46 protein-coding genes, 1 pseudogene and 1 other annotated feature (1 of these 48 only partly in view) are annotated in these 57,671 nt (G+C 33.6%); of the genes and pseudogenes, 32 read left to right on the forward strand and 15 right to left on the reverse strand.

Annotated features, from left to right (window positions below):
* Window positions 1-111 precede the first annotated feature (111 nt).
* The 3 genes from PQ478_RS21525 to xerS all read left to right on the forward strand — a co-directional run bounded on the left by PQ478_RS21525 (window position 112) and on the right by xerS (window position 3,667).
* Window positions 112-1,365 carry a S8 family peptidase gene (locus tag PQ478_RS21525; RefSeq protein ID WP_289237119.1) on the forward strand — a complete coding sequence of 418 codons (1,254 nt, stop codon included), beginning with the start codon at window positions 112-114 and terminating at the stop codon, window positions 1,363-1,365.
* Window positions 1,338-1,814: an MG2 domain-containing protein gene (locus PQ478_RS21530; RefSeq protein ID WP_289237120.1), complete on the forward strand. Its 477-nt coding sequence runs from the start codon at window positions 1,338-1,340 to the stop codon at window positions 1,812-1,814. Before PQ478_RS21525 ends, PQ478_RS21530 begins: the two co-directional genes overlap by 28 nt.
* Window positions 1,815-2,545: 731 nt before the next feature.
* Window positions 2,546-3,667 (forward strand): tyrosine recombinase XerS, encoded by a 1,122-nt coding sequence (xerS, locus tag PQ478_RS21535; RefSeq protein WP_289237121.1) that lies wholly within the window; start codon window positions 2,546-2,548, stop codon window positions 3,665-3,667.
* Between the two features lie 35 nt (window positions 3,668-3,702).
* On the opposite strand, the gene PQ478_RS21540 is transcribed toward xerS, so the two are convergent.
* The 8 genes from PQ478_RS21540 to PQ478_RS21575 all read right to left on the reverse strand — a co-directional run bounded on the left by PQ478_RS21540 (window position 3,703) and on the right by PQ478_RS21575 (window position 12,728).
* Complete coding sequence (locus tag PQ478_RS21540) at window positions 3,703-3,960, reverse strand: tyrosine-type recombinase/integrase (RefSeq protein ID WP_289237122.1); 258 nt, start codon at window positions 3,958-3,960, stop codon at window positions 3,703-3,705.
* The gene (locus PQ478_RS21545) at window positions 3,908-4,189 is read right to left on the reverse strand and encodes a tyrosine-type recombinase/integrase (RefSeq protein WP_289237123.1); all 282 of its coding nucleotides are present in this window, start codon (window positions 4,187-4,189) and stop codon (window positions 3,908-3,910) included. The genes PQ478_RS21540 and PQ478_RS21545 overlap by 53 nt, the downstream gene beginning before the upstream one ends.
* A 282-nt stretch (window positions 4,190-4,471) precedes the next feature.
* Entirely contained in the window at window positions 4,472-5,305 is an 834-nt protein-coding gene (locus PQ478_RS21550; protein ID WP_289237124.1) for a DUF6615 family protein, read from the reverse strand.
* A gap of 163 nt (window positions 5,306-5,468) precedes the next feature.
* Entirely contained in the window at window positions 5,469-6,200 is a 732-nt protein-coding gene (locus PQ478_RS21555) for a hypothetical protein (protein WP_289237125.1), read from the reverse strand.
* 403 nt (window positions 6,201-6,603) lie between these two features.
* Window positions 6,604-7,749 (reverse strand): AAA family ATPase, encoded by a 1,146-nt coding sequence (locus PQ478_RS21560; protein WP_289237126.1) that lies wholly within the window; start codon window positions 7,747-7,749, stop codon window positions 6,604-6,606.
* Window positions 7,750-8,538, reverse strand: coding sequence for a DUF6414 family protein (locus tag PQ478_RS21565; RefSeq protein WP_289237127.1), 789 nt, complete (start codon window positions 8,536-8,538; stop codon window positions 7,750-7,752).
* Window positions 8,539-9,287: 749 nt separating this feature from the next.
* Window positions 9,288-10,127, reverse strand: coding sequence for a nuclease-related domain-containing protein (locus PQ478_RS21570; protein ID WP_289237128.1), 840 nt, complete (start codon window positions 10,125-10,127; stop codon window positions 9,288-9,290).
* Window positions 10,128-10,646: 519 nt separating this feature from the next.
* Window positions 10,647-12,728, reverse strand: a complete 2,082-nt coding sequence (locus PQ478_RS21575) for a hypothetical protein (protein ID WP_289237129.1) — start codon at window positions 12,726-12,728, stop codon at window positions 10,647-10,649.
* Window positions 12,729-13,245: 517 nt separating this feature from the next.
* On the opposite strand from PQ478_RS21575, the gene PQ478_RS21580 reads away from it, so the two are divergent.
* On the forward strand, window positions 13,246-13,455 hold the full coding sequence (locus tag PQ478_RS21580; RefSeq protein WP_289237130.1) for a hypothetical protein: 210 nt from the start codon (window positions 13,246-13,248) through the stop codon (window positions 13,453-13,455).
* Here the strand turns inward: PQ478_RS21580 and PQ478_RS21585 are convergent.
* From PQ478_RS21585 to PQ478_RS21600, 4 genes are all read right to left on the reverse strand, one after another.
* The gene (locus PQ478_RS21585; RefSeq protein ID WP_012961023.1) at window positions 13,447-13,638 is read right to left on the reverse strand and encodes a hypothetical protein; all 192 of its coding nucleotides are present in this window, start codon (window positions 13,636-13,638) and stop codon (window positions 13,447-13,449) included. The genes PQ478_RS21580 and PQ478_RS21585 overlap by 9 nt on opposite strands.
* A 150-nt stretch (window positions 13,639-13,788) precedes the next feature.
* A complete protein-coding gene (locus tag PQ478_RS21590) occupies window positions 13,789-14,073 on the reverse strand; it encodes a hypothetical protein (protein WP_289237131.1) in 285 nt (94 codons plus the stop codon).
* A gap of 355 nt (window positions 14,074-14,428) precedes the next feature.
* Entirely contained in the window at window positions 14,429-15,064 is a 636-nt protein-coding gene (locus PQ478_RS21595) for a pentapeptide repeat-containing protein (protein ID WP_289237132.1), read from the reverse strand.
* A 336-nt stretch (window positions 15,065-15,400) separates the two neighbouring features.
* A complete protein-coding gene (locus PQ478_RS21600) occupies window positions 15,401-16,291 on the reverse strand; it encodes a hypothetical protein (protein WP_289237133.1) in 891 nt (296 codons plus the stop codon).
* 476 nt (window positions 16,292-16,767) lie between these two features.
* Here PQ478_RS21600 and PQ478_RS21605 point away from each other — a divergent pair, with 476 nt between their 5' ends.
* The 19 genes from PQ478_RS21605 (at window position 16,768) to PQ478_RS21695 (ending at window position 45,836) form a co-directional block, all read left to right on the forward strand.
* Entirely contained in the window at window positions 16,768-17,967 is a 1,200-nt protein-coding gene (locus tag PQ478_RS21605; protein ID WP_289237134.1) for a ParM/StbA family protein, read from the forward strand.
* A 66-nt stretch (window positions 17,968-18,033) separates the two neighbouring features.
* Window positions 18,034-18,705: a hypothetical protein gene (locus PQ478_RS21610; protein WP_289237135.1), complete on the forward strand. Its 672-nt coding sequence runs from the start codon at window positions 18,034-18,036 to the stop codon at window positions 18,703-18,705.
* A 1,298-nt stretch (window positions 18,706-20,003) separates the two neighbouring features.
* Window positions 20,004-21,278, forward strand: a complete 1,275-nt coding sequence (locus tag PQ478_RS21615) for a helix-turn-helix transcriptional regulator (RefSeq protein ID WP_289237136.1) — start codon at window positions 20,004-20,006, stop codon at window positions 21,276-21,278.
* Between the two features lie 2 nt (window positions 21,279-21,280).
* Window positions 21,281-21,433: a hypothetical protein gene (locus tag PQ478_RS21620; RefSeq protein ID WP_289237019.1), complete on the forward strand. Its 153-nt coding sequence runs from the start codon at window positions 21,281-21,283 to the stop codon at window positions 21,431-21,433.
* A 1,321-nt stretch (window positions 21,434-22,754) separates the two neighbouring features.
* A complete protein-coding gene (locus PQ478_RS21625) occupies window positions 22,755-23,321 on the forward strand; it encodes a beta-sandwich domain-containing protein (protein WP_289237020.1) in 567 nt (188 codons plus the stop codon).
* An 88-nt stretch (window positions 23,322-23,409) separates the two neighbouring features.
* Entirely contained in the window at window positions 23,410-24,303 is an 894-nt protein-coding gene (locus tag PQ478_RS21630; RefSeq protein WP_289237021.1) for a BtrH N-terminal domain-containing protein, read from the forward strand.
* The gene (locus tag PQ478_RS21635; RefSeq protein ID WP_289237022.1) at window positions 24,290-25,423 is read left to right on the forward strand and encodes a class-II aminoacyl-tRNA synthetase family protein; all 1,134 of its coding nucleotides are present in this window, start codon (window positions 24,290-24,292) and stop codon (window positions 25,421-25,423) included. Before PQ478_RS21630 ends, PQ478_RS21635 begins: the two co-directional genes overlap by 14 nt.
* On the forward strand, window positions 25,420-25,662 hold the full coding sequence (locus PQ478_RS21640) for an acyl carrier protein (protein WP_289237023.1): 243 nt from the start codon (window positions 25,420-25,422) through the stop codon (window positions 25,660-25,662). The genes PQ478_RS21635 and PQ478_RS21640 overlap by 4 nt, the downstream gene beginning before the upstream one ends.
* Window positions 25,663-25,712: 50 nt before the next feature.
* Window positions 25,713-26,555 (forward strand): 3-hydroxyacyl-CoA dehydrogenase family protein, encoded by an 843-nt coding sequence (locus PQ478_RS21645; RefSeq protein ID WP_289237024.1) that lies wholly within the window; start codon window positions 25,713-25,715, stop codon window positions 26,553-26,555.
* 42 nt (window positions 26,556-26,597) lie between these two features.
* Entirely contained in the window at window positions 26,598-26,846 is a 249-nt protein-coding gene (locus PQ478_RS21650) for a phosphopantetheine-binding protein (RefSeq protein WP_289237025.1), read from the forward strand.
* Window positions 26,847-26,883: 37 nt separating this feature from the next.
* Entirely contained in the window at window positions 26,884-28,005 is a 1,122-nt protein-coding gene (locus PQ478_RS21655; RefSeq protein WP_289237026.1) for an acyl-CoA dehydrogenase family protein, read from the forward strand.
* 27 nt (window positions 28,006-28,032) lie between these two features.
* Complete coding sequence (locus PQ478_RS21660; RefSeq protein ID WP_289237027.1) at window positions 28,033-29,103, forward strand: HAD-IIIC family phosphatase; 1,071 nt, start codon at window positions 28,033-28,035, stop codon at window positions 29,101-29,103.
* A 23-nt stretch (window positions 29,104-29,126) separates the two neighbouring features.
* Window positions 29,127-30,380, forward strand: a complete 1,254-nt coding sequence (locus tag PQ478_RS21665) for an ACP S-malonyltransferase (RefSeq protein WP_289237028.1) — start codon at window positions 29,127-29,129, stop codon at window positions 30,378-30,380.
* A gap of 12 nt (window positions 30,381-30,392) precedes the next feature.
* Complete coding sequence (locus tag PQ478_RS21670) at window positions 30,393-31,109, forward strand: thioesterase II family protein (protein WP_289237029.1); 717 nt, start codon at window positions 30,393-30,395, stop codon at window positions 31,107-31,109.
* 26 nt (window positions 31,110-31,135) lie between these two features.
* On the forward strand, window positions 31,136-40,324 hold the full coding sequence (locus tag PQ478_RS21675; protein WP_289237030.1) for an SDR family NAD(P)-dependent oxidoreductase: 9,189 nt from the start codon (window positions 31,136-31,138) through the stop codon (window positions 40,322-40,324).
* Window positions 40,325-40,431: 107 nt separating this feature from the next.
* Window positions 40,432-42,231 carry an ABC transporter ATP-binding protein gene (locus tag PQ478_RS21680; protein WP_289237031.1) on the forward strand — a complete coding sequence of 600 codons (1,800 nt, stop codon included), beginning with the start codon at window positions 40,432-40,434 and terminating at the stop codon, window positions 42,229-42,231.
* A gap of 42 nt (window positions 42,232-42,273) precedes the next feature.
* Window positions 42,274-44,121 carry an ABC transporter ATP-binding protein gene (locus PQ478_RS21685; protein WP_289237032.1) on the forward strand — a complete coding sequence of 616 codons (1,848 nt, stop codon included), beginning with the start codon at window positions 42,274-42,276 and terminating at the stop codon, window positions 44,119-44,121.
* A 28-nt stretch (window positions 44,122-44,149) separates the two neighbouring features.
* Window positions 44,150-45,091 carry an ACP S-malonyltransferase gene (locus PQ478_RS21690; RefSeq protein WP_289237033.1) on the forward strand — a complete coding sequence of 314 codons (942 nt, stop codon included), beginning with the start codon at window positions 44,150-44,152 and terminating at the stop codon, window positions 45,089-45,091.
* A gap of 25 nt (window positions 45,092-45,116) precedes the next feature.
* The gene (locus tag PQ478_RS21695; protein WP_289237034.1) at window positions 45,117-45,836 is read left to right on the forward strand and encodes a 4'-phosphopantetheinyl transferase family protein; all 720 of its coding nucleotides are present in this window, start codon (window positions 45,117-45,119) and stop codon (window positions 45,834-45,836) included.
* 494 nt (window positions 45,837-46,330) lie between these two features.
* On the opposite strand, the gene PQ478_RS21700 is transcribed toward PQ478_RS21695, so the two are convergent.
* Together PQ478_RS21700 and PQ478_RS21965 are read right to left on the reverse strand one after the other, a co-directional pair.
* Window positions 46,331-46,990: a hypothetical protein gene (locus PQ478_RS21700; RefSeq protein WP_289237035.1), complete on the reverse strand. Its 660-nt coding sequence runs from the start codon at window positions 46,988-46,990 to the stop codon at window positions 46,331-46,333.
* Window positions 46,991-47,152: 162 nt separating this feature from the next.
* Window positions 47,153-47,323 (reverse strand): T7SS effector LXG polymorphic toxin, encoded by a 171-nt coding sequence (locus PQ478_RS21965; protein WP_354004554.1) that lies wholly within the window; start codon window positions 47,321-47,323, stop codon window positions 47,153-47,155.
* 333 nt (window positions 47,324-47,656) lie between these two features.
* Here PQ478_RS21965 and PQ478_RS21705 point away from each other — a divergent pair, with 333 nt between their 5' ends.
* From PQ478_RS21705 to PQ478_RS21970, 5 genes are all read left to right on the forward strand, one after another.
* Window positions 47,657-48,331 (forward strand): response regulator transcription factor, encoded by a 675-nt coding sequence (locus tag PQ478_RS21705; RefSeq protein WP_289237036.1) that lies wholly within the window; start codon window positions 47,657-47,659, stop codon window positions 48,329-48,331.
* Window positions 48,331-49,716 carry a HAMP domain-containing sensor histidine kinase gene (locus tag PQ478_RS21710; protein WP_289237037.1) on the forward strand — a complete coding sequence of 462 codons (1,386 nt, stop codon included), beginning with the start codon at window positions 48,331-48,333 and terminating at the stop codon, window positions 49,714-49,716. Before PQ478_RS21705 ends, PQ478_RS21710 begins: the two co-directional genes overlap by 1 nt.
* Before the next feature lie 75 nt (window positions 49,717-49,791).
* Window positions 49,792-50,175 carry a hypothetical protein gene (locus PQ478_RS21715; RefSeq protein WP_289237038.1) on the forward strand — a complete coding sequence of 128 codons (384 nt, stop codon included), beginning with the start codon at window positions 49,792-49,794 and terminating at the stop codon, window positions 50,173-50,175.
* A gap of 208 nt (window positions 50,176-50,383) precedes the next feature.
* Entirely contained in the window at window positions 50,384-52,507 is a 2,124-nt protein-coding gene (locus tag PQ478_RS21720; protein ID WP_289237039.1) for an MMPL family transporter, read from the forward strand.
* 25 nt (window positions 52,508-52,532) lie between these two features.
* Entirely contained in the window at window positions 52,533-52,937 is a 405-nt protein-coding gene (locus PQ478_RS21970; protein ID WP_354004551.1) for a glutamyl-tRNA reductase, read from the forward strand.
* Between the two features lie 349 nt (window positions 52,938-53,286).
* Here the strand turns inward: PQ478_RS21970 and sda are convergent, their stop codons facing one another.
* The gene (gene sda, locus PQ478_RS21725) at window positions 53,287-53,430 is read right to left on the reverse strand and encodes a sporulation histidine kinase inhibitor Sda (protein WP_289237040.1); all 144 of its coding nucleotides are present in this window, start codon (window positions 53,428-53,430) and stop codon (window positions 53,287-53,289) included.
* 687 nt (window positions 53,431-54,117) lie between these two features.
* Window positions 54,118-54,363 (forward strand) — a binding site (T-box leader).
* A gap of 141 nt (window positions 54,364-54,504) precedes the next feature.
* Between sda and ilvE the strand changes: the two are divergent.
* The 4 genes and pseudogenes from ilvE to PQ478_RS21745 all read left to right on the forward strand — a co-directional run.
* Window positions 54,505-55,404, forward strand: a pseudogene (gene ilvE / locus PQ478_RS21730) (branched-chain-amino-acid transaminase).
* 25 nt (window positions 55,405-55,429) lie between these two features.
* Entirely contained in the window at window positions 55,430-57,154 is a 1,725-nt protein-coding gene (gene ilvB, locus PQ478_RS21735) for an acetolactate synthase large subunit (RefSeq protein ID WP_289237041.1), read from the forward strand.
* A complete protein-coding gene (locus PQ478_RS21740; protein WP_289237042.1) occupies window positions 57,151-57,381 on the forward strand; it encodes an ACT domain-containing protein in 231 nt (76 codons plus the stop codon). Before ilvB ends, PQ478_RS21740 begins: the two co-directional genes overlap by 4 nt.
* 15 nt (window positions 57,382-57,396) lie before the next feature.
* On the forward strand, window positions 57,397-57,671 hold the beginning of the coding sequence (locus PQ478_RS21745; protein WP_289237043.1) for a ketol-acid reductoisomerase. Its footprint extends 721 nt past the window's final position; 275 of the gene's 996 nt are visible here — the first part of the coding sequence; it begins with the start codon at window positions 57,397-57,399; its stop codon lies off the right edge, out of view.

A 57,671-nucleotide genomic window follows, 5' to 3' on the forward strand; every position in this document is an offset into this window, starting at 1 on the left:
TTTAGCTAGCTTCCTAATAGAAAAGGGATTTCCCTTGCTATTCTTCGGAATAGCTTTTTTGTATTGGTGAAAAAGCTATGAAACTATTAATTTGTGAGAGGGGAAATTGATATGAAAAAAATTGGCATGCTCTGTATAGTATTTATCCTATTGTTTACTCTGTTCCCAGGAGTAAGTGTAAGTGTCACTGCAAACTCTAACGAAAAGGTTATTGTCCTTTTTAAGGACAAGGTAGATAAGAGACTGATAGAACAAGCGAGAGGTACAGTTAATAGAGAATATAAAAGCTTGCCAGCGTTATCCATTAGTATCCCCTCAATAGCTATTAAAGGATTACAAAACAATCCTAACGTTGTAGCAATTGAACTAGACCATCAAAATTTTTCAACAGACGGTCAAACCCAGGATTGGGGCATTTCTCGTGTGAGCGCTCCTGATGCCTGGCAAAGTGGACTTACTGGGAGCGGAGTTAAGATCGCTGTACTTGATACAGGTATCAGTAACCATGAAGATCTCGTTATTAGTGGTGGGGCATCTTTCACCTCATATACAACCTCATTTTCAGATGATAACGGTCATGGTACCCATGTAGCTAGGATTATTGGAGCAAAGGATAATCATTATGGCACTGTTGGAATTGGACATGACTCTCATATCTATGCAGTAAAAGTGATGGATCAAAATGGAGATGGCTATTTATCGGATGTTATTGCTGGAATTGATTGGTCTATTACAAATCACATGGATATTATTAATTTAAGTCTTGGTACCACTCAACATTCATCTACTCTAAAACAAATCGTCGATAAGGCATACAGTCAAGGAATATTAGTTGTTGCTGTAGCGGGGAATAATGGAACAAGTGAGGGTTCCGGAGATACAGTTAACTATCCTGCAAAATATGATTCTGTAGTTGCTGTATCAGCGACCGATTCTAGTGATAAAAGATCTAGCTTTTCTGCGACAGGGAGTACAGTAGAGGTTTCGGCACCAGGAGTGGGCATATTAAGTACCTATCCTGGTAATAGATACGCCAGAATGAATGGAACAAGTATGGCGGCACCCTATGTAGCAGGAAATTTAGCTTTACTAAAGGAACAGAACTTACAATTAAATGCTTTTGCATTACGAAAATTATTACAGGAAAACGTAATTGATCTGGGACCAGAAGGAAAAGATGATTGGTTTGGCTTTGGGCTTATTCAATCACCAGTTAATAAAGATAAACAGGAGCCTACAGCCGTACCCGAACAAGACGCCAATGAAAATTTGAGTCCGTTAAAGCTACTAAAGATGTTGAAAATGCTGAATACTATAGAACTTGGGAATACGTTAATATGGCCCAATCATCGATCGACACTTTAGGTAATGGTAAATCCATAAGGGTGGATAAACAAAATCTTCAAGCTCGTCTTGATGTAGTGAAAACTGAATTGCAATCAAAAGTGTCAGAGGATACACAACCAATTCCTACTGAGTCACCAGTTGATGAAGAAGCTGTAGAGGGGGTTCAGTCAGTTACAAGTGTAGTCACCGACAAATTAAGATATTTAGCAGGAGAGACGGTTACCATTACAGTGAAAGTAACTGACGATAATGGAAGAGCCCTTCAGGGTGCTAATGTTGATCTATTCATTACCCCACCAAGAGGAAAAGGACTTTTCGTTCAAGGGAAAACAGACCAAACCGGTACTGTAATTGCAATTTGGAGCACCAAACGAAATGATGCTAAAGGAACTTATTTGGTTAAAGCTGTTGCTACAGTTGCGGATTATAAAAGTAGCCGAGCAAATATTTATATTGAAATTAGATAATCTTTTAATTTGTAACAGGTGGAGCATTCTTCACCTGTTACTTTTTATTTAAAAATTCGATCTAACAGTATGAGGGAAGGGGTATTAATCAAGATTATAATTGTTCGTATAATATCAGTTTTGGGAATAATATTAAAAATCCTATAAGGATTTGTTATAATAAAAGAATACTAGACATTAAGCCTAGTATTCTTAAGGTATGATTCTATGCACCACTAATATCTAGGCGTAGTGAATAGTATCATCAAGTAATAAATAACGTATCGCTATTTAACAGCACAACAAGTGATCTATTACTAAATCTATTAATTTATCGGAGAAAGCAAAAAGAAGTTACAGTTATCAAAGTTTAACTTCTGTATTATATAATAGATATTAGGAAATCGGATTGTTTTCACCGTACCTTGGTACGGGTACTCTTCAGATCCTCGGCTAAGTTAACCATATCTTGATATGGGGTCTTAACTTACTTAAATAATACATAAAAGAATACTGAAAGTCACCTTTTCAGAAGAAAATTGTCCTTAAATCCTATAAGAACAGAATTAGCTATTATTTTCTTTGATGAAAGTGGCCAGGATACAGATAGCCCCCTTACTATGGGAGGGCGCTATTAATCCCAGAATCTATATATAAATGAAAAAAGTAATTCAAAGAAGCTTAAGAGTTTATAAGTTCTTAAAAATTGTCTTATACGAACAATTCGACAAAAATCGACAAGGAGGTAGCTTATGTCTTCTAAACAACATGAATACTACGAAAAAAGATTACTAGACTTAATGGATAAAATGCCCCCTTACATCATTGAATACTTGGATTCTCGCTTAGACTATCGCTCCTCACTTACCCTTTTTAACTATGCTCGTGATTATCAAGAGTTTTTGAATTGGCTGATTAGTGAAGGGATATCCGATGCAAAAAAGATAAAAGATGTGTCAGTGGATACCCTTGCTAACCTCTCCTTACAAGAAGCTCAAGCCTTCTTCAAAACCATGTTGCGAAGAAAATATTTAGTTTCTAAGAAGTCTGAGGAATATAAACAAGTACAGGAAAAGACAGTTAATCGTATGAAATCGGCCCTTAGAAGCCTATTTAAGTATTTAACGGTAGAAGCTGAGGCTGAAAATCATGAACCCTACTTTCATCGGAATGTCATGCAAAAGATTCCTGTTCATAAAGTCGTAGAGTCACGTAGTGAACGTGCTGCTAATATGACAAGTAAAATATTTGTAGATAACGCGGACGCTGACTTTTTACATTATGTCCAGAAGGAATATGAACTAACGCTTACGAAGGGTCAAACACGTTATTTCAAAAGAGATAAAGAGCGTGATTTTGCTATCCTCTCTTTATTTTTAGGATCAGGCATTCGCTTAAATGAGTTATCTAATCTTAAACTGGGCGATGTAGACTTTACTCAAAGGCTCATACGAGTCATACGCAAGGGAAATAAGAAAGATTCGGTGACCGTTATACCAGAAGCCTTAGAAGATTTAGAAGCTTACTTAGAGATCCGGAATGAACGGTATAACGCAGATAGTGATCCAAATGCTTATGTATTTATTACTAAAGGGAAAAATGGCTATTCCCCTCTCTCTAATCGAGCGATCCAAAAAATAATTGCTAAGTATACTGAATCCTATGATAAGCGTATGTCCCCTCATAAACTAAGACACACGTATGCTACCAATCTTGCAGAACAAACGGGCGATATCCCCTTAGTTATGACACAACTCGGGCATTCGTCACCAGAAACGTCCCTTCTCTATATCAATACGAGTTTAGAGAAAGCTAAGAAGGCCGCAGAAGAATTGGGGCGAAAAAGAAAAAAAAGACCTCGCCATTTTGAATGATGAGGAAGACTGGTCATATAGGTTTAATACATGGTTTACATCCATTCATCATACATTTCTTTTTGGGCTTCCCCGTATAATCGAGCATAGATTTGCGTGGTATCCATGCGGTCATGACCTAATAATTTCTTAATGGCACAAAGCGGCATTCCTCGTTGAGCCAAGTGGGCCGCAAAGGTGTGTCTTAAGACATGAGGAGTAATATAAAATCCTAGTTGCATTGAATACACATTAAACTGTTCATTTACCTTTTGTCTGCGGATAGGCTTTGTCAAAGTAGCATTTACAAACACAAGGCAATTCGTCTGTCCGCCAGTCTAAATATGCCTTTAAATGTTCTGCACATTCATGCGTAAATGGTACAATCCGTCCTTTGTTTCCTTTACCATCAGGAATTCGTATACATGTTTCATCCCAATTAATATCCGATACCTTCATTTTAGCCAGTTCACTGATTCTTATTCCCGTAGCAAATAATACTTCAACAATTGCTCTTTCGGGTATGTTTCCTTCTACGAACACGGAATTTACCACTCGCTGTCAACGTGTTTACCAATAGAAGAACTTCAACGGGTTTGAAGTGAAAAAGCCTAATCCTCTTATACCGAGGGATTAGGCTTTGGGTTTACTCTATCACGACAATTGTGGATTATTATTTTTAGTAAATAGTATCGTTGTACTGCGCAGCAATCAATAACTAATCAATTTTATCACAATAGCATCCGCTTGCTTGGATTCTTCCATTACCTAACTTATGATATGGTTCACCGTAGTTATTTAAGAGGCAAAAAAAAGCCATTGAGACTACCCCTTCTCAATGCCTTTTTTATTTATTTTTAGGTTATCAACAATCGGCTTGTATATATCACCTGATAAACTTGTTATAAGAAGGTGCTTAGCTTCAATTTGATAATTGTTATTTTGCCCACTGTATGCAGAAATTACTTTGTCTAACTCTTTTTCTTCATGAATAAAATCATTAAGGTCTAACACCCTATTGTGATGTTTATTACTGTATCTTTTATATCTTATTATATTTGATTTTTCCTCATTCTCAATGAATGGTTTTATGACATTATTACTAATTGCTTTTATTGAAGGATTCGAACATATAAGATCCAATATATTATTCATGGGTTTGATATTAGTTTCAGGAATCTTAACATGCGCTGGTGCCTTTTGGGGAATTGCACTCTTAACTTTCATTGCATCAGAGTAAGTCCAGCTATTTTTAGCAGATGCAGCAGGAGTTATGAAATTGTAGAAACAATATAAGGGTATTGCACGGTCCTTAATTGACCTACTAATTAAACGATCAATTTGTCTTGAAGTACTAGAACCTACATATCTATTAATTCCATGATAATCCCCTTTACTTGATAACTTTTTAGCCTGCAATCGAAGGATGATAGCTTTTTTGGTTCTTCTATCCAAAAGCCACCATTCTATATCTGCTCCTGTTTTACTTTCGTTTGGCGCATGCAAAATCATTGTGTCCGATGGGTTATTAACTTTAATCTGATAGATTATCTCATCAGTAATCGATTCTTCACTATACCTCCCTTTATTTTTAATATAGTCCATTCTTTTTACTATATAATTCAAACAATAAGTCTTTACAATAGAACAAGTATCCATACTTCTTCCCCACTAATCTATTTCAATTTTCTATTAAGTATAGAATATTAATTACTATCCATTAAGTTAATAAGCAAGAGAAATAAAAAATTGATAATACTATTCACTTTTCCCTTAATATTTAATAAAGAGGCCTTATTCAAGCCAGATTTTATTAGATTATTTATTTCTGTATATAAACTTGTTTATTATGCAGAAGGTTTGATCTGCTAGAGTAATTCTCGATATTTACAACTATGTCATATTTAGCGTTATTTCTGCTACGATGGGTTCTATTTAAATCAGGCTTTAGATTAAATATTAGGCCTGCCTCTAAATTGTCTAATAAATTAAGAGCATCTTCGTATGGCTGGATGAATTCTAATGGCATATATTCTTTATCATTATCTATAAATGTTACTGTTCCGAAATATATGTGTTTCATCATTCCATCATATATTGGATCATGTAGTTTAAGAGCAGCACTATGCCCTCCTGTAAACCTGTGGTTTTTTGAGGAGGTTTTTCCAATATACACAACTTTTTCATCATATCCCTCTCCAACTGTAATTATATAAATAGGATAACAAGCTGGTGGAATTAGAGTGAGTTGAGACTTTATTTCTCTTATAATTTCTTTATCAACATCGCGGAACTTATCATAATTTTCTATATCTAGTTCCTCTCTATACTGCTCTGTTATAATGTGTAAGGCTTTGTCAACATACTCTTTAAGTGCGTTCCATGTCACGTCTAAACTTTGAGCTGTCATATCAAGTACCTTATGTAGCGGAAAGCAAACGTCTATTCCAATGAAACACTCTAGTTCTATACTTATATCATCTCGACGAAATCTATCTAATATTGGTAAGTAACCAGTCCTAAGATAGTAATCTAACGAATAGTGAATACTCATCTTTAACCTCACATGTTATAGTCCTAATAAAGCATAATACCACCGATTAGCATAATAACTTAGACTTTCGACAAACTTATGTAAATTCCTTCCTTATTTTTAAAAAATAAAACCTCTCATAATAAAATCCTCTCATTGATGTAGTCTTTAATTAGTTTTACTTATAGCACTATTTATATATTTGATCTGCCTTATTGCACTATTAACAACTAAAAATAATGTCTTTCCCCCTAATAAACGAGTACTTTTAAAAATGATCACCTAGATATTTAAGTGAAAAAAATGAGCATTGAGAACGATTCGTTCCCAATACTCTTTAAAGTTAAATTCAATTTTCTTTGATGCCCCTACCGCATCTCTTAGATTGATCTCTTAAAACCACTTAGAAACAAGAGTACTTTATTCACTGTTCTATGTCATCTATAAGTTCTTTGACCAATAACGAGTTAATTAAATCTCCAACGAAATTCTTAATCCGCCTGTAATTTGGCGATTGCTTCATAAATGTATCTACATTACTCAATATATAATCTATCAATCTCGCCTTAACGACAATATCTTTTTCAGAGTCATCTAATTCCTCTAAAATATTATCATAAATAAGTTTTATAATCTTAATTACACTTTCTTTTTTCAGCTCATCAAATTCAATATGCTTGTTAAACCTAAAATAAAGTGGATCACCTATAGTTCTTCTTATGGTTGTTAGATCACTATAGTTAGATGTACATATTATAATTGCATCTTCTAAATTTACGTTGTAATTTCTATCTCTAAACACACCTTCATCAAACATCTGGTAGAAAGCAGAATACACTGTATCAAATGTTTTATCGAATTCGTCCAATAAAATAACATTTGATTCCCGCTCCAATAAATCTAGAGCAAAGCTTTTCGCATTATGTTCTTCACCAAATAAATAGTCTAGAGATTTGCTATTTTGAAACATAGACATTTGTACCCTAAAAATTTTATTTCCACCTAAAACCTCACTGAAGTACTTTGCTGATTCAGTTTTTCCCACCCCAGAAGGACCAAAAAACATCAAGACTAAAGGTTCCCCTTTATTGCGTTTCTTATATATAGTATATAAAACATTCAACATCTCTTCCTTAACTTTTTCTTGACCAATAACGGTTCCGGAATAATTTTGATAAATATTTAATAAAGATTCCTTTGTAATCATAGGATATGTATGTTGAATAATTTCCAAATTATACTCGCTATTATTTTTAGCCATTATTTTAATTTTCTTTTCAATTGTTTCCGTAGGGTTTTGTATAAAAATATGTTTTATATCAAAATGATACACAAAAGTTGTTAACATATGGTTAATGAGTTTTTCACCAGTTTCAGACAAGGAAGAGAAATCTGTCGAGTCTATAATAATCGATTCATAATAATCTTTTAAACCAACTTTAGTACTACCATCTTCATCTTTTTTTCTGGATTCAAGAATCTCATAAAGACTAAGAACATTTTCATTATGTGCTTTTATAATCTCTTCAAACCTACTATTGGGGCCTTTAAAAATTAGTATATTTCTCATTCACTCTACCCCAGCAAGTATAATATCATAAACATCAAGATTATTACTTGTATCAACTTTTTGCTTATCTTTTTGTTGAAATTTTCTTTTTAAAGCTTCTAATTCATCTATATTAGCTTTAGAGTATATTTCCATTAGTTTTTTAAAGTTCAACAGATCTTTTTTTAATTTCCCTACCTTTATCCCATAAAAGACTAAGTTCATTTGATCTAAATCCGAAACAGAATAGTTATTTCTGAATACAGCATTATTAAACCGGGTAATAACTTCCTGTCCATCATTATTTATAGCAAGTAATTCATAGTATCCTTTTCCTATTTTCAGCGCATCTTGCATTTTACTAATATTCATATTAATTCCGTCCCCTAAATCTACATTTCCTTCTGTAAATAATAAATAAGGGGATATTCTTTGAAAATAAGCTATTGAATCCTCAACAATTTTTACTTCATAGCCCTCTAGTCTTTCAATTTCCTTCTCTTTTCTTCTTTGTCTATTTACAGTTTGTATAAAATCAGTCAATATTGTATTAGATATACTTGATTGAACTAAGTTCGTTTTTTCTCTAAATATACTTCCATCAAGTCCTACTTTTCCATCTACATCAACTAATAATGTATCTAGTAATCTCCTAATCCCCTGTCCCGCTTTTACACCTGCTCCTGCTTCTCCTTGAAAATTACCACCGGTTCTCTTTTCTTTAACTGTTTCTTCTATTAAGTTCCCTCCATTTTTTATCGAAATGAAATCGAGTGCAGACCCTTCATCAAAATAAACTACTTTTAACAATTTAATCCCACCTTTTTTTATAACCCCTTATTAAAATAGAACATCTCATCAGAGGTAATTTATATTCTATATGACACATAAAAACATAAAAAATGTCAGATATCGTTAAAAGAACCTCTAACTAAACTTCCAAAATTACTTACAATTGCTAGTAACTCCTATTATACACTTTTTAAATCAGTGGTAGACAGTCTGTCATTCTTTGGTATACCTTTTGTCATTTGGTGGTAAATACTATGTTAGAGGTGGTACATTTAAATGGCTGTAATCAATGTGCATTGTATTATGTTAAATATGAATTGTTTCTAACCTATAAAAATGCTCACAAAGTAGCCTTTGAGCAGTTTTTTTGAGAAATGTATATGACGAATCTTAGAACCTTTCTCCTTACTTTAGGCACCGATATCGCTAGGCGTATTCTTGATACTCAGACATATAACGAAAAAATTTTCACATCACATCACCTAAGAACTGTTTAAACAATTGATAAACCTCTTCTGGCCTTGTGATCTTCCGCACTTCGAAAAAAAGAAGATCCCTCATTAGCTTCACACCCTCACTACTTCGACAAGTGGAATGGTAACTGTTCGGCGTAATCATACTTTATCATTTTCCATTTCACCTTAAATTAAAATAGCCCCAACTCCTTATTAATGGATTTAGGGCTTTGTATGAAACATCAATCTTTCATTTTTGTAAATTATGCTTATCTTCTATATTCCGAGTCGTTTTATAGTGGCTTTCATGCTTTACTTGAATATTTTTTGGTGTTCATAGCAATAGACTTTACCTTCAAACTTTTTATTGTTTAAACAAAAGGACTTTACTTTCTCAGAAACAACTTTTTTACAAGTCACACATTGAGACTGTTTTCTTGGATCCTTTTCTGTTTTCTCATCTTTAAAGGATTGCTCATGATGTTGCCTAAGCTTAGGATCGGTAATATTTGCATTGAAAAATGTATCATAAATCGTTCCAATATCCGATTCACTAAGTAATGGTTCTTTGTGTTCCAACTTCAAGACTGATACTTTTCTTTGTATAAATTCAGACAACTCAATATCATACACAATGAGCTCATCAGATGCTATTTTACGATACTCTAAATCAACCTTAAACGTGCATCGCTTTGTAAAAGACACCATAGATACAAAATGTTCATGATACTTTTTGTCAATGGCAGCTTTAAGCGCTTGGATATGTCCGTAATTCTGTAAAAAAGGGTTCATCATTTTAAACTTCCCGTTAACTAACCATGTTTTTCTCCCTTTGCCACCGTAGATCGTTCCTTGATAGTTTTTGGTTTCAATGACGATCATTCCGTAGGGTGTGATAACTACATGGTCCACCTGGGAGTACCCGGATTTCGCTTTGGGATTTTCGACAAGTAGATCACTAAGAAACCGGAAATCCTTTGGCAACTGATACAGTTGAATATCAATCTTGTACTCTCCTAATTCTCCTTTTCTTTTTGATATTTGTTCATTATTTCTCTTTGGTTTTGAAGCTGGTGCTTCTTTTTTCGAATGCTTTTCTTTGGTTTGTATTGGATCTTTACCCCTCTTTAACAAACTAAAAAATCTAAACATAGTTATCCCCTTTAAGCATTAGCATAATTTGTCTATAATTATATCTAACCTTCTACCAACCTACCATTATTAGTTATGATTTCAAACCTATTCAAAGGATAGAGTAGAGTTTTTGTTATCTCTATTAAACGCTCGATATATGTATGTCTTAAAGAGTGGATGCACTATCTCTTACGGAATCTACCATATATACAAACGGATTGCTTAATCACATTCATAGAATAAAGGCCAGCCTTTTTTAATAGCGGATTGAAAAGGCTTTTTTGTCTTGGTCAATTTTAATCCTTCTTTCTGTTCATGAAGATAACAAGCTCTAATTCTATTTTTTTATTATTTTTTCATTAAAAAAACGCAAAAAAGAAGCCCCTCCAAGGAAATTTCGGCTAAAATCTCCTCGGATGGACTTTTTGAAGGCGACACGCTAAAAAAGAAAAGTCCATCCCAGGAGATTTCTCTCCACAGGACTCTTCGACATATTACGGGTGGTGACAAGCACCTACCACAGAATTTTAGTTTTTATTATTCAACAACACGTACATTGAATGATAGTGTACCGCCTTGTGGACGAAGTACAGTTACTACAAAAGAACCGCCAGCATCAACATCTGTGATACTAGTTACACGATCACCATCAGAATCTCTTAGCTGAGACACTGTGTTTTGAGTAAGCGCCACTTCCATATCAGCACCATACTGATCAATTTGATCTAATTGATTTACAATATCACCAACATTAACTGTAGTTCCAAGAGCAGCTGCTGTAACTGCAATCGTATTATCGTTTACTCTGCTGAATGGAGCAGAAAGCTCATCTGAAGATGGAACCTCTAGTTGTGTAACGACTGCTCTTTCTCTAGAAACCGTGATTTCGCCAGTTTCAGTAAGACCGAAAGCAGAAACAATGAAGTCAACATCCGCTACGTTAACATTCGTACCGTATGAAACTGTACCAGTTGAAACCGTACCAGCTGCTTCAGTAATATTATTTGAAGTGAAAGTGAAGTTAGGAAGCAGTACTCTATTTCCAGAGTTATCAACACCATATACTTCTAAATCAAAGTTTTCAAAACCAGCAACAGTTGCAGAAGTAGTTCCTGTTCCTAATGCAGTAGCCGCAGCAACATCTTCAAGAACTTCTAAATCACCAAGTTCAAGATCAGCAATATCTCCAGCTTCTAAAACGCGTGCCGAGTAGCGGAATGAGCTATTGGAAATCGCATCCCCATCATCATCAAGTAATGTGACCGTAATATTTGCTGTTCCACGATTTGCTCCTGCTACTAAGTCAAGATTATCACCATCATTTTCAATGACACCTGAATTAGTACCAATAGTACCGATTCCAATTACAGAAGCATTACTACTTTGAATACGAATGCTGTAATCAGCAAGATCAAGGTCATCATCCATGGCGCGACCATACTGATCACTGAATGTGAAATTAGTTTCATCTAAATCAGCAATACTTTCGCCAGCAAGAATGTTGCGTTCGAAACCATCAATACCACTGATTGTAGTTGGTTCTGCATTAACACGAAGGTTGATAGAGCGCTGAGTAACCTGACCTTCTTGTGTAGTAGCAATCAAATTAATCGTTCTGTTATTAGTTAATGCATTAACGCCTTCTGCATTTACCTCTAAATAAGTTTCGTTTGTAGTGAAATCACGTACAAAGTTAACATCTCCGTTTGTTAATCCTGTTGGTGCATTAGCAATAGAGAAGTTTACGCGATTAAGAACTGTTGGGTTTGTAATCGCATTGCCATCTTGATCTGTTGCTGTAAATGGTACACGGAATGTTTCACCAGCTACTGCAATATCAGGAGCACCCATTGAGAAATTAGTAACTTGAAGTTCTGCTGGTACTTGTAAAGTATAAGAAGCTAATTGACCAGTAGTCGCAGAAATCATATTAATTCTTGCAGTTCCTTGACCAAATGTTCCTGCTTCAAATGGAACGAAGATGTAATCTTCACCATCAACTTCTACATCCTCAAATGTGCCATCAAGGTCTACAACTGTAGTGTTAGAGCTATTAGCAACAAATGTATCCGTATTATTGTTAAGATCAGCAGCGCTTAGTGCATTACCATATTGGTCAACTGCTGTGAAAATTAATCCGTAACCAGCTGTATCATCATTTGCGCGAGGCGCATCTTCTGTTGTTGCATTGTATAATCCTTCAATATCAAAGGTAGCAACTCTAGATTCTGCTGAAACCGTAAGCGCTTTTGATGTGAACGTTCCTGTTGCCTCATGTAGTAATGAAACAGTGATAGTGCTATCAAGAGCAAAAGTGTTAGTACCAGTTCTTGTTACTGTAATCGTACCATCCGTAGCAGTAGCTGTTCCACGACTAGAAGTGGCTTGGACAGAAACATCATTAGTGATATCTTCATCATATTGATTTAATACTCTGTATCCTGCAGTAACTTCTGTAACAGCTTCATTATTATCAGCGATAGCTACATTCCCAGGAATAGAAATAGCTTCTACACGCTCATTTTCTAATTCAAAGTCAAAAGTGATTTGACCATCAGTGTCATTTACAACTAGTGTGTAATCTCCACCAACAAATTTATTTGGCAATTCAAGTGTCACTGACTTGCGATCTTCACTTAAAATAGTGTCAGAGATGTTGACGTTAGCTCCACCATCACGTTGAAGTTGAACTGTTGCGTTTTCTGAAACGGCTTGGCTGAATGTTGCTTGAATTGTAGAAGCGTTAATCGCACTTACATTTTACATCTTAGTCGATAAAAAAACCAAAACCCCAATCATACCAAGGGCTTTGGGTTGTTGTTTAAATGTATGTATTCAGGTTAACCCGCTAGTTATGACACAACTCGGGCATTCGTCACCAGAAACGTCCCTTCTCTATATCAATACGAGTTTAGAGAAAGCGAAGAAGGCCGCAGAAGAATTGGGGAAAAGGAGAAAAAGAGAATAATGTTCCCCTCTCCTATCCTGTTAGAAGTTTTGTAAACAGTAAGTCTGTAATAAAAGCAAAATAAATAGTAGAAGCTCAAAAATTTATGCTTCTACTATTTATCATTACCTGATCAAAAATAAAATATACTGTTATTATTATATTACCTTTTTTGATTGGAGCTAAAATATGTTAACAGTTATTTCTGCAACTATAATTCTCGGTATCTTAGTATTAATTAATGATAGCATTTACAGAAAGTTAAAATCTAACGTACCTAATGAAAAGAAAAAGTATGAATTGAGAATTAAGCTAATTTATACACTAGCTACCGTTCAGGTAGTCATTGTTGCTGTCTTTTTCTTTGGAGTAATCCCATTAGCCTTAAAATTACTGTAACCTAACAGTCGGCAGCAAAGATAAAAAGGGCTTGATATCAACAGGATCTTCTTTCGTTCCAACTTTTACTGTAACCCCTAACCTTTTCTCTCCAGTGAATGGATTCGTTTCTGGTTGTGCATATGCCAATCCTACAATTTTGTATACTCCTGGCTTTTCAGATAAATAACGCTTTAACTCCATATTATCTCTCTCCTTCTCCCTTTAGTTATAGTCAATTATTTTACTAGCTACAAAAAAAGCCAATACCCAATCAAGGGTATTGGCGGTGCTTCCGTCCGAAAGTTATATATTCACTTTAATTACTACTCAATAGTAACACAAAGTGTACGTTTAAAATAAACGGATTTCTTTCTCCAGTAAACTTTGTATTCTAGCGAGGGTTCCTAGATCAATATCTTTGTTTAGCTGTACTAGTTTACCGGGATCATGACGTAGCAAGGGCTCCCCTTGTTTAGTTATTATTAACGCATCCGTATAAACAAGTTCAATATCTTCTAGTTGTTTATGAATGTGTTCTCCATCAAGTTTACTACTCAGACGGTCCGCACAAGTTATGATATTACTACGTAAATCATTTAGCTCCTGATCTATGAATGGATCACCAGTCCAGTCCATCTTTTCCCTCTTCTATCCTAACCAATAGGTTTATTTAGGTATAGAAGAAGCCAGTGAAAGAGGATACAATGGATGCGACCTATTAAGTATGCAATTAATTAAACAACAGATCTTGTTCATCTAAAGCTATTTTGGTTGAACGGAATCTAAAGGTGCAACCCAGAGGTGCACCTTTAGATTGATTACTAAATTTTTATTCTTACAAACTTCCGTTTCCCAATTGAATAACTAACCGGTCGGTAACAAGAATTCGTATCCCTACCCCTTCAACCTTTTCTTCATATTTTTTAATTCCTTTATAAGTCATTATTAGCCCTTTAAAATCAAAATACGAAGTTAAAGGGATTAAATGGTATCACTGTCGGATTTTTAGACCTATTAACGAAGCAAATTGAATCGCTTGAGTCGATGATACTATACACCCTTTTAAGTTCTCTATTGAAACAATTAAAGAATCAAAATTAGAAGAGCTTATATCAATTCCTTTTAATGGTGTCTCTTCAAAGCTCGCACCATCAATGTTACATGAAAGAAATTCTACTTTTTTAAGCTTACAGTCAAAAAGGTCAGCGCTTTGTAACTCAGCATTATCAAAAATTACCTTTTCAAGTTTTGAGTTACCAAACGTAACCATACTAAGAATTGATTCCCTAAATCTAGTATTACCGATATAAGACTCTGTTAAACTGCTTCCAAGTAACTTACAATTAAGAAACTCAACGCGATTCATGGAGGCATTACCCAAATTAGCATTAGATAAATTACAATTTTCAAAGCGCACATCGTTAAGATCAATTCGACTAAAATCCGTATCTTTGAAATTACAATTCTTAATCACTGTTTTATATAGTCGCAATCGTTCAAGTGCTTCATTGACAAACTCTGAATCGGTAACTATACACATTTCAAATTCTGGATCTTCTTCGTAAAAAACATCTGTAAATTTTCTCTCCGTTAGCTCTTCAGGGATCTTGGGTGCGTCAATCTTCACTGTATACCTACCTACTTTCAAACGTACTTAATTTATTTTTAAGCTCTCTAAATACAAACATAAAGCGAACGCGCGTTCTCTATCAAGTTTTGACTAATATTTATTTCCTGTTACACTAGGATTTTTAAGAAATCCCCTTCTTAAATTAAATGGCCCGATTGTTGAGACCTCCCCCAGAGTAAAACCATTTTAATATTTTCTACTAAGTAATATAACGGTTGTCCTGGGTTACATAAGGCCAACTTTATAGCGTATCAGGCAATAGTAAGGACCACAAGAAAACCTGTTGTTTGGCTCTTGTGGTCCCTACATTATTACTCTTTTTATGGAAACAACCTATTTTTCAGCCCCCTCTTGTAATAAGAGCTTCTTCTCTTCCATTAATGTTTGTTCCGCGCTCCTAAGAATTGCCTTCTTCTCAATGAGCTTTTTTTCTAATTCTACTAACTCCTGTTTAATATCCTCTTTTTGATTCTCTAAATCATTTATTTTAGTAGAAGAAACATGTTCAACTTGAGATAGACTTTCATTAATTAACTTATCAACATCTACTTCCTCATCTTTTCCGAACAATGATTGAAAAAATCCGGATTTCGGGCGTTTTGTAGCTTTTTTTAGGGTGTGTGTTAGAAGTTGCTGGTTCCTTACTTCCACCCGAGATAAAGAAATTTTATGCTCTATCAGTTCCAGATCCATCTTTTTCTTGCTGACTTTTCCCTCTAGCTGATCATACTCTCGTATTTGTGAGGAAAGTATATTTTCTTGCTCTAACAAATGTATTCTTTTATTGGTACTCTTTAGAATTTGTCCAAGCATTTCATTATTTAGTGTATGAGCACCCTTAGTTGGATTGGTTGGATCATAATCCACTGTTTCAGAACGATAACCCAAAAGAACTTCGATATCAGAGATCGTTTTGCCCTGTTCCAAATAAACTAGGATTAAGTACAACCTATAGATACTTCGATAATTTAACCTATAGAATCTACCACTTCTTACAGGCTGAATGTATTTCATAAGGTTTTCATTTCTAAGGTAGTTTCTTAATGTGGAGTCATTTTTCTGCAAATATGCAGCGGATTCCGTAGTTGAATATGTAGTTTCTGGATGTAGATTATTTAAAAAAGAAGGATAAATTCTTTCCGCCGTAACGTCATAAAGTTCTAGTTGTCTTTTTAAAGGGTCTTCACTAAAGTCAGTTTCAATTATATCCATTGTATTAACCATTTATTTACCACCTCCGTTGGTTAAGGTTGCATAGTTTTTCCGCTACTGTATATACTAACGATAAAATTTTGTTATATCAAGGCTTTCCACTTCCGCTACAATACTTAATTTAATCTAGCTAGAGCGCCACACCTTTAAATCGAGACTAACTTTATCGTCAGCTAGCGCTCAATATTCAAATTAGTTTAGTTGATGCTAGTTAAAATGAATTATAGCGCTTTTTAACGCTAAAACGAATAGCGCTCCGCTTAATTAAGGTTGGTAATGGTGTCGTTAAGTTAAATTAAAGTGTGTAACGGAAAACATTGATCATTTATGTATGTTTATTTATATTAATTATATTATTGTATATATGATTATGTTAATAATATATATACAATTGTAACGTTGATTGGACATTAGAGAGTTTGTGTTATATAGTGATATTAATTAATATAAATATATATATATATATGAGACTAGGGAGAGTGACTTATATGATCGTCATGAATATGAATGTAGCAAACGATAACGGAAATAATGAACAGGCTGTTAAAGTGAATGACAACTTATATAGGCAGCCTAATACATACGCGATGCCAGAAAGACCATCATTTGAAGATAATAGTGAGCCTGAGACGCTGATTCCAAATCTTTTAAATGAATTAGAAGTTGATATCCAGTCAGATAGTATTGATTTTGGAGGATTGTACTTCATAGGGCGAAAAGCCATTAAAAGTAAGTACACAGCGCACTCTATGAGTGTAGATAGTGAGAAAAAATATGAAAGTGATTTACCGATTATCAATACATTAGGATTACTAGCTGGTATTGCGGTACAGAATGCATATAAAGAGTCAAAGCAATTATCTAAAGAGATAAGTTTAAATGTCGATATGGCTACAGCATTGCCGGTAAATCAATGGAATAGGGAAACCGCTAGTTTATTCGCTAAACGCTTTATGGATGGTCTGCATACAGTAATCGTTTATGTAGGACATCTTAAAGTCCGCGTAAGCGTGACATTTACTTACGTAAAAGTAATTCCAGAGGGGACTCCAGTTCTATTCAATCTTATTGAGGATCAGGATGGTAATTATAGAAATGACTCGATTTTTGATGAGTTTAAAAAAGAATATGACTTAAATGTTGATGGTGAGTACTTCCAAGACAAAAGGATTAAACATGTTGACATAGGGGATGGAACGAGTGATACACCGCTAACAATTGGCTATGAATACGATAGGGATTTCGTGAATGGGATTCCTACAGGTATTGGTCATTCAATTAATAAAGCTATCGATCTTTTTAAAAACGAAGTATCAGATATGAATATCTCACGCCAGCAATTCATTGATTACATCAAGGATCATAAGCATCCATACCATGAAAAAGCTGTTAGATTGATCAAACAATCAATGCGCTCTGAGGTGAAATCGATCCATGATCACATTGTTGATGAGTTAAAAAAAGCTTCCAATGAAGTAGATATCATTTGCGTATATGGAGGCGGTTCTATTCTTATGAAAGACCAACTCTATAAACCACTTAAAAAACTATGTGACCGTCCGGATGTTCCTGCTAGACTACTATGGGTTCCAGAGCAATTTGCACCGCTAATGAACGTTGAGGGATTGAATATTTTCTTGAAAACAGTATTGCCGCAACTAAAAGAAAAGGAACTTGCATCTAAATAAATGCTGTAAAAGGGTGTAACATCAGCGTTACACCCTTTTTCAAATATTTAAAAAGGGGTGGAACTATTGGCTGGGAGAAAAAAGAAATTGAAAAAGCGCGGAGAAGCTGTAATAATGCGTACCAAAATGAACGAGCCAAACTTCATTATGGACTGGATTAATTCACAATCAAATATAAGTGAATCTCTTAGGCAGCTCATTGAAAGGGATGTAGCAGAAAACGGTCTTAGAGACGTAAAAGAAGATATCTTAAACAAGGCAGCAGTAGGAACGTTGAAACGTAGTTTCCCTGATGCAAGTACTGCTAGAGAGATGGAACAGGACTCCTTAATTTCTGGTAATCCGTCTAATGATAATCTTCATATGCAACATGAAGAGATTAGAGAAATAAAAGAAATTGAGGATGCACCTGCTCATGACCAAACTGATAAGACTTCTATATCATCTAGTGTACATGAAAGTGCGGATCGCATGGTTGAAATAGACGCTGATATTACAGTAGATGATAGTGATATAGATAGTGGGTATGCAGAGAGAAGTAAAGTGGGAAATTTGAGTAAAGAAGTTACTATTAATGAGATCAAAGACCGATCAAGTAACATTAACGAACATGCAGGCCCTAAAGATGTTGAAGTCTCATACAAAGAAGAATCAAGATCCGATAAGAAAGATTCTAATCCTGGTTCAGAGAAAAAGAGAGTGAATAGAGGTCGAATTGATATAAACCAATGGAGTTAATTAGCGGAGATATTTCACAAAAAACCTGACACACAAGATATCCAAGTAATATATCTAGGTGACAGGTTTTTTGTTTATTACTCAGTTTTACTCTTACCAAACTTGTTTACTGATTTCGAGAACATGTTTTCTTCATTATTCTTATTAAATTTTCTTTAAAAAATCTGTAAAGTAATTCGAAACTGCTATTGCTATTAGAGGGAAAATTACTTTTGATATTGCCAAAATGCCATATAGCGGTACATTCATTGCTGCTAATTTAGACTATCGATACTTACAATTTGTTGATCTTTGAGTAGATATCCTAGTACTTCATCTTCTGGAATTTTAATGAGAAATAGAAAAAAGTATAAATTGCAACAAAGAATAGAATCCTTAGAGCTGCTACAAAAAAAAATCTTCCCTTTCATGTTTAAACCTCCTCATTAAATAAATAACTAGCTTACTTTCCATATCCTGCATCCGCTAATATCCCCATAGTTTGCTTCTAAGGAATTTTAGAATATCTTAGATAAGCTTCACTACTACCTTATGCAACAGGCAATAGAAGTACAGTTTCACTGTTGCTTGATCGTAAGTATATTCTGGTTTATATACATAACGTAAGGATTAAGATGCTTATTTAAAATACTAGCTTCCAAAATATTACCCTCAGATTCCTTGATGTACAAAATATATTCCTACCGTTTTACCAAGTTTAAGAGTTAAAAACATATCTATATAAACGAATATAATACTTTTATATATACAAAAGTATGAAACTGTACTGTGGATGATAATAGTTTTTATCCACATTATATATAATTGTATATATTGATATTAATATTAAATACAATGCTTATGTATATATATTTAAATCTAAATTAAGCATATTTTTGATGATTGTTTCTTTTAATCTTCCCAATCTCCAAATATAGAACGTCTATAGAATGTGGTGTATTAACTTATGGATGGTAATATTAGAGCATAATAAAATTACTAGAGTTGCTTTATATTATGCAACACTTGCAAAGAGTTCTCGTGTACTGAGGGACGATTACTTCTAAGAATGGAAGTTTAGTATTGTAAGCAGCATCTCCCGTTCATTGTTAAAAGCACAAGAGGTCTATTTTATAGTCGAAATAATATCCTGGTCTCACCCTCTCTTAGTCCATTAGGTAACTTATATTTGAACAACTCTCGCCAATGAATTCATACTTAAAGAGGGGATATTATATAACACTTCTATTGTATTTATTTATAATACTATGTACAATTATGATGAATTAGTTAGTTAATACTATCCGGAGGTCCTATAATTGCGCATAGGTTACAGAATAAGTAAGTTACGTAAGCAAAAAGGATTATCGCAAGCAGAATTAGCAAATGGCATTATTTCAAGGACACACTTGAGTAACATTGAAGCTAATAGATTTATATGTCCAATTGACATTCTCCTTTTATTGTCTGCAAAGTTAGAGGTACCCAACTCTTATCTAATTGAGAATTCGAAGAATGATGAAATATTAGATGGCTTACTCGAAAGTTTCTATAAAGTATTAGAAGAACATAATAGTGATAAGACATCAGAAATAATAAATCTTTTTAACGAAATTCAGCGAAACTTTCCCTACATCTCTTCAATGCAACAAGAATTTCATTTTAAACTACTGACTGTTTACTTCTATTTAAAAATACAAGATTCTGCTAAAATGAAGAACTTTTTTTATGAAGAAGTGGAACCACTTGTTGTAGTAGAGGACTTATCTTTACCACTAAAAGAATTATATTATTACTTAAAAGGAATTGTCTTCTATACGGAATCTAAATTTGATAAGAGTTACAGGAGTTTCTTGAAATTAACACAAATTGTTGAAGATGAAAAAACAAAGGCTAAAATCTATTTTAATTTAGCCCTCGCTTCTTTTAAATGTAAAGATTTATATGGATCTGTGAAATATGGCGAAAAAGCAGCTAACTTATATTTACAACAGCACTCTTGGATAAAAGCTGCCGAAAGTTATAATCTCATAGGTGTGATTTGTTGGGAAATGAAAGAACTTAAGAAAGGAGAGTTGTTTTTAAAAAAAGGTATAGAATTAGCTAAGATGAAAAGAAACTCTACTTTAGAAAGTAAGTTATATCATAATCTTGGTTTGATCTTTGAACGAAAGGGGGAACTTGCTGAAAGCCTTAAATATTTTAATTTAAGTTTACAAAATAAGATTGAAGATGAAGATAAGATTTTAACATTACGTTCTATATTAGAAACCTTGTTAAAAGAGCAAGATTTTGATTTATTTGAATTTTATCTAAAAAAAGCTTATGGACTTAACAGAACATTAGTAAGTAACTTACACTTAGATTTAATACAAGCAAAGTATTTTTTGTTATTGGGTAACGAAGAAAAATATATTGAAATGATGAGTTATACAATTCAAGTTTTTTTAAAGAAACAAATCTGGCAACCTATAATAGATAATGCTGAAGAACTAAGTGACGTTTATGCTAAAAAAAATAAGTACAAGAATGCTTACCAACTACTTAAAATGAAACAACATGCAATTTTTAATCTTAATCGGGAGGAATTTTGAATATGAAAAAGAATTTTAAAGGTCTTCTTTTAATTGCGAGTATTTTGTTTTTAACAATTGGATATCCCACTGAAGGTAAAATTGATATTGATAATAGTCTTGAAAATATTATTGTTAACCCCCTAGGTGAGGGTGATATAACACCACCACATTAAGTATAGATAATATAATAAAACTATTTAGAAATATGTTAGAACAGCTCTTCGTTAGTCCTATTTATCTATTTTTTTAAAATCCTTTAAGGATATAGAGAAACCTAAAATCAATAATATACTGAAAAACACCCTCATTCTATAGAATGAAGGTGTTTTTCAGTATATTATAGTGTTAAAATAAGTACTTCATTTCCATAATAGGTGGGCTACTTTGGATGTAGAATGGATTTCACTAAAATCTCCGTCAGAAACAACTCTATTCCTTCGTAATTTAATGCTCAAGTCCCTTTAAAGGGCGCTCCTCTTCTTATTTCCCGCTCTTATAGATTAACACCTTCTAAATTACGACCCATTTTTTATAAATCTCTCTTATTCTTTTTAGTTTTTAATTAGCTGTATTTTGCAATAAAAATGTCCATAGTAATCATGCAAGTGTTATGTAGAGTTTTGCCACTCAATATTCGTTTATTTCAGTTTCGATAGTGCCTTGATAGCCTATAATTTCCACAAAAGAAAGTTAATACACGTGTGTGGTAAACTAAACGATCCATCAACGCTGCTGTTAGTCTCAAACCTATGAAATATAAAAATCCAGTTCCATTGACTGAAATATAAATTGATATAATGAAAGGTCTATTGCTCATACTCTCTGCGATTAACTGAAATAATAACTCAGAATCTTCCTTGTAAGAACGGAAAGGTATTATAGACACCTTTAGAAAAATTTGAAAAAGTAGAATTAATTATTTCAGATGTGATGGAACTTGGTTTCGCTGGCAAGCCTTTATTTATGTACTTATAAAACAAGTGCAGCACTACGCATTAATTTTTTGTGGAATTCTGCACTGTTATTCTGCCTTAAACATTAGTTTAAGAATTTTATAAACATTCTTTTAAAAAATGTTTTTAAAAAGCATAAAAAAATCATATGTTTATAGTCTTCGAAAAGTATTTTTAAATATGAGTAAGCCATATATAATTAATATCAAATAGTGAATGAATATTCATAATATTTTTTCAAAAAAGTAGTTAGGGCAGGTGAGTACATGGTTGATTTAAAGAAAGAAATATCTACACAACCTACAAAACAAATTTCGCCTAGACTTCATAAGATGTTAGCTTTGCCTATTCAATTCTCTAATATTTGCAGCCTTAAACATACTATTCATTTAGAGCCTTTAAAGAAGTAAGTTTAATAAACGAGTTTGAAACTCTTTAAGGAGGTGAGACATATGCCAGTAAAAATGAACTACTAAAAAACCAGATGCTGAATCATACTCGATTCAGCATCCTTTAATTTAAATTAGGTGGGAGGCCTACTATGTTAAATGATAAATACCATAAAGTATTTATTAATGACTTTATTAATAATCGGGGTTTCACATCAATTTCTGAATCTAAGACAGGAGAACTAACTCATACCGGTATGTCTTTACCGGGAGATGATCTCATTTACAATACGGAACTACAAGTTAACGGGGTTCCATTTTTCATAACTAAAGATGAAAACAATCTAGACAACATTGAACTAGAGGGACAGTTAGTGCCTTTTAAGATAACTACTGTAAAAAGAATTCATTTCCTGTCTCTATCATGCTATGGAAGTTACTTTCAAAATTTAAATCTATTTAACGATGAAGTAGTAGTGGATATAAAACCTTTTTACACCACTGAACTAATAAATAAACAACCAGCATTTGAAAAAGTACGTACAGGTTTATTTTTTGATTATGTACATAATAAGAAGGGGAAAGTAACTAATTTAACAGGGACAATATGGCATTCAGAAATAGACCTTGCTTACCCTAAAAAGATAAATGCAGTGTTATTTGAAGATAATCCTGCTATACATGTGTTTGCTATAACCCTTGAATGTGAGGTTGAATAATGTGGAAATTTACTCTAGTAGTTATTATAACTGTAGAAACCTATTAATCACCGCATCCATAAAACGTAGAAACATTCAAACAGATGGAATGTGGAAGAAGGTAGGTTACCATTTCAAACCTAATTCAGACTTTGTAATGAGTCCATACTATCTTTCATTACAAGATGAATTGAAGAGCTATGGATTTATTCTCAATCAAAAAGAATTTAACGATATTCAGTCATTTCAAGAGGCTCTACTTAAGTGTATTGAGCAGGAAATTATAGTAGGTGTTTCTGTCGATTTGTACAATTTACCATATTCAGTATTTTATCAAGATTTACATTACGAGCACGACATTGAAGTAATCAGTTATCACGAAAATACTTATGTTATTTGCGATCATTATTATAATTATTTTGGTGAAATATCAAGTGAGGATTTTATGAAGGCTATTGAAAACCAAGCTAAACAAGGAAGTCTAAGGATATATTATATTGAAACGTATCCAGATCATGTCAGCCAAAAGTCCGAATCAATTATTCAAAGAAACATTGACGCATTGGAAGGGAATATAAGTTATAGCAATTATGGAGAATTTTCTTATATTGGCATAGAAGCAATAAATGAGTTTAAAGAACAATTGATCAATGAGTTTAGTAAAAGAACTAATCTAGAAGAACAAGATAAGTTATTTAATACAATATATCCTTCCATAAAAGAAATGTCATTCTCTCGTTATCATTTCAAGAATTATTTAGAAAAAACAAATAAAAGCAAGAAACTAGTAATGCAATATCATGATGTTTCACAAAGTTGGTCTATTCTTTTTCAGATACTTTTGAAAGGTAATGTTACTCGAGACTATAATAAGTTTCTAACAAGGGTTAATAATAGTTTATCCACCATCTATCAAAAGGAAGCTTCTGCTTTAAAGTACTTGAAAGAAGATTGGGCTAAAGAAATAAGTGTGAGTAGGAGTGTGTTAAATGAAACATATTAATTTAGATACTGCACACCTCTCTGATCAGAAGGTAAGAATGTTGCTAGATAAATTACCCTACATCTCTGAGGAAATTATAGGGTTATCCTATGAAGAGGTTGATAATGTAATTCAAATAATTATTAACGACAATTCTCTATCTAGAGAGGTCAGAATATTACAACAAGGTATAGATGATTTACTTAAACAACTTACCGGAACAAGGTTTATAAAATCAAAAGTTGTTAAGAGTAACGAAGTTTCAACAATTGAGAAGGATCTACCAAGAATACAAAACCCAAAAAGTTTAGCGACATTTAAGAAAGAAAAGGATCTAAACTTGCTTGGGAAAATCGATAATGAGTTACTCAAAATTGCCAGAAAATACGAGGCGCAAATTAGAGAATATCCAATCTTTTTAAACGCAGACAACATGGATATTAACCAATATCACCTTAATTTCCCTCAAAATGTATTTGGGGTAGGTTCAGTTGCCCATAATCACGAAACTATAATTCAGTATAAGCAGGATGCAGCAATAGGTGATCATAGTTCCCTAATGTTTAATGGTCAATTCCTAAGGCCATGTTTATGTTATCACTCATATGAAGAACTCCAAGGAGATCGTATCACTTCCCCTAAAATCTTTACAAGTCAGGGACAATGTTTTCGGCATGAAGTTGATTGGAAAAAAGATAATTTCAGAAAAAGTGAATTCTCTATGAGGGAAATAGTTTTTATAGGTGAAGAAGACTGGGTTTGTCAAACTCGAGACCTTATAATGAAAGACGTTTGGTCCCTATTTGATTCCATTGGATTGATAGGAAAGATTGTTACTGCGACTGATCCATTCTTTTTTAGTGATGATCTGAAAACTAAAGCTGCATATCAATTAATGAGTAAAGCAAAATATGAATTAGTAGTAGTAACCACTGAAGGAAAAGAAAGTTCAATTGCTTCTTTTAATTATTGCGAAGATGTGTTGTGTGACAAATACGAAATTAAAGATATGAATCAAAAACCTCTATATTCAGGGTGTATAGCATTTGGTTTAGATCGTTGGAAAGAAGCTATTACCGACAAATATGGATATAGCGATGAACCTTGGATATTAAAAGAAATGGGAGCGGAGGTACTTTGAAGAATTCCGTTAACAATGAGCTTCTCATTAAGAAGTTAGTAGAAGGGCTAATAGAGAAAGAAGTAAATAGTGAAAGTAATCTAAAAAACGAAGGTCTTGATTCAAAAAGAATAATCCAACTGATCGTGGGTATAGAAAGTGCGTTGTCGATTGAAATTGACGATGATGATTTAATTGTTGAAAATTTTTCTACAATAAATAAAATAGTAGGTTTTTTGAGTGCTAAACACAATAAATGAAACTCTCCATAAAGAATAAAACAGAATTTCTCAAGAAGGAGAATTACTTCATGAAAAAAATCGGTGTTATCGGAGCTGGTGTTATGGGGTGTGGCGTAGCTCAAAGCTTCGCTCAACATGGCTATCAAGTTGTCTTAGTAGATATATCTGAGGAAGTATTAATAAAAGCAAAAGAAGATATTTATAATAATGTAAGATTTAGTGCTTTTTATACCAATAATTGTTCTCTAGATCCTGAAAAAGTGTTATCAAATATATATTTTTCAAATAATTATGAATCTATCAAAAAGGTGGATTTCTTAGTAGAGAATGTAACAGAGAATTATGAACTTAAAGAAGAAGTATATAAACAAGTTTCAGAACTAGTTAATGAAGGTTGTATTTTAATGGTGAACACATCTTGCATACCCATTACAAAAATTGCGGCTTTAACTAAAGACCCAACTAAAGTTGTAGGGACGCATTTTATGAATCCAGTTCCAATAAAAAATACTGTAGAAACAATTCGTGGTTACTATACTTCTGAAGAAACTATAAATAAGACTAAGGAATTACTATATGATATTGGGAAAGAAATTGTTCTAGTTAATGATTATCCTGGGTTCGTCTCTAATAGAATATCACATCTCTATATGAATGAGGCAGCATTTGTTGTTCAAGATCAAGTAGCAACTCCTGAAGATGTAGATAGGATCTTTAAACAATGTTACTCACATAAGATGGGACCTTTAGAAACAGCAGACTTAATTGGTTTAGATACTGTAGTTAATTCTTTAGACGTCCTTTTTAATACTTACCAAGATAGCAAGTTTAAATGTTGTCCACTTTTGAGAAAAATGGTTGATGCAGGTCTCTATGGAAAGAAATCAGGGCAAGGGTTTTATACTTATTGATATTTAGACACTCTAAATAAATAACAGAGAGGAAGTAATAGAATGGAATCCAACGTTAAGTTGAAAGTCAAAGAATTCCTTAGTAAATACTTTAGAAATCATCAACTGGAAGATGAGGAGGATATTTTTTCATTAGGATTCGTAAACTCCTTATTCGCAATGCAATTAGTTATGTTTTTGGAAAAAGAGTTCAATCTCAAACTCGATAATAATGATCTCAATTTCAACAATTTTCGAAGCATCAATAAAATCACTTCTTTAGTAGAAGAAAAAATGGTCCAAGCTACTTGATAATATCAAAAGATTTAATAATGGAGTGAGAGAATAAATGAAAATTGAGTTAACTGCCGAACAGAAAATGTTGCAGTCTGAGTTCAAGGAATTTACAGATTTAGAGATCGAACCTTATGCATCACTTATAGATAAGGAAGAATACATCCCAAAAGATTTGATAAATAAACTTAAATCTAATGGATACCTAGGCTCTATGATTCCTAAAGAATTTGGGGGCATGGGTTTGGACAATGTGTCTATTGCAATTCTGAATGAAGAAATAGGGAGAGCATGTTCTTCAGTTAGGAGCTTACTCACCGTCCACGGGATGGTGGCCTTGGCGATACTAAGATGGGGCAATGAAAAACAAAAAAGAGAATTATTACCTAAGTTTGCATCTGGTGAGATTATTGGCGCATTTGCTTTATCAGAAGCCGAAGCGGGAAGTGATGCGAGTAGTATACAAACTGAGGCGACTTCAAAAGATAATATGATAATACTTAATGGTAGAAAAAAGTGGATTACTATGGGACAAATTGCAAATGTTTATTTAGTATTTTCTAAATATGATGGAGAGCCAACTGCTTTTCTGGTAAAGGAAAATGCAAGTGGCTTTTCACGTAAACCGATAAACGGCTTAATTGGTTTAAGGGGGTCAATGACAGCTGAATTATTTTTTGAAAATTGCGAAATAAATTCTAGTAGTATTATTGGAAGAAAAGGATTAGGTTTATCTCATGTTGCATTAAACTGTTTAGACTATGGGCGTTTTACCATAGCCAGTGGCTGTGTTGGTATTGCTCAATCTTGTTTGGAACGATCTATTAGTTATTCTTATAAAAGAAAACAATTCGGACAAGAGTTAATAGAGAATCAATTAGTTCAACGAATGATAACAGGAATGGTGGTAGACATTGAAGCTGCCCGGTTGTTATGTTATCAAGCCGCCTTTCTTAAAGACACCTTAGACCCAGAATCAATAATGAAAACGTGGATAGCAAAGTACTTTTCATCAAAAATGGTTAATAGAGTAGCAAATGATGCGGTTCAAATACATGGAGCGAATGGATGTAGTGACTCATATCCGTTAGAGAGATATATGCGAGATGCAAAAATTAACGAAATAATAGAAGGAACTACACAACTTCATGAAGTCCTTATCGGAAGAAATGCTTAATTTATTATTAGTTGAGGGGGTTTAACGATGGGAGTAAACAAAAGAAAAAATATTAAGTGCGTGGTATGGGACCTAGATAATACTCTCTGGGATGGAGTTTTGCTTGAGGATGAAAATGTTTCCCTACGCAGTGGAGTTAAAGAAATTATCCATACACTTGACGAAAGAGGAATACTACAATCTATATCTAGTAAAAATGAACATAATAGAGCAATTCAAAAGTTGAAAGAATTCGGATTGGAAGAGTATTTTATATATCCACAGATTAATTGGAACTCTAAATCATCTTCTATAACTGAGATTGCAAAATCTCTAAATATAGGCATCAACACTTTCGCCTTTATAGATGATCAACCTTTTGAGAGAGAAGAAGTTGAATTTGTTCTTCCTAGTGTCCTATGCATAGACTCGACTGATTTAACAGATATCCTTCTGAGAGAAGAATTAATACCCAAATTCGTGACTGAAGATTCAAACAAAAGAAGACGGATGTATCTAAGCGATATCAAAAGAAAAACAATAGAAGAGACATTTAAAGGAACTCAAGATGAATTTCTAGCTTCATTAGATATGAAATTTACTATCTCAGAGGTAGGCGACGGAGATTTGCAAAGAGCGGAAGAGCTGACTGTTAGAACTAATCAACTTAATACAACGGGTTATACCTATTCCTATGAGGAATTAAATCATCTCAGAAGCTCGGATAACCATATATTACTTATTTCAGGACTGGAAGATAAATATGGAACATACGGAAAAATTGGACTTACATTAGTTGAAAAGAAAGAAAGAGTATGGACTATTAAGCTTTTACTTATGTCCTGCAGAGTTATGTCCCGTGGTGTAGGTACAGTAATGTTGAACCATTTAATAAATTTAGCTAAAGAAGCAGGTGTACAGTTACAAGCCGAATTTAAAAAAACTGACAAAAATAGAATGATGTATATCACTTATAAATTTGCTGGATTCAATGAAATACAGCAAGAAGAAGATTTTATTATTTTCGAAAATAGCTTAGACCTGGTTCAAAAATTACCGGACTACCTAACCTTAGAAGTAAAAGGGGAGCAAGAGTTAGAACAGCTAGTTAATGAATAATAAAAAAAGTTGGAGGCTTATCTATGGATAAATTCGCATTCGTTTTCCCAGGGCAAGGTACTCAATTCATCCAAATGGGAAAATTTTTTTACGATAGCTATGATATTGCAAAGCAGACATATGAAGAAGCAAGTGAAGTGGCAGGAATTGACTTGCAAAACTTGTGCTTTAATGGAAGTGTAAGTGAACTAAATAATTTTACAAATATGCAATTATGTATCTTGGCTACAGAAGTGGCCATATACAGATCTTATGTACATGACTTTGGAGTAAGACCCCAACTTTCAATTGGACATAGTATCGGCGAATATGCTGCGCTTGTAAGTTCAGGAGCAGTCAACTTAGAAGACGCAATAAGAATTATGGTTAGAAGGGGAGAGTTAATAGAAAAGCTAAATGAAAAAGAAATTGGTTATATGTCAATTATTGAAGGAACCAATTATCAAGTTATAAGCGATTGTATTAAAAAATCAGGTTTAGATAATAGTATATTCATATCTTGCTTTAATTCTAATAGTCAATTCGCGATTAGTGGAGAGAGTCATGCTCTCAACCTAGTAGAACAACAATTAATTGATAATGAGGCGATGGTCACACCATTATTTAATAGCCCACCGATTCATTCGCCTCTAATGAATGAGATTTGTATGGACTTTCTTGAGTTTACTAGCTCGATTGAGTTTAACCAATTTAATTTTCCAATAATCTCAAATTATACGGGTAAACTATTGTCTGATCCATCTAAAATAGCAAAATACTTAACACACCATTTAGTTAATCCAGTATTATTCAGCCAGTCAATGGATTTATTTGATAAATACGGTATTAATAAAACAATTGAAATGAGTCCTAAGTTATTATTATCTGAATTTATTAAAGAAAATAACCCCCGTATAGAGACTTATTGCTATGGTCTAATTAACGATAGAGAATCATTATCAGATTTGTTCAATTCTGATAAGAACTTCGAAAAGGACATGCCTAATTTTATAGGGAGAAGTCTTAGTATTTTAGCTTCTACAGAAAATAAGAATAAAAATGAAATGGAGTTTAATGAAGTAATCGCTATCTACCAAACTATTAGGAATGAAAAAGATAAATTAGAAACTCTAGAACAAGAACAGAAAAAAAATAAGCAGGCTGAAATTATCAATTTATTAATCAAAGCTTTAAAAATTAAAAAAGTAGACTCAAAGCAGATTAATAACGTTATTAAAGCGTTATTGGATGAAACTAATACCATGTATGAACTAGGCAATAAAATAAAAATATTATAAAAAGAGGTTTTTATGAAATTATTCTGTATCCCTCATGCTGGTGCTTCATCCATCTCATACAATGGATGGAGAAACCATTTGAATTCGAATATTAATTTTATTCCATTAGAGCTACCAGGTCATATGACACGCTCGAATGAAAAGTTTTGTAGAAATATGGATGAAGTAATTCAAGATTTAAAACGCACTTTCGAAAAAGAGGTCTCTAATAACGAGGATTACTCAATCTTCGGTCATAGCTTGGGAAGTGTTATTTTATATTACCTTTACTTCGATTTAATTAAAAGTGGATTTAAGCCGCCAAAGCACCTTTTCTTTTCAAGTAGATGGCCACCTTATCATGAGAATAAAAAGGCAAATTATGATTTAAACGATCTTGAGGAATGTAAATCAAAATTTATAAAAATGGGCGGTTTTAAAGAGGAAATCATAAAAAATAAGCCATTACTTGATTATTATTTAGACATTCTCGTGGCTGATTATCAAATTATACAAAGTACCCCTCTAGAAGAACCAAGGATGATTAATACGGATATGTCTATTTTATGGAGCAATAAAGAAATAGAAATAGATGACAGTGACATTTATAAGTGGAAATTATCTGCTGGTAGTTCTATTTCATTTAATAAAGTGAACGGAACGCATTTTTACCCTACCGAATTACCAGAAAAAACAGTCAATATCATTAATAAAACTCTTATTAAATATGAAATGGATAGTTTGAATTAATTTTATTTGTTTGAAAGGAGCATATTGTGAAAACTAAAAATGATATCAAAAAAAATTGTTACAAAGACGATGATATAGCAGTAATTGGTATTGGTTTTAAAATTGCAGGTACGGATAAGCTACAAGATTACTGGAATATTTTCGAAAACAATATTGATTGTATCAGAGACTTACCAGAAGAACGTAAAAATGACATTGAGGATTATGCCAAGATATACACTCAATTAGTAGGAAATAAAAGTAATAACTTTTCTTTTAATAAAGCTGGTTATTTAGACACTATTGATAAATTCGATCACGAGTTCTTTAAAATTGCTCCTCTAGAGGCTCAAGTAATGGATCCAATACAAAGGATTTTATTGGAAACAATTTATAATGCTTTTGATGATGCAGGTTATACAAAAGAAGAGCTTAAAGGGACAAAAACTGGTATTTACATTGGGTATACTCCAGGTTCAATGAAAGACAATTATTCAACAAATATTTTTTACAATAACCCTGAGTTAATTAAATATTCTAATGTCGGAAACATGCCATGTATAGTACCTTCTCGTGCTTCCTATGCCCTAAATTTAAACGGACCAACTATGGTTATTGATTCTGCTTGTTCATCATCACTAGTAGCAATTCATGATGCCTGCGTTAGCATCAAAACAGGTACATGTTCAATGGCTATTGCTGGTGGTATACGCCTTCACTCATTCCCTATTGCGTTTGATGATATGAACGTAGGTTTTGAGACAGATGATAATAAAACTCGTACATTTGATGACTCTGCAACGGGTGCGGCAATAGGTGAAGGTTCCGCGGTTATACTACTCAAATCGCTGAAAGAAGCTGAAAGAGATAAGGATAATATTTATGGTGTAATTAAAGGGTCTGCAGTTAATAACGATGGGACCTCTGCCAGTATAACTGCTCCAAATCCTGCAGCTCAGAAGCAGGTTCTGTTAGACGCTTTCAAAGATGCAGATATCACCCCTGATATGATTGATTATATTGAAACGCATGGTACAGCAACGGCCCTGGGGGATCCTATTGAGTTTCGTGGACTTTCAACTGCCTTTGGAAAAACAACTAGTGAAAAGCAATTTTGTGCTCTAAGCTCTTCTAAAAGTAATATAGGTCACCTTTATGAGGCAGCTGGGGTTGCATCTGTTATAAAAGCAATAGCAGCCATTAAAAACAAAAAAATTCCTGGCTCATGTCACTTTAACGTACCTAACTTAAAAATAGATTTTTGTGATTCTCCGTTCTATATTAATACTCAAACTAAAGAGTGGGAAAAAGAAGGCTTGAGAACTTGTGGTATAAGTGCATTTGGAATAAGTGGTACAAACAGCCATTTGGTGTTGCAAGAGTACAATAATGAAGAAGCTGAAAGTACTACCAATTTGGAAAATCTAGTTATAGGTTTATCAGCTAATTCAATGGAAAGTCTCGTGAAATTAATCAATAATTATAAAGAGTATCTGAGTGATTCAGAGGTATCAATTGACCTATTTGCTAGTAATGTTAATTTATATAGAAATCATTATCAAAAAAGGGTTTCAGTGGTTTTTTCTGATAAAAATGAACTAATAAACATTTTAATTCAACTTTCAAAATTAGATCAGTCCGAATGGAAAAATATAAGTGGAGTTTATTTTGATCCGAATGAATCTAAAGAAAAAATTGACTATGGAAACCTCCGCTTGATATTAAAAAACTATAATCAACATATAAAAGATGTAATGAACGGTCAACCTAACGGTAAATATAACGTAAAAAAAGATCTCAATAGAATTGCGGCTGACTACAGTAAAGGCGCAAAAGTCGATTGGAATGCTATGTATAAAGAAGTAAGGCCAAGACGAATTTCACTCCCTTATTACCCTTTTAAGCAAACTCGCTGTTGGCTTCCAAAAAATAATAAGGTAAGAGATATTCAGCTCAATAAGATTGAAGAGATAGATCTTAAAGACGAGAAAAACATTATTGATTCAGATTTCTATTATGAAAGAACATTTATTCAAGGTGATAATGTTGAAGTAGACACCAACTTAAGTCAGTGTTTATTAATTGAAGACCATTCTACTAATGATGATCTATTATTTAAAGAATTAGAAAAAAGTTTTCATAAAGTTAGTCGTTTAACATTCAATTATGATGAAGCTAAGATTAAAGGTCCAGAAAAATATTTTTCTGAAATATACAATTCCTTAGATTTGAGTGAGTTTTCCCATGTCGTGTTTGAAAGTGGAGATTTTAGTGAGGTTAATAGGGCAAGTGAGAATTATTTTTCAAAGCATAAGATACAGCTTTTAAGTTTAGTTGGCTTGTATCGAGAGATGGAAAATTATGATCATTCTATTAAAATTTCTCCATTAATTAACTCATGTTTTAAAGTATCTGAACAAGAAGAGTTTTTTGATTCGAATGGTGCAACTATTTTCGGCTTATCAAAATCATTTAACCGTATGTTTAAAAACATACATTCTTGCTGCATTGATTTGGATAAAAGAACCAAGCTATCAACTATCGTCAATGAAATATGTTCTAAAACTGATAAAGATATTATTGCTTATCGTGATAATAAAAGATTTTATGAAGGGCTCTCGGAGGTAGCAATTACTCACTTAGATAAAAAGCCTGAAATAAAAGATGGAGGAGTTTATGTAATAAGTGGCGGTCTTGGTGGAATTGGATTTGAAACTGCTTTGGAAATGACTAATAGAGCTAAAGATATAACTCTTATTCTTTTGGGACGAACAGGCTTAATGAATACATCAGGTAACGAAGTATCAGAAAAAACAGACAAATTAAATATTTTAAAAGAAAAGGCTAAAAACGTCCATTATTACTCTGTTGATATTGCGGATATAGATCTAGTATCCCCAATTATTCAGGAAGTGAGTAACACCTATGGGAGAATTAATGGTTTAATTCATGCAGCAGGAGTTAGTGGAGGCATTTCCTTTGATAGATTAAATGAAGAGTATTTAAATGATGTCATGAGACCTAAAATTCTTGGTACAAATGTTTTAGATCATGTAACAAGAGATCAAGATCTTGATTTCTTTGTAATGTTTTCTAGCATTTCAACTATTTTTAGTAGCTCAGATTTACCTGGATATGTAGCTGGGAATATTTACTTAGATAGCTATAGTAACTACCGTGAGAAAGAAACTAAAAGTAAAAGTATTACTATAAATTGGGCTACATGGTCAGAGACAGGTATGGCTGTCAGAGATAATTTTACTGTCGACACCTTATTTCAAACAATCAAAACCAGAGAAGCAATAAAAGCTTTATTTGATACTTTAAATGGTTCAAGTGGATCTGTGGTTATAGCGCAATTAAACTTGAAAGATAAAATTTCAATGTTATTAAAGTCTTATCCATTAAAGTTATCAAATAAAATTCAAAATGCGCTTGATGCTGAAATATCGGCAGGTAAAAGAAGTAATGCCTCTGACTTACCAAGAAAAAACAATCAATATGGTGAGATTGAAAGAGTAATAATCGAAGTTTGTTGTAAAAACCTAGGATATGAAGATATTAACATTCACCATAACTTTTTTGAGCTAGGAGCTAACTCTATCTTATTGTCTATCATTTTAAAAGATTTAGATGAGTATTATCCAGGCTTATTGCAAGTAACAGATTTGTTCTCCTACCCTTCGGTATCACTTTTAGCAGAACATATCAGTAACTTAACTCTCGTCAATAAAAAGGAAGAGATTAAAGCAACTGCTCAAAGTACGTCTTCACTTGAATCACAACCTATAGAAATTTGTGATAAAGATAACTCGGAAATGACAGTGAACAATTTTACTAAGTCAGAAAAAGAAAATTTGAATTCTACTGACTTGGAGGATTCTGTAGCAATTATTGGAGTAGGTTTAGATTTGCCTAATGCAAAAGATTTAGATAGCTATTGGGATATGCTTGTGAACGGTATGAATGCTGTAAAAGAAATTCCTAAAGAAAGATCAAAAGATATAACAAATCATTTACTTTGGCAAGGATATAGTAAAGATAAAATCAAGTATAGGAGAAGCGGTTATTTAGACGAGATAAATCAATTTGATAATTCCTTTTTCGGAATTTCACCTCGAGATGCATCTCTATTGGAACCCGTGCTAAGAAAATTCTTAGAGTGTACCTCTAATGCTATTGATGATTCGGGCTATGGAGCTGATGGTATAAAAGGAACAAATACAGGAGTTTTCTTGGGATATACAGCAAACCTTGGTAATTCATATAACAAATTAATGTATGAAGTAGATCCAAAACTTTTTTCTGCAGCCTTACCAATTGGTCAAGTAAGCATGACAGCAAGTAGAACAGCTTACAAATTTGACCTAAAAGGACCAAGCCTAGTAGTTGATACAGCATGCTCCTCGTCGCTAGTTGCATTGCATATGGCCTGTGAACAAATTAAATTTGGTAAATGTGATATGGCATTGGCAGGTGGCGCTTCTCTTATGGGAATACCTTTAGATGATGGTTCCGGTATTGGATTCGAATCACCAGAGGAAAAGACAAGAGCGTTTTCTGATAATTCGAGCGGATCAGCCATTGCAGAGGGAGTCGGAGTAGTATTATTAAAGTCACTGAAAAAAGCCCAAGCGGATGGCGACTCTATATATGCTGTTATTAAAGGGAGTGCGATTAATCAAGATGGTAGTTCGTTTGGTATTGCTGCTCCTAATTATCTGGCTCAATCGGAAGTTATAAAGAAAGCCTGGGACGATGCGGGGATTAGTGCTGAGGATATAAGCTATATAGAAGCACATGGCACAGGTACTCAACTCGGTGATCCAATAGAAATTAAAGGTATAACGACAGCTTTCGAATCAGTATCTAAAGATAAACAAATATGTGGTGTGGGGTCGGTAAAAACTAATATTGGACATGCAAATGAAGCTGCAGGTATGTGTGGATTATTTAAATGTATTTTATCTTTAAAGAATAAAATAATCCCTCCTACACTTAACTTCCAGGAACCTAATCCAAATATAGATTTTATCAATTCACCTTTATATGTAGTGGATAAACTCATGCCACTCCAGAGCAAAAAAGAAAAAGCTATTCTAGGTATTAGCGGGTTTGGTATGAGTGGGACTAACGCACATCTCATTATTGAGGAAGCTCCACCAGTGATTAGCGTTACTACATCTAGGGATGTAAAACCTAAGATCTTTACAATATCGGCAAACACAGAAAAAGCTTTATTTAAATTAATTGATCGTTATCGTGAATATCTCAATAAAGCTGATATCAATTTATATAACCTATCCGCAACTCTAAATGTGGGTAGACGCCATTATTCTAAACGAATAGCATTTACCTATAAAAACCAAAGCGACTTGATTAGAAAATTAGATGAATTGGCCAAATCAAATTCACTTGTGTCTTTAACGCAAGACTGGTATTTTAAAGGGGAATTTGCAGTTGTTCCTGAGAATAAAAAGGAAAAATTCAGTTATGAAATTACCCTTAATGAACAAAGAAAGTTAACTGAAGAGGCACAGGAACTTTACCAAAATCTAAAAGATAAAGAAATATCCCAAGTACTCCAATTGTACGTAATGGGTGCAGAAATTGATTGGAAGTTTATCTATAATGCACCTTATAGAAAATTAAATCTACCAACTTATCCTTATGACAAAAAAGCCTTCTGGTATAAACTTCCTAATAAGGAAGAAGCGCCTAATAATAGCACTGAAGATAATAAGGATTTGATTGAAAATAATAATAAAGTTCTGGATTCATATTTTTATTCAAAGAAGTGGGTTGAGCAAGAAATATTAGAAGCAAATGCGGTTGAAGCTAACGAAACTATTATGATAGTTCATAATGAGATAAGTAAAAATAATACCTTATTCTCTGATAAATTAAAACTTAGTGGATGTAGAGTTATTGATATATATCCATCTGTAGGATTTAAAGTAGTCAATGAAGATAGCTATCATGTAGGAACTCAAGTTGATGATTATCGAAAGCTTTTTACTGCTTTATCTAATGTTCAACTTCATAAAATTGTTCATTTTGCAGCATACCACGAGCCTACCATTTCAGAAGTAAAGGACCTAAATAAAGAATTGGATAACAGTTTCTTTATTGTTATCAATTTAACAAAAGGTTTAATGAAAGCACGAATAGATAACAACATTGAATATGTACTAATTGGGTGTAATGCTCAAAAAATAAGTGGAAGAGAGCCGCAACTCTACCCGATTAACTCAGTCAGTTTAAGTGTAGGCAGAGTAATAGAACAGGAATACCCAACTTTAAAATGTCGCGCAATAGATACCGATATGGAATCTTCAGTTGAGAGCTTGATAAAAGTAATATCCGGAGAAGTTGGTAATAATTACTTTGTAGGTATAAGAGATAATAAAAGCTATGTAGAAGAATTATACGAGAAGAGTATTTCTTCTCAAGATAATAATAGGATTGTACCTGGTGGTACTTATATTATTACAGGAGGTACATCCGGTATCGGGCTTAAAAATGCATTATTGTTTAGTAGAAAAGCTAAATGTAATTTAATACTCTTAAGTAGAAAAGGCTTCCCATCAAAATCAGAATGGAGGAAATTAGCTGATAGTAAAGAATACAGCCTGAGAATCAATGACTTAGAAGAGATTCTTGAAAATGGATGTAATGTAGAAGTTCATCAATGTGATATCTCTAACGAGAATGATGTTAAAGGGATGCTAGTCAATGTACGTAGTAAATATAATAAAGTGAATGGAGTTGTTCATTGCGCTGGTGTAATTGACCCCGGTTTTATAATTAGAAAGAGCAAAAGTAGTTATTTATCTGTATTTGCTCCTAAGATTATGGGGACGTTTATTTTAGACAAGTTAACAAAAGATGAAAGAGATTTTCTATTATTACATTCATCAAATGTAACCGATGTGGGTGAGCCGGGCCAAAGTTGTTATATCGGAGCAAATGCATTCTTGGATTCTTTTACTGACTATTCTAATCTATCAGGCAATAACACATTTACCGTAAACTGGGTAGCTTGGAAAGAAACTGGAATGGCTTATAATCAAGGTACTAATGTGGACACAACTACTAAAGCTATAACTACGGAAGAAGCTCTGGATTCTCTTTATCAATTAATATCGGGTAAGCCACAGAGAACAGTAATTGGTCAATTTAATGAAAAAGAGGATTTATTAGCAGCGGTTAAAGGTAGTAGGAATAGAATTACTCAAAAATTAATGGAAAAAATATACATTTTATCAAATAGACACAATTTTGGTGAAGTTAACAATCCACCCAAAGAGAAAATTCTTGTACCAGATAAAACGAAAGTCCAGAGTGAAGTCGTACCGAACGTAACTTTACTAGGAAGTACTGAAGGAGTATATACACCTATTGAAAAGCAAATCGGTAAAATTTATTGTGATCTATTAGAATATGATGAAGTTGATATCTATGAAGGTTTCTTTGAGATGGGTGGAGATTCCATTTTATTGACAGAAATGCATGAGATTATAGATCAGTTATACCCAGGTGTTGTTAAGGTGGCTGACCTCTTCGAATTTGATTCTATTCATAGTTTGGCAGAATATATTTCTTCAAACTTCCCAGAAGAGATAAGTGGAGAAGATCAGTTATCAGCAAATCTTGAACCCGAAGAGTTTACCTTAATAGGTAGGGTTGAGGATAATTATACTTCAGTCGAAAAACAGATAGGGCTTATTTATTGTAAATTATTGGAGTACGATGAATTGGATATTTACGAAGGTTTCTTTGAAATGGGCGGTGATTCCATTTTACTTACAGAAATGCATGAAGCTATTGAAAATATTTATCCTAACGTGGTGAAAGTAGCTGACCTTTTCGAATTTGATTCTATTCATAGTCTTTCCGAGTTTATTGAAAATGAAGTAGAAATTGTTGAAGATGTTCCAGACAAGGCGATAACTGAAGAAAAGAATAAAGAGGATCAAACTGAAGAAGAAATCTATTATGAAATGAGTGCTGCTCAAGAAAGAATCTATTATGATTACAGGCTTAATAAAGATAAATTAACTTATAATACTGGATTTGTCACAGACGAATCTAATAATACTTATGAGAATCTAGTTAAAAATGCGAATAAGTTTTTTGCAGAATTTGATATGTTTAGAACTAGCTTTGAGAGTACAGATAATGGAGTAATGCAACGCGTGAATCCTATTTCACCAATAGAAGTAAATTATGTAAAAGTTGAATCGTTAGAGGGGTTAGATTACAAAAAGTACCTTAAAGAATTCAAACTCAGTAAATATCCTTTATTTAACCTGACCTTTATTGAATCACCGACTGAAAAAGTTATGTTATTTGACGTTCACCATATTTTGTTGGATGGCTATTCAATTACTGTATTGCAGGAACATATGCATGCTTTTGGAAAGGGAGAAAAGCTTGAAAAACCGCTCTATCCATACTCGAAATATATTGAATTCGAAAGAGGTTTTTATGAATCAAAAGAATATACAAATATGAGAGATTATTGGTTAGAACAACTTTCAAACTTTGATTTCTCCAATCCATTTGCCATTCGGGAAGGGGCTATGGGCTCTGCACATTCAACTGTAATAATGGATAATAAATTAGCAGATAATCTTTTGGATTTTGCTAAGGAAAATGGTAGCACAATTTATAATTTGATGTTAAGTGCTTACAAAATTTCACTTTCTCAATTGACAGGGAAAAAAGATATTGCAGTTGTTACACCTACTTTAAATAGATATAAACCAGAGTTCAAAAATTGTGTAGGTGTTTTTACAAACTTAATACCTTTGAGGACAGAAGTGAATATGGACTCAAATCTACTAGAATTTATTGGTAATGTAACTAAAGTTACTAGGGAAGGACTAAAAAATCAATTCTATCAATTTAATCATTTAATGGACGATTTAAGACAATTTGAACCTAGCTTTCAGTACTATATGGATTTCGAAGACAAGTCATTAAAGAAGCATAGGGAGACAAAGGATATTCCGCACTCGGTCAATATACCAAAATTCTATATTGATTTAGAAATTAAGAATTTAAACAACTCTTTCTATGTAACTGCAGCTTATAAAGAAAAGTATGTTTCAGCTGAAGAGATTAAGTACCTTCTAGAATCCTTTTTTAAGATATTAGAACTATTCTTAGATAATTCTAATAAACACAAGACTGTTAAACAGATTACTGAAGAAATTCAGGTATTTAGCTAAATTAGATACTATTGGATAGAATGCAGGATTCATCCTGCATTCTATTATTAAAAACGATTTCTACTAAGTGAAATAAGGAGGTAAATTATGATTAGAGGAGGGATAAGATGCAAGATTCTTCATTATTAATCAATTTCGGTAGACTCTTTAAATTAGTTTTGAAAAACAATAAAAAATATGTTTTTACTTCTTTTTTATTTATTATAAGCTCTGCGACATTACCATTTATTAATATAATTTACTTTAGTTATTTATTTGATGCGATTATTTACAACTTTGATTTAGATTACATAATAAATATTACTATTTGGATGTTAGTAGCAAATTTAATTATGACTAATATTCAGATATTTACAAAAAGTTCTACAACTCTTCATTCGAAATGGCTACTAATACCACTTACTTCTATGTTTTGTAAAAAATCAATAGAAATGGATTATAGATTTACTGAGGATCAGAGTGTTATTGCAGAAATGGATAGAGCTAAATATGTTCTAGCAAATGGAGATAATTTAGAGCAGTATTTAGCAGCTGTTAATGGGGTATTTACTACTTTACTCCAATTTATCATAATCATTATTTTATCAGCTCTATTAAATCCTTATATTATTGTTTTAGTATTGTTAGTCTCAATATTAAATACTTACATTAGTGCTCGTGTTCGAAAGAAGAATTACGAACTTCATAAGGAATCGTTACCAGTTGATTATAAATGGCGCTATATTATTAAACTAGCAAGTGATTTAAAGTATGCAAAAGAGGTAAGGTTATTTAGTTTGAAAAATTTCATTACTAATAAAACAAAAGAAAATAGACAGGAGTTTTTTTCTTATATTGATAAGCAAAATAAGAATGAGCGAAATGGACTGTTATTGACAACTTTTACTGGTGTAATTCAAGAAATATTCGTTATTACTTTATTAGTGTTTCTAGTTATTTTCAAAGGATTAACTATTGGTAATTTTAACCTTTTATTAAATATAACAAGACAATTTAGTACTAGCTTTGTTAGCTTTTTCGATCATGTCATTAATATCTATACTATAAATAATTATTTGAGTGATTTTTTTGGATTTATTAATAGAAAGAGTGAATTGCGAAGTCAAGATCAGGACTTAATAATAGAGAATTTCGACGAACCAGGCAAGTTCGAATTTAAAGATGTCTCTTTTCATTATCCTGATAATCAGCGTCCTATCTTAAAAAATATTAATCTAACAATTGAGCCTGGAGAATCCCTGGTTATTGTCGGCGAGAACGGCGCAGGTAAAACCACTTTAATTAGCCTATTAATGAGGCTGTACGATGTTTCAAACGGTGCTATTCTTTATAATGGTATAGATATAAGAAAGTATAACTATGACAGTTACATGAAATTGATTGCCACTGTTTTTCAAGATTACAAAATTTTCGCTACCAGCTTATATGAAAATATTACATTCAAAGAAAACAATAATAATGATAATTACTTTAATACCTTACTAGATGAAAATAACTTATCAGCGAAAGTTCGCTCTTTATCTGAGAGAGAACAAACTGCTTTAACTAGGACGTTTGACTCGAGTGGGGTCGAACTTTCTGGTGGCCAATCACAAAGAGTTGCTTTTTGTAGAGCAATGTATAAACAATCTCCAATACTCATACTGGATGAACCAAGTGCTAGCTTGTCTCCTATTGCAGAAAACGACATGTATGTTCAATTTGCTAAAGTGATAAAGCGTAAAACAAGCATTTTTATCTCACACCGCTTAAGTAGTTCTTCAATTAGTGACAAGATCTGCGTTTTAGATAATGGACAAATAGTTGAGTACGGAACACACCAGGAGCTTATGAAAAATGAGGGGCTCTATAGGGAAATGTATGAGCTTCAATCCAAATATTATATTGAAGAAGCTTCATCAGTTTAGTTTGTATCTTGACCAATTTACATATTATGCGGAGGGATTTACTTGTTTATATATAATAGCTCTAAAGAGCTAATTGGCTATTTAATTAATATATTACGTTTATATAAACGAATATGGTCAATTAAAAAAGGGTACATTTTCAATAGTATCTTAATGGTTTTTTTTAGATCCATTCATCCTTTTAACAGTATTTTCTTTTTAAAAATCATTGTAGATGAGTTAACAGCTGAAGCTAGATTCGAATATGCGGCTTTCTATGCCATATTATTTTGTTTAATTGAATTGGTTATTCGTTCATTAAATTCAATTCTCTGGACATATGAACAGAAGAAAATCATTGAATTCAAAACAGAATTCATTAAAGAAATTAATTCTAAAACTATGTCCTTGCCTTACGAGAAGATGGAAGATTCAAAATTGCTTGACGATAAACAGAAAGCATTAGAAATTTTCTACCCAAGACAGGCTCACTTTATGGACTTGAAAAATACCTTAATCGACTCTAAACAACTAATAGCATTTATTGTTCAGCTATTAGGAGTTTTAGTAATAATGCTCACTCTTACACCATACGTGTTTCTTATTTTATTATCCACTTACTTTCTTAGTATTTTATTAAATACTATTGCCTCTAATAAGGAATTTAATGTATGGAGTAACTCATTAGTAAACATAGGGAGAAGGATTGGATATTTCCAAGAAATTTCAACCGATTATACCTATGCTAGGGAAATGAGAATTAACAAACTAGGTCAATGGGTTGTAGATAAAATATATTATTATTTTAATAATATGAAAAAAGATGTTACTAATTCAGTTAGAGTATTTACTTTAATAAGTATGGCAGCAAGCACATTGCAAATTATTGTTAATAGTTCAGTTTATTTTTATTTAGGTTACCTTGCTTATCAGTCTACTATCTCTTTATCAGAATTAATTGTATATGTTAACAGTTTAGGAGTTTTTATCCTTGCATTAACTGGTATAACAACCTGTATCATTTCATTACAAAAAGCAGGCATGCACCTTTCTACTTACTTTAATTACGTTAAGGAATTAACCACAAGTCCCGAATATTCAAACAACAGCTCGGGACTAATCAATAACGAAAGCTTCACTATAGAATTTGTACATGTTTGGTTTAAATATCCAAATCAAGATACTTATACTATTAGTAATTTGAATTTAAAAATAAGTAGTAATGAAAAATTAGCTATCGTAGGAGAAAATGGTGCAGGTAAAACAACTCTGATAAAACTTCTTTTAAGGCTTTATACCCCAACAAAAGGAAGTATATTTATTAACGGCGTTGATATAAAAGAGTTAGATATGGAAGAGTATACAAATCAAATATCGGCTATTTTTCAAGACTTTAATATAATCAACTTTTCACTTTTAGAAAATCTAGCTTTTGATAAAGATTTAAAAGAGGATTATTTAAGTGAAGTTCTCAATGACTTAGAAATTGGTAAGGTAATTAAAAATTTACCCCAAGGATTACATACGGAAATTGGCCGACTTTTTAATAAAGATGGCGTAGAATTGTCTGGTGGACAAAAGCAGAAAATTGCGATAGCTCGTGCCCTTCTTAAAAACTCAAACTTAATTATTTTAGATGAGCCGACTGCCATGCTTTCACCAAAAGCAGAATATGATATATATACAAATTTTTCACAATTAACTAAAGATAAAACGACTATATATATCTCTCATCGGATGTCTAGCTGTCGCTTTTGTGATCGAATTGTTGTTTTAGATAAGGGAGAAATAGTTGAACTAGGAAATCATACAGGATTAATGGATTTAAAAGGTGTATATTACAATTTATTTATAAAGCAGGCAGAATTTTACGAAAAAATTAGTGATGATGACATATCAAGTATTTCATAGACTCTTATTTTTGGAAGGAAGTCATATAATGAATAGAAATATAAAAACTGCTTGTTTGTTTGGAGGGCACGGTTCTCAATATAAAGGGATGGGAAGAGAATTCTATGAACAAAGTGAAGAGTGTCGCCAAATCTTTAATATAGGATCTTCTATATTAAAATATGATGTGGCAGAGTATTGTTTTTATGGAGTAAACGAGGATGCTATAGAGAAACCTTTTTATTCCCTAACAAGCCTTTTAGTTGTTGATCTTTGTGTATATACCATGGCTTTAAATAATAATTACAAGTTCAATGCACATGCAGGCTTTTCACTGGGGGAATATGCCGCATTAACCGCTTCCGGAGCTATATCGATACATCAATCTTTTGAATTATTAAAGGAACTATTATTAATCGCAGAATCTTTAGAGGATTCTAATAGTTATAGCATGAGTGTAGTTAATTTACCTCCTGAAATATGTGAAGACATTTGCTTGAAACTAAAAAATATAAATGAGAAAGTTGTGGTGTCAAATTACAATACACATAATCAGGTAACAGTAGCGGGTACTGTAAAAGGACTCGAACACTTTAAAAATCTCTCATATAAATATGGGGCAAAAATGATTCCCATTAATATTCATAGAGCTTTTCATACTGAATTTATGAATCCTTTGCAAAAGGATTTAAAGAAAGAGGTAGATAAATTCACTTTTGAGATCCCAAAAACTCCTTTGTATATGAACGCTTCAGGTAGGGAAGTGACTAGTTTAGATGAATTAAGGACAAATATAAGTTGTCACTTCACAACCCCTGTATTATGGTCACATTCGTTGATGAATATGTTCAATTCGGGTATTAGTAGATTCATAGAGTGCGGTAGCAGGGGGGTCTTATCACGAATGGTTAGGAATAATCTCGGCATTAAAAAAGAAGCTGCATATCATATTAGTTCCCGGTCATTAAAATTTGAAGAAATACAAATTTGAAAATTATAATTGAGGTGTTAGTATCTTGTCCTTAGAGGTTCAATTAGGCGCCATTCGTTTAGAATTTACTGACCAGAAATTATTTAACCTCCTATTGCGAAATATCTCTGAAGAAAAAAGAGCTAAAATCCTAAAAATTAGAAGGAAAGATGATCGAATGAGAGCGTTATTTGCAGATATATTAGTTCGTACAATGATATGTAAAAATAATCAATGCAAAAACGATCAAATTCACTTTGAATACAATTCATATGGTAAACCCTTTTTAACAGGAATTAGTGATATATATTTTAATGTGTCTCATTCTGCGGAATGGGTTGTTGTCGCCCTATCTACTGCTAGAGTTGGTATTGATATTGAAGAAATAAAAATGCTAGATTACAGATCAATTGCAGAACGGTATTTTTCAAATATAGAAGCTAAAGACATATTAAAGAAGAAGGATAATCAACAGTTAGAATACTTCTATATACTGTGGACTTTAAAAGAAAGTTTTGTAAAGAACAGTGGATGGGGCCTGTCAAAGCCATTAAATTCTTTTTCAATAACAATTAATAAAAAAAATGCGTATGTACTAAATGATAATGGTCAAATCTCTACTGAATATCATTTTTTGCATTGGCCAATTGACTCAGAACATTACTCATGTTCAATATGTGTAAAAGAAGATAGTAAGAGTATAAAACTATTTAAAACCATATTTACACAAAAAGAATTAGTGACTGATTTTAAACAGTACATTTGATCTCTAATAGTGTATCTCCTAGCTTAAGCTCAATCTAATTACAGTGTTAAATCCCTCATTGATATAACGAGAATAAACCTACTGCTTTATTTAGTAGGTTTATTTTTTTACATGTTAAATTTAAACTTTTCTTACAGAGCATCACATCTAACTTACTTCATTGTAAGGGAGTATGAAAATGAGTACTCTTTTGGAAGGTGTAAACCGCTAAAAGAAACTTTTAAAGATTTAAATTACAACTAGGATAGCAAAAGACCACTATTACGGCTGGTAAAATAGCCGCTCCGAATACAATCCTGCTGCAACTACAAAAAGACTTAGATATTCCCCCAAATTAAATAAGATCCTTTATAACGTTTACAATAATCATCAGAACAAACATGAGAGCAGAAGCTGGCACAATAGATTTTTTTGGCATCTTTTCCTTGTCAAAGTAATGCGTCAATAATACAATACCCAATGCAATAAATAATAGCATTGTGTACTGAGTCACCCTATTCATCCTTTCTTTTGCTAATACTATGTGACCCATCTGGTTTGAGTGTAAATAAGAGTGGTTTGCTGTCTCGCCAATCATCAGGGTCTTTGCTCAGATAAAGCAATACTTCTTTTGTACCGCTGGTTGGTACAGGTGTGCCGGTGATGTAGCCCCAATACGGGATCTTTTCTTGTAAAGCATACCCTCCAACACTTGCAATTACTGTCCCAGCACGTGAAGAATTAAAGGTTTTACCGGCTTTATCAAAGAGTTTATTCACTCCAGGAATTTTAGAAGCGGTTCGGCCCAACATATAAGCTCCATAAACCGTGGTAGTCGCTTGAGCTGTTAACCCAACATAATAATTCACGGTTCCTTGCTGAGCATTTTGAGGGTAATAATAATAATCAGGATTATCCTTGAAAATGATAAGTTGGTCATCAACAATTTCATATCTTACTGAAACGCCATCTACTGTTACACTTGAAGGCTCTTTACCCAGATAAGCCGCCGCATCAAAACTTTCCCCTTTAGTTATAGCCATTTTTCCATTATCACTTCCCCATTTAATCTCCCCATTTCTCCATACTTCCTTACCATCTTTATTCGTCGGAGTGGGTGTCGCATTTAGCTGAGTGTAATAAGCTAATGGATTATGCCATTTGTCAAAAGTCACAGGCGACTTTGAAAGGAACAAAGAATTATGTGTGAATGGGTTTGATTGTCTATGCCTGCTAGCTAACGATGAATTTAACAATAACGAGGCGGGGGAGAAATATAGGGCTATGGCGTTAAAAGTAGCTTGCCCCTTAGAAACTTGATACGCTGACTGGATCTCTTATAAATAATTATTCATGAGAGCAAGGTCTGCTTCAAGAGTATTTAGACTTGTTGTGGTCTGATAATCTAATTCATTTAGCTGTTCAACCGTTTCTTTAGCTTGTTTTTTGCTTCTACGATATCCTGCTGTACGTTTCCATCCGATAAAGGCGATAAATAACCAGGTCAGATAATGATTGCATCACTTTATTCGTGGATGACGTCAGCTGAGAAGTGGCTTGCTCTAGTTGGGCTAAACCATTATGCTAGGCATCTATCTTCTTTTAAAAAATGTGATACATATACCTTCTACTAAGTGTCCATAATATTTTTCAAATTGAGTAAAAATTAAAATTTGGATAAAGTATAAGGGTAAGTTTTCTTACTGCATTTTGTTTTGGTTAGAAGGGTCAATAGAGGTATATGAAAGGGCTTGTAAAGGATTCTTAAATAAGAATCTAAATATTTATTATACTCATAAAGAAAACTAATAAATGGAACAAATTAAGTAAAGGAGTTAACAATGGCTCAAATTCTTATTGTAGATGACGATAAACATATCAGAAACCTTATAAGCAAATATTTAGGCGGAGAGGGCTATTCAGTTAAACAGGCTGGTAATGGAATAGAGGCCCTTGAGGAACTTGAGAAAAATGATTATTCCTTAGTAGTGGTTGATATAATGATGCCTGAAATGGACGGTTATGAACTTACGAAAAAAATAAGAAAACACTATCAACTTCCAATACTTATGCTCACAGCCAAGTCACAGATACAAGATAAAGAAACAGGATTTTCATTAGGAACGGATGATTATCTGGTAAAGCCATTTGAATTAAAGGAACTTCTATTTCGAATAAAGGCTTTACTGCGGCGTTACCACCAAGTTGCAGAAATGACCATCAAGATACACTCAGTCGTTATTAATAAAGCAGCCTACGAAGTTAATATTAATGGTAGTACAATCTTGTTACCCTTGAAAGAATTTGAACTGCTTTATTATTTAGCTTCGAATGCAAACCGAGTGTTATCGAGAGAACAATTGATTCAACATGTGTGGGGGAGTCAATATGACGGAAGTGATCGAACCGTCGATGTACATATTAAACGGCTAAGGGAACGCTTTACCAAAATAACAGATGATTTCTCAATAAAAACAATTCGAGGGGTTGGTTACGTGTTAGAGGTAAAAAAATAATGAGATCTTTATATTCTACATTTGTAATAGCGACATTAGTTGTAATGTCTGTTAGTGCGCTATTGGCATTTATGTTATCCAACGCTTATTACCAACACTTTCTCAAGCAACAAAATGATGAAAAATACACAAATATAACAATGGAAATCACAGAATATATTGAGGGTCAAGAAGCAATAGACTTACATGAACATCTTAAGTTCATATCTAATATTGGGTACCAGCTTAAACTCATTGGAGAAGATGGCACCACCTCCTCTTATGGGAAACCCTTTCGCACCCCATATATAGATGGTGCGATTATTGAAAGTGTATTAAGCGGGGAAGTTTATCATGGGATTGCGAACTTCCCGAGAGAGACCTTTGTAACAGGTTTTTTTGCGAATGAATTAGAAAACAGTATAGGTGTAACCTTCGAGCATAATAGGACTAATTATGCTCTATTTCTCAGACCGGATATTACCTTGCATTTTCATGAAATGAGATTGTTATTTGCTTGGTTACTAGGGCTAACGATCATTTTTAGTTTGATTTTTGAGCTAATATTGGCAAAACATCTTATTAAACCATTAACTGAATTAAACGAAGCAACGAAAAAAATTAAAAAGGGTGAATATGCATTCTCCTTTGACTTTCACAGAAAGGATGAAATTGGAGAGCTGGCATCCAGCTTTCACGATATGTCCAATCAGTTAGTCGAACTGGATAATATGAGAAATGAGTTTATCTCTAACATTTCACATGATATACAGTCTCCTCTTTCAAATATCAATGGTTACACGGAACTATTACAGAATGATGGATTGACGAACGGGCAAAAAGGAGAATATCTCTCCATCATAAGAGAAGAATCAGATCGATTATCCAGTTTAACCTCGCAGCTTTTACTGTTATCTTCTATAAATCAAATAAAAAAATTAAGGAAAAAAGAAAAGTTTTCTATAGCAGATCAAATAAGGTCTTTAATAATAAAATACAAGTGGAGGATAATGGATAAAGATATAACGATTGAATATACTCTCCCTGATGTTATTTATTCAGGTGATCCGGCCCTACTTTTAAGTGTATGGGACAACTTATTAAGCAATGCAGTTAAGTATAATAAAAGTGGAGGAAGTATTTCTATAGATATAAAGGAAGAGCAGAATTACATAAACATCATTTTCCGGGATAGTGGTGTAGGAATATCATCAACGCATCAAAAAAGTATTTTTGAACGATTTTATCGAGTGGATGCTTCTAGAACAAAAGAAATAAACGGAACAGGACTTGGACTGGCCATAGTGGAAAAAGTCGTTGCATTACATGGAGGAAGTGTTCTTGTTGATAGTGAAAAAGATGTAGGTTCAACGTTTATAATAAGACTTCCACTGACAAAAGTGTAATATTCTATTCATCTTCCATTCATATTTTCTGAGTAAAATTCGATATGAGATATGCTGGAAGGTGGAGATAATTAAATGAAATATACGAAAATATTACTTGTAACATCGGCTATTTTCGGCTTAATGGGTGCTATATTAGGTGCTCATATGGCTGGGTCAGGCTCATATTCGTACCGACCAGTTCATGCCCATATTTTAGTATTAGGATGGGTTACATTATTCTGCTGGGCAATATTCTATAAGGTGTTTAAACCAAAAAACAAGGTGCTTATATTCTGGCATGTTTGGTCAGCAATAATAGGATCTATTGGTTTATCATTAGGAATGTGGTTTTATTTCCTAAACCCATTTTCTTTACCGAATAGTATTAATTTAGTCTTCTATATTGTTGGTGGAATGGCTGTTGTAATTAGTTTTATACTCTTCCTTATCCTAGCCCTTATTCAAGATACATGCTGAGAGCATTTAAATTTTATAATGGTAACAAAATTAAAAGCCGTTTATCGCTTAAATGATAAATGGCTTTTTAATTTACTTAATAAAAAAATCAACTTTTCCAACTGTAACATGTTATTCATCTTCCATTCACATTGCCACTCTATGATCTAAATGTATCGAATAAGGTGATGTATTTTTTGATCATATTTAAAAGAGAAGGGTGATAAAGATGAAAAAAATGGTGCAGATAATATCAAAAATAATAACAAGTAAATGGGGAGCGAAAGGGATAATAGCAGGCTGGATTGCAATTGTCATCATCCTAACCTTAGTTGCCCCTCCTGCAAGTGAACATGCTAAGAGTGTTCCGGTTTCTGGATTGCCTGAAACTGCTCAGTCTGTTATTGGTAATCAGTTAGAATCAAAGTTTTACGATGAACAAGAGGGAACTCCAGCATTGTTTGTCTATACAAATGAGGGGAAATTTGGAAGGGACGAGTTAGATAGTGTTGAGAGATTTACTGAACAAGTTCAAGAGCTAGGCTGGCCAGAAGTAGAAGCCATACTCCCTTTTGAACATGTTCCAGAAGAAGCACAGTCTATTTTTCTCTCAGAAGATGAATCGACACTCGTGATTCCATTATTTCTAGTGAATGGCTTGGAAAGCTCTGAAATGAGCGAGACATTATCAAAACTTGAGAAATTATCAAACGAGTTATTAGGAAGTACAGATATTACGTTATATGTTTCTGGCCCTGCAGGGATTGCAGCAGACGCTACTGGAATATTTGCGAATGCAAATATAACGTTAATATTTATCAGTATAGTGTTAATTTTTGTCTTGTTAATTGTCATTTATCGTTCTCCTGTATTGGCCCTACTCCCACTTATTGCTGCAGGTATTGTATACCAGGTTGTAGATCGTACACTAGGGTTGGCTGGACAAGCGGGTATGGAAATCGAAGCACAGTCTTTATCAATTATGTCTATATTACTATTCGCGGCCATAACTGATTACGCATTGTTTTTAACTTCAAGGTTTCGTGAAGAACTGCAATTACAAGAAAATAAATTTATTGCCATGCAAAAGACGGTAAAAGGAGTTGGAATTGCAATATTCTTTAGCGGTGCCACTATCATTGGAGCACTAATTGTCTTATTTCTGGCAACGTTCCAAGTATATCGCAATTTCGCACCAGTATTCACTATTGCAATGGTCATTATTTTATTAGCCGGTATCACTTTATTACCCGCAATGTACCTTCTTGCAGGAAGAAAAGCATTTTGGCCTTTTATTCCTAAAGTTGAGAAAAGTAATTCTGCTTCATTAAAAATTTGGGACCGTATCTCAAAAAAAGTAACAAAGAAACCCCTAGTTAGCGGATTAGCTGTACTTGTTCTGTTTCTTATTATGCTAGCTAATGTTACCCAAGTGAATTTTTCGTTTAATTTAATTAAGTCCTTTCCAGAAGATATGCCATCCCGAATAGGTATCGAGTTACTGAATGAAGGATTTCTTCCAGGTGAATTCACACCGACAACTGCTATTATCGATGCACGCAACACAGACTTCGTCACGACCGAAAGAATAGAAAAATTACAAGCTATTATAGCAGACCAGCATGGTGTAAGAGAGGTGGATGAGATAGAGGTTTCAGAGGAGAATGAGAAGATAGTAAAATTTGATTTATGGTTTGAAAATGATCCTTATCATATAAATACCTTAAATCAATTAGAGGCTATTTTAAATAAACAGCAAGAATTTTTGACTCAAGTAGATATACCCTCAGCAAACATGTACTTTATCGGAGAAACCGCAGAACAAGTCGATATAAAGAATGTGAATGAACGGGATCTATGGGTTCTTCTGCCACTCATCACATTAGTCATTACGTTACTATTATTTTGGCAAACAAAATCTGTAATTGCACCGTTATATATGGTATTTACTATACTTCTTTCATATGGAGCATCATTAGGGATTAGCTATTGGATATTTCAAAACCTATTAGGTCATGAAGCAATAAGTTATCGAATCCCTCTGTATACATTTGTATTTTCAGTTGCACTAGGTGTTGATTACTCGATCATGTTAGTCACAAGGATTCAAGAAGAAATGCGTCAGCACTCTGTAAAAAAATCTGTTCAACTGGCTATTAAACATACTGGGGGGGTCATCTCTTCGGCAGGTTTAATTCTGGCTGCTACATTTGCTGTACTTATGACCCAGCCATTATTGGAACTATATATGTTCGGGTTTACGGTAGCATTAGGGGTTCTCCTAGATACATTTTTTGTGCGGACAATACTTGTACCTGCAATTATCATTAAATTGGATAAATATAGTTTTTAGTAATTCTAAAATAGAGGTGTGTAAAATGGAAGGATGTAAAGAAAAATTGCTGGAGAATAAAATTATCTCTATAACGGCGTCCATTTTTAACAATCTTGAAAATAGGAGACTCCTACAAATAGGAAGTTGTGAGGTTAGTTGTAAGATAGTTAAGCACTTCATAGAATTGGGGTGTTTAAAGGAAAACATAATTATACTAGATAATCAAAACAATCCCCTGAAGGATTACGAGTATAATATCTTAAAATCCGATATAATTGTACTCGCATCTACTGCTTTCAATTACTATATCACTAATAGCCATTTAGAAAATATTGTAATCGAAAGAAAAAAACAGAACTTACTTATTTTCGATGTTTTACACCATAAAAGCATCGAAGTAAGATTATCTAAAGTGAAAGATATATTTTATTTTCATTTCTCGCTCTAAGCCAATAATAAGGTTGTTAAGATCTTATTTGTTGATAAAGAGAAGGGGGATCCTATCTATTACCCCTTCTTTGAAATTGATTTTAACTACATGAAAAAAACAGCTCCTGATATTCTTTTGAAACAGGTGAGGGTATTCCGCGATTAATAAGATGCAGTAATGTATAAACGCACTAGTTTTTTCCTAAACAGCCTGCGCGAAGTAACTATCTTTATAGTAGTTTTTTAATACTACTTCTTCGTTTCATACTCACCAACAATCATGCAAGGCTGAATGAAATGAGGAACTACAGAAATATAAATGAATATACGTGGCAAGGGGTTTAACAAGGAAAGAATGAATGCTTAATCTACCTAATTCTTTCCGCTTTTTCATACAGTTCCCGTTCCTCTAACTCTTTTAGTAGAAGTGAAAGAAAATTTGAATCAAGGTTTAAACTACAGGCTTTATAATAGGCATCTAGTAAAAAGTCATCGTCTAGGTAATTTAACATTTCTCTCTCCTGCTTTTTTGGACATTTAGGATTTTAAATATATTTTACATAAGTTAACATCTATAGTAAACGCTTTCAATTAAATATACTAATAAAACTTTTCGACAAAGAATGCTATAAACTATAGATATTAAAAAACTGAAAATTTTAAATATTTAATGTCTTTCATTTCTGAAAGTACGCTCTTTTCTTGGTTTCTTAGTAATAGGGGGATTTTCGAACTTCCCAAAGAGAAAATAATCAAAAAAATTATTGACAATTTAAAAAATATATTCTTATAATATAAGCAACCAAATGGAATTAATTTGATGGTTGAATTATATGAATCTGTGTGGACGAGGAAAGTAGATGATGGAAAACGTTTCAGAGAGCTGCCCCTAGGCTGTGAGGGCGGTAACGATCGAATCATTGAAAATCACCTCAGAGCAGCCACTTGCGAAAGGGTAACTGAGTAGAGAGTGGCGGAATCGTCTCCGATAAAAGGACGGGAGTCTGATAGGACTTACAGAGCTTATATTTTCGTGAGAAGTATAAGGAAGCTGAGTGGTAACGCGAATCTCTCGCCTCAGCAATCAAAGCTACGCTTATGTAGTAATTGATTGCCGGGGTGGGGGGTTTTTTTTTGAATTTAGACCTCTTGTAAATTTGAAAATTCAGCGCAAGTGAATCTCAATAAAAAATGAATATAATAAAGCGAGGACGAGGAAAGTAGATGATGGAGAACGTTTCAGAGAGCTGCCCCTAGGCTGTGAGGGCGGTAACGATCGAATCATTGAAAATCACCTTAGAGCTATGCTTGCGAAAGGGTAACTGAGTAATGAGCAACGGAATCGTCTCCGATAAAAGGACGGGAGTCTGGTAGGACTTACAGAGCTTATGTTTCGTGAGAAATATAAGGAATCTGAGTGGTAACGCGAATCTCTCGCCTCAGCAATTAAAGCTACGCTTATGTAGGAATTGATTGCTGAGACGAGGGATTTTCGTGTTTTATGTACTGAATATTATGAAATTATTTGATCTCAGCAATTGATCTCAAGGTTGCTTTGAATAAAAAAATAACAGGGAGTGAGTAAGATGAAAGAACAATACATCTATATGAATGGGGAATTGGTAGAAAAAAAAGAAGCGGTGGTATCAGTTTATGATCATGGGTTTTTATACGGAGATGGGGTTTTCGAAGGTATCCGATGTTATGGAGGAAATGTTTTTTGCTTAGAGGAGCATTTAAAACGTTTATATGAATCCGCTAAATCAATTTTACTAACTATCCCAATGACAGTGGAGGCAATGGAAGAAGCTGTGTTACAGACGTTGCAAAAAAATGAGTATGAAGATGCATATATTAGGTTAATTGTTTAGCGCGGAGAAGGGAATTTGGGTCTGGACCCGAGTTTTTGTGAAAAACCGAGTGTCATCATTATTGCTGAGCAGTTGAAGCTGTTTCCCAAAACTTTTTATGATAATGGTCTTAGTATTGTATCAGTTGCAACACGTCGCAATATGCGGGATGCACTTGACTCCCGTATCAAATCTTTGAACTATTTAAATAATGTGCTTGTGAAAATTGAAGCGGCACAAGCAGGTGTATTAGAAGCATTGGTCCTCAATCAGCAGGGGTATGTTTGTGAAGGATCAGGAGACAACGTATTTATTGTCAAAGCTGGAAAGGTTATAACCCCTCCAGCTTATGTTGGGGCCCTAGAGGGAATTACGCGAAATATTGTCATTGAGCTATGTGAAGAATTAAGTATTCCTTGTGTAGAAAAGCCATTCACACGTCACGATGTATACGTGGCAGATGAAGTCTTTTTAAGCGGAACAGCTGCTGAACTGATTCCAGTAGTTAAGGTGGATGCAAGAGAAATTGGAAATGGGAAGCCCGGAGATTTAACCAACCTGTTAATAAAGAGGTTTCGAAACCTTACACAAGAAAAAGGAGTACGTGTTCCAAAATTAGTGGAACATTTCGCTTAAATAACAACTGAAAGGAGAGACGAAAATGGAGGTACAACATGCTTCTGGTAATGACAAGCATCATACAAAGATAGGGAAGGTAACAGGTGCTGAACATGTTATTAAAAGTTTAGAAGAGTTAGGTGTTACAACAGTATTCGGTTACCCTGGAGGGGCTATTTTACCTATTTATGATGCGCTATATGGTAGTAATCTCCATCATATTTTAACGCGTCATGAACAAGCGGCCATTCATGCTGCGGAGGGGTATGCAAGAGCCTCTGGGAAGGTGGGAGTTGTATTTGCCACGTCCGGTCCTGGAGCTACTAACTTAGTAACTGGTTTAGCAGATGCTCATATGGATTCAGTTCCATTAATTGTTATTACAGGTCAAGTGGCTAAGTCACTCATTGGGAGGGATGGATTTCAAGAAGCAGATGTGGTGGGAATTACGCTGCCAGTAACGAAACATAATTATCAAGTTAGAGATGTAAATAAGCTGTCTCGTGTAATGAAGGAAGCATATTATATTGCCCAAAGCGGCCGGCCAGGACCAGTATTAATTGATATCCCAAAGGACGTCCAAAGCGGGGTTGTAACAAGACTTTTCAATGAAGAATTATTAATCCCCGGATATAAACCGAATCTTGAGCCTGACAGTAAAGAGATAGAAGAGGTAGCAAGTGCTATTTCAAAAGCCAAACGGCCGCTACTATACATTGGGGGAGGTATTATTCAATCGGGGGCATCGGAAGATTTACAAGCATTCGCGAGGCAAAACCAAATCCCTATTGTTTCCACTTTAATGGGGCTGGGTGCTTACCCTCCTGACGATCCATTCTACTTAGGGATGTTAGGGATGCATGGTACCTATAGTGCAAATATGGCAGTAACAGAGTGTGATTTACTTCTTGCTTTTGGTGTTCGGTTTGATGATCGAGTAACTGGCAAGCTTGAGCTGTTTTCTCCTCATTCGAAGAAGATTCATATTGACATTGATCCAGCCGAATTACATAAAAATGTGGCTGTTGATTATCCCATTCAATCAGATGTGAAAATAGCTATACAAAGGTTATTGGAAAGGCCTATACGTTGTAATACCGATGTATGGATAAGAGAGATTAGAGCATGGCAAGAGGAGTACCCACTTTCGTATCAAAAGCAGATATCTAAATTAAAGCCACAATTTGTAATTGAGCTAGTAAGCAAGTTAACGAATGGTGAAGCGATCGTTACCACAGAAGTAGGTCAGCATCAAATGTGGACGGCTCTTTTCTATAAAGCGAAGACCCCGCGAACATTTATTACATCCGGCGGGTTAGGAACCATGGGTTTTGGTTTTCCAGCAGCCATTGGGGCCCAAATAGCTGCTGAAAATAACTTGGTTATCTGTATGGCAGGTGATGCATCCTTTCAAATGAATATTCAGGAATTGCAAACAATTTCTGAAAATAATATCCCTGTTAAAGTTTTTATTATCAATAACCATTACCTCGGTATGGTAAGACAATGGCAAGAAATGTTCTATGACAATCGATTATCAGAATCGAAAATTGGATCACCCGATTTTGTTAAAGTCGCGGAGGCGTATGGAGTAAAAGGGTTACGTGCTACAACCCCAGATGAAGCAAGACAAGCCATACAAGAAGCATTTCGCCACAAAGGTCCAGTTGTGGTCGATTTTCATGTCACAGAGGAAGAAAATGTATTTCCGATGGTTCCTCCCAATAAAGGAAATCACGAAATGGTTATGAAGAGGTGGGAAGATTGAATCAAACTTTTTCATTAATAGTAACTAATGATCCAGGAGTTTTATTACGGGTATGTGGGGCTTTTGCACGGCGTGGATATAATATTACTTCTTTAACTTTAAAAGAAAGAGATACGACAGGATCTTCCCAGATAGAAATCGCGGCTGTGTGTACCGAAGGGGAAGCAGTCTTGCTCGTTCGACAGTTGAACAAATTAATCGATGTGTGGCAAGTAAAGAAATTATAGGGAGTGGAAATAAAGATGAAAACGTATTATGAACTAGATGCAAATTTGGAAGTGTTAGAAGGGAAAACCGTAGCGGTAATTGGTTATGGTTCACAAGGGCATGCCCAAGCCCAAAATTTACGAGATTCAGGTATTCGTGTAGTAGTTGGAGTGCGCAAAGGGAATTCATTTAAACAAGCGGAAAGAGATGGATTTAAAGTAATGTCAATTGAAAGGGCGGTCCAAGTAGCTGATGTTATCCAAGTATTACTTCCAGATGAACAGCAGGCAAAAGTATTTCACAACGAAAT

The organism is Alkalihalophilus pseudofirmus (genome assembly GCF_029094545.1).
Classification (GTDB): Bacteria; Bacillota; Bacilli; order Bacillales; family Bacillaceae_D; genus Alkalihalophilus; species Alkalihalophilus pseudofirmus.

Bases quoted from the DNA above. Each gene is read 5' to 3' on its own strand.
- PQ478_RS21525 (WP_289237119.1), top strand. From the start codon at position 112: ATGAAAAAAATTGGCATGCTCTGTATAGTATTTATCCTATTGTTTACT.
- PQ478_RS21530 (WP_289237120.1), top strand. From the start codon at position 1,338: ATGGCCCAATCATCGATCGACACTTTAGGTAATGGTAAATCCATAAGG.
- xerS (WP_289237121.1), top strand. From the start codon at position 2,546: ATGTCTTCTAAACAACATGAATACTACGAAAAAAGATTACTAGACTTA.
- PQ478_RS21550 (WP_289237124.1), bottom strand. From the start codon at position 5,305: ATGGATACTTGTTCTATTGTAAAGACTTATTGTTTGAATTATATAGTA.
- PQ478_RS21555 (WP_289237125.1), bottom strand. From the start codon at position 6,200: ATGAGTATTCACTATTCGTTAGATTACTATCTTAGGACTGGTTACTTA.
- PQ478_RS21560 (WP_289237126.1), bottom strand. From the start codon at position 7,749: ATGAGAAATATACTAATTTTTAAAGGCCCCAATAGTAGGTTTGAAGAG.
- PQ478_RS21570 (WP_289237128.1), bottom strand. From the start codon at position 10,127: ATGTTTAGATTTTTTAGTTTGTTAAAGAGGGGTAAAGATCCAATACAA.
- PQ478_RS21580 (WP_289237130.1), top strand. From the start codon at position 13,246: ATGTTAACAGTTATTTCTGCAACTATAATTCTCGGTATCTTAGTATTA.
- PQ478_RS21585 (WP_012961023.1), bottom strand. From the start codon at position 13,638: ATGGAGTTAAAGCGTTATTTATCTGAAAAGCCAGGAGTATACAAAATT.
- PQ478_RS21590 (WP_289237131.1), bottom strand. From the start codon at position 14,073: ATGGACTGGACTGGTGATCCATTCATAGATCAGGAGCTAAATGATTTA.
- PQ478_RS21600 (WP_289237133.1), bottom strand. From the start codon at position 16,291: ATGGTTAATACAATGGATATAATTGAAACTGACTTTAGTGAAGACCCT.
- PQ478_RS21605 (WP_289237134.1), top strand. From the start codon at position 16,768: ATGATCGTCATGAATATGAATGTAGCAAACGATAACGGAAATAATGAA.
- PQ478_RS21620 (WP_289237019.1), top strand. From the start codon at position 21,281: ATGAAAAAGAATTTTAAAGGTCTTCTTTTAATTGCGAGTATTTTGTTT.
- PQ478_RS21625 (WP_289237020.1), top strand. From the start codon at position 22,755: ATGTTAAATGATAAATACCATAAAGTATTTATTAATGACTTTATTAAT.
- PQ478_RS21630 (WP_289237021.1), top strand. From the start codon at position 23,410: ATGTGGAAGAAGGTAGGTTACCATTTCAAACCTAATTCAGACTTTGTA.
- PQ478_RS21635 (WP_289237022.1), top strand. From the start codon at position 24,290: ATGAAACATATTAATTTAGATACTGCACACCTCTCTGATCAGAAGGTA.
- PQ478_RS21645 (WP_289237024.1), top strand. From the start codon at position 25,713: ATGAAAAAAATCGGTGTTATCGGAGCTGGTGTTATGGGGTGTGGCGTA.
- PQ478_RS21650 (WP_289237025.1), top strand. From the start codon at position 26,598: ATGGAATCCAACGTTAAGTTGAAAGTCAAAGAATTCCTTAGTAAATAC.
- PQ478_RS21655 (WP_289237026.1), top strand. From the start codon at position 26,884: ATGAAAATTGAGTTAACTGCCGAACAGAAAATGTTGCAGTCTGAGTTC.
- PQ478_RS21660 (WP_289237027.1), top strand. From the start codon at position 28,033: ATGGGAGTAAACAAAAGAAAAAATATTAAGTGCGTGGTATGGGACCTA.
- PQ478_RS21665 (WP_289237028.1), top strand. From the start codon at position 29,127: ATGGATAAATTCGCATTCGTTTTCCCAGGGCAAGGTACTCAATTCATC.
- PQ478_RS21670 (WP_289237029.1), top strand. From the start codon at position 30,393: ATGAAATTATTCTGTATCCCTCATGCTGGTGCTTCATCCATCTCATAC.
- PQ478_RS21680 (WP_289237031.1), top strand. From the start codon at position 40,432: ATGCAAGATTCTTCATTATTAATCAATTTCGGTAGACTCTTTAAATTA.
- PQ478_RS21690 (WP_289237033.1), top strand. From the start codon at position 44,150: ATGAATAGAAATATAAAAACTGCTTGTTTGTTTGGAGGGCACGGTTCT.
- PQ478_RS21705 (WP_289237036.1), top strand. From the start codon at position 47,657: ATGGCTCAAATTCTTATTGTAGATGACGATAAACATATCAGAAACCTT.
- PQ478_RS21710 (WP_289237037.1), top strand. From the start codon at position 48,331: ATGAGATCTTTATATTCTACATTTGTAATAGCGACATTAGTTGTAATG.
- PQ478_RS21715 (WP_289237038.1), top strand. From the start codon at position 49,792: ATGAAATATACGAAAATATTACTTGTAACATCGGCTATTTTCGGCTTA.
- PQ478_RS21720 (WP_289237039.1), top strand. From the start codon at position 50,384: ATGAAAAAAATGGTGCAGATAATATCAAAAATAATAACAAGTAAATGG.
- PQ478_RS21970 (WP_354004551.1), top strand. From the start codon at position 52,533: ATGGAAGGATGTAAAGAAAAATTGCTGGAGAATAAAATTATCTCTATA.
- sda (WP_289237040.1), bottom strand. From the start codon at position 53,430: ATGTTAAATTACCTAGACGATGACTTTTTACTAGATGCCTATTATAAA.
- ilvB (WP_289237041.1), top strand. From the start codon at position 55,430: ATGGAGGTACAACATGCTTCTGGTAATGACAAGCATCATACAAAGATA.